This is a genomic window from Thiomonas sp., assembly GCF_054608695.1.
The window spans coordinates 1-56,928 of sequence record NZ_JBTRXV010000009.1 but is presented as its reverse complement, the minus strand read 5'-3'; the positions used below and the strand labels follow the sequence as shown (position 1 = coordinate 56,928).

General features: G+C 66.1%; 45 protein-coding genes, 1 tRNA gene and 3 pseudogenes (1 of these 49 only partly in view). 28 read left to right on the top strand and 21 right to left on the bottom strand.

Annotation, left to right across the window (positions count from 1 at the left end):
• Positions 1-9 carry the final stretch of a polysaccharide deacetylase family protein gene (locus ACYCUK_RS06105; RefSeq protein WP_461593926.1) on the top strand. It extends 1,080 nt beyond the left edge of the window, so only the last 9 of its 1,089 coding nucleotides appear in the window; its start codon lies beyond the left edge, outside the window; its stop codon occupies positions 7-9.
• A gap of 152 nt (positions 10-161) precedes the next feature.
• On the opposite strand, the gene ACYCUK_RS06100 is transcribed toward ACYCUK_RS06105, so the two are convergent.
• Positions 162-1,082: a 3-dehydroquinate synthase family protein gene (locus tag ACYCUK_RS06100; protein WP_461593925.1), complete on the bottom strand. Its 921-nt coding sequence runs from the start codon at positions 1,080-1,082 to the stop codon at positions 162-164.
• 300 nt (positions 1,083-1,382) lie between these two features.
• A complete protein-coding gene (locus tag ACYCUK_RS06095; RefSeq protein WP_461593924.1) occupies positions 1,383-1,685 on the bottom strand; it encodes an H-NS histone family protein in 303 nt (100 codons plus the stop codon).
• Between ACYCUK_RS06095 and ACYCUK_RS06090 the strand changes: the two are divergent.
• Positions 1,684-2,180 (top strand): annotated as a pseudogene (locus ACYCUK_RS06090) (phage integrase central domain-containing protein). The gene ACYCUK_RS06095 and the pseudogene ACYCUK_RS06090 sit on opposite strands and share 2 nt — an antisense overlap.
• Positions 2,181-2,420: 240 nt before the next feature.
• Here the strand turns inward: ACYCUK_RS06090 and ACYCUK_RS06085 are convergent.
• Positions 2,421-4,235, bottom strand: coding sequence for a GGDEF domain-containing protein (locus ACYCUK_RS06085; protein ID WP_461593923.1), 1,815 nt, complete (start codon positions 4,233-4,235; stop codon positions 2,421-2,423).
• A 280-nt stretch (positions 4,236-4,515) separates the two neighbouring features.
• On the opposite strand from ACYCUK_RS06085, the pseudogene ACYCUK_RS06080 reads away from it, so the two are divergent.
• Positions 4,516-5,167, top strand: a pseudogene (locus tag ACYCUK_RS06080) (IS630 family transposase); the annotation flags it as partial.
• On the opposite strand, the gene ACYCUK_RS06075 reads toward ACYCUK_RS06080, so the two are convergent.
• Positions 5,133-5,501, bottom strand: a complete 369-nt coding sequence (locus ACYCUK_RS06075) for a hypothetical protein (protein WP_461593922.1) — start codon at positions 5,499-5,501, stop codon at positions 5,133-5,135. The pseudogene ACYCUK_RS06080 and the gene ACYCUK_RS06075 overlap by 35 nt on opposite strands.
• A 59-nt stretch (positions 5,502-5,560) precedes the next feature.
• Complete coding sequence (locus tag ACYCUK_RS06070; protein WP_461593921.1) at positions 5,561-7,264, bottom strand: cation:proton antiporter domain-containing protein; 1,704 nt, start codon at positions 7,262-7,264, stop codon at positions 5,561-5,563.
• A 250-nt stretch (positions 7,265-7,514) separates the two neighbouring features.
• On the opposite strand from ACYCUK_RS06070, the gene ACYCUK_RS06065 reads away from it, so the two are divergent.
• Positions 7,515-8,399, top strand: coding sequence for an EamA family transporter (locus ACYCUK_RS06065; protein WP_461593920.1), 885 nt, complete (start codon positions 7,515-7,517; stop codon positions 8,397-8,399).
• A gap of 33 nt (positions 8,400-8,432) precedes the next feature.
• On the opposite strand, the gene ACYCUK_RS06060 is transcribed toward ACYCUK_RS06065, so the two are convergent.
• The 4 genes from ACYCUK_RS06060 to ACYCUK_RS06045 all read right to left on the bottom strand — a co-directional run bounded on the left by ACYCUK_RS06060 (position 8,433) and on the right by ACYCUK_RS06045 (position 11,379).
• Positions 8,433-8,933 (bottom strand): Crp/Fnr family transcriptional regulator, encoded by a 501-nt coding sequence (locus ACYCUK_RS06060; RefSeq protein ID WP_461593919.1) that lies wholly within the window; start codon positions 8,931-8,933, stop codon positions 8,433-8,435.
• A gap of 144 nt (positions 8,934-9,077) precedes the next feature.
• Positions 9,078-9,674, bottom strand: a complete 597-nt coding sequence (locus tag ACYCUK_RS06055; protein ID WP_461593918.1) for a MarC family protein — start codon at positions 9,672-9,674, stop codon at positions 9,078-9,080.
• Positions 9,675-9,677: 3 nt separating this feature from the next.
• Entirely contained in the window at positions 9,678-10,769 is a 1,092-nt protein-coding gene (xerD, locus tag ACYCUK_RS06050) for a site-specific tyrosine recombinase XerD (RefSeq protein ID WP_461593949.1), read from the bottom strand.
• Positions 10,750-11,379 (bottom strand): methylated-DNA--[protein]-cysteine S-methyltransferase, encoded by a 630-nt coding sequence (locus ACYCUK_RS06045; RefSeq protein WP_461593917.1) that lies wholly within the window; start codon positions 11,377-11,379, stop codon positions 10,750-10,752. The genes xerD and ACYCUK_RS06045 overlap by 20 nt, the downstream gene beginning before the upstream one ends.
• A 134-nt stretch (positions 11,380-11,513) precedes the next feature.
• Here ACYCUK_RS06045 and ACYCUK_RS06040 point away from each other — a divergent pair, with 134 nt between their 5' ends.
• The gene (locus ACYCUK_RS06040; RefSeq protein WP_461593916.1) at positions 11,514-12,425 is read left to right on the top strand and encodes an AEC family transporter; all 912 of its coding nucleotides are present in this window, start codon (positions 11,514-11,516) and stop codon (positions 12,423-12,425) included.
• Here the strand turns inward: ACYCUK_RS06040 and queG are convergent.
• Positions 12,387-13,631 carry a tRNA epoxyqueuosine(34) reductase QueG gene (gene queG / locus ACYCUK_RS06035; RefSeq protein ID WP_461593915.1) on the bottom strand — a complete coding sequence of 415 codons (1,245 nt, stop codon included), beginning with the start codon at positions 13,629-13,631 and terminating at the stop codon, positions 12,387-12,389. The genes ACYCUK_RS06040 and queG overlap by 39 nt on opposite strands.
• A 73-nt stretch (positions 13,632-13,704) precedes the next feature.
• On the opposite strand from queG, the gene tsaE reads away from it, so the two are divergent.
• The 4 genes from tsaE (at position 13,705) to ACYCUK_RS06015 (ending at position 18,955) form a co-directional block, all read left to right on the top strand.
• Positions 13,705-14,226, top strand: a complete 522-nt coding sequence (gene tsaE, locus ACYCUK_RS06030; RefSeq protein WP_461593948.1) for a tRNA (adenosine(37)-N6)-threonylcarbamoyltransferase complex ATPase subunit type 1 TsaE — start codon at positions 13,705-13,707, stop codon at positions 14,224-14,226.
• A gap of 48 nt (positions 14,227-14,274) precedes the next feature.
• On the top strand, positions 14,275-15,738 hold the full coding sequence (locus ACYCUK_RS06025) for an N-acetylmuramoyl-L-alanine amidase (RefSeq protein WP_461593914.1): 1,464 nt from the start codon (positions 14,275-14,277) through the stop codon (positions 15,736-15,738).
• A 132-nt stretch (positions 15,739-15,870) separates the two neighbouring features.
• Positions 15,871-16,842: a TAXI family TRAP transporter solute-binding subunit gene (locus tag ACYCUK_RS06020; RefSeq protein ID WP_461593913.1), complete on the top strand. Its 972-nt coding sequence runs from the start codon at positions 15,871-15,873 to the stop codon at positions 16,840-16,842.
• Positions 16,843-16,855: 13 nt separating this feature from the next.
• Positions 16,856-18,955 (top strand): TRAP transporter permease, encoded by a 2,100-nt coding sequence (locus tag ACYCUK_RS06015; protein WP_461593912.1) that lies wholly within the window; start codon positions 16,856-16,858, stop codon positions 18,953-18,955.
• Positions 18,956-18,977: 22 nt separating this feature from the next.
• Here ACYCUK_RS06015 and ACYCUK_RS06010 read toward each other — a convergent pair whose 3' ends face one another.
• On the bottom strand, positions 18,978-19,619 hold the full coding sequence (locus ACYCUK_RS06010) for a VTT domain-containing protein (protein WP_461593911.1): 642 nt from the start codon (positions 19,617-19,619) through the stop codon (positions 18,978-18,980).
• Positions 19,620-19,742: 123 nt separating this feature from the next.
• Between ACYCUK_RS06010 and mutL the strand changes: the two genes are divergently transcribed.
• From mutL to ACYCUK_RS05995, 3 genes are all read left to right on the top strand, one after another.
• A complete protein-coding gene (gene mutL, locus ACYCUK_RS06005; protein ID WP_461593910.1) occupies positions 19,743-21,644 on the top strand; it encodes a DNA mismatch repair endonuclease MutL in 1,902 nt (633 codons plus the stop codon).
• 48 nt (positions 21,645-21,692) lie between these two features.
• Positions 21,693-22,628 (top strand): tRNA (adenosine(37)-N6)-dimethylallyltransferase MiaA, encoded by a 936-nt coding sequence (gene miaA, locus ACYCUK_RS06000; protein WP_461593947.1) that lies wholly within the window; start codon positions 21,693-21,695, stop codon positions 22,626-22,628.
• 273 nt (positions 22,629-22,901) lie between these two features.
• Positions 22,902-24,119 carry a diguanylate cyclase domain-containing protein gene (locus ACYCUK_RS05995; RefSeq protein WP_461593909.1) on the top strand — a complete coding sequence of 406 codons (1,218 nt, stop codon included), beginning with the start codon at positions 22,902-22,904 and terminating at the stop codon, positions 24,117-24,119.
• Here the strand turns inward: ACYCUK_RS05995 and uvrA are convergent.
• On the bottom strand, positions 24,101-30,025 hold the full coding sequence (gene uvrA, locus ACYCUK_RS05990) for an excinuclease ABC subunit UvrA (RefSeq protein WP_461593946.1): 5,925 nt from the start codon (positions 30,023-30,025) through the stop codon (positions 24,101-24,103). The genes ACYCUK_RS05995 and uvrA overlap by 19 nt on opposite strands.
• A 228-nt stretch (positions 30,026-30,253) precedes the next feature.
• Between uvrA and ACYCUK_RS05985 the strand changes: the two genes are divergently transcribed.
• From ACYCUK_RS05985 to ACYCUK_RS05970, 4 genes are all read left to right on the top strand, one after another.
• A complete protein-coding gene (locus ACYCUK_RS05985; RefSeq protein ID WP_461593908.1) occupies positions 30,254-30,949 on the top strand; it encodes a P-loop NTPase family protein in 696 nt (231 codons plus the stop codon).
• Positions 30,950-31,042: 93 nt separating this feature from the next.
• Positions 31,043-32,890 carry an ABC transporter transmembrane domain-containing protein gene (locus ACYCUK_RS05980; protein WP_461593907.1) on the top strand — a complete coding sequence of 616 codons (1,848 nt, stop codon included), beginning with the start codon at positions 31,043-31,045 and terminating at the stop codon, positions 32,888-32,890.
• Between the two features lie 81 nt (positions 32,891-32,971).
• Positions 32,972-33,700: an osmolarity response regulator transcription factor OmpR gene (ompR, locus tag ACYCUK_RS05975; RefSeq protein ID WP_112486837.1), complete on the top strand. Its 729-nt coding sequence runs from the start codon at positions 32,972-32,974 to the stop codon at positions 33,698-33,700.
• 125 nt (positions 33,701-33,825) lie between these two features.
• Positions 33,826-35,265, top strand: a complete 1,440-nt coding sequence (locus tag ACYCUK_RS05970; RefSeq protein ID WP_461593906.1) for an ATP-binding protein — start codon at positions 33,826-33,828, stop codon at positions 35,263-35,265.
• Positions 35,266-35,322: 57 nt separating this feature from the next.
• Here ACYCUK_RS05970 and ACYCUK_RS05965 read toward each other — a convergent pair whose 3' ends face one another.
• Positions 35,323-35,664: an RnfH family protein gene (locus ACYCUK_RS05965; RefSeq protein WP_461593905.1), complete on the bottom strand. Its 342-nt coding sequence runs from the start codon at positions 35,662-35,664 to the stop codon at positions 35,323-35,325.
• The gene (locus tag ACYCUK_RS05960; RefSeq protein ID WP_461593904.1) at positions 35,657-36,091 is read right to left on the bottom strand and encodes a type II toxin-antitoxin system RatA family toxin; all 435 of its coding nucleotides are present in this window, start codon (positions 36,089-36,091) and stop codon (positions 35,657-35,659) included. The genes ACYCUK_RS05965 and ACYCUK_RS05960 overlap by 8 nt, the downstream gene beginning before the upstream one ends.
• A gap of 60 nt (positions 36,092-36,151) precedes the next feature.
• Here ACYCUK_RS05960 and smpB point away from each other — a divergent pair, with 60 nt between their 5' ends.
• On the top strand, positions 36,152-36,610 hold the full coding sequence (smpB, locus tag ACYCUK_RS05955) for an SsrA-binding protein SmpB (RefSeq protein ID WP_461593903.1): 459 nt from the start codon (positions 36,152-36,154) through the stop codon (positions 36,608-36,610).
• Positions 36,611-36,915: 305 nt separating this feature from the next.
• Here smpB and ACYCUK_RS05950 read toward each other — a convergent pair whose 3' ends face one another.
• Entirely contained in the window at positions 36,916-37,662 is a 747-nt protein-coding gene (locus ACYCUK_RS05950; protein ID WP_461593902.1) for an SDR family oxidoreductase, read from the bottom strand.
• 31 nt (positions 37,663-37,693) lie between these two features.
• Complete coding sequence (locus tag ACYCUK_RS05945; RefSeq protein ID WP_461593901.1) at positions 37,694-38,680, bottom strand: aldo/keto reductase; 987 nt, start codon at positions 38,678-38,680, stop codon at positions 37,694-37,696.
• Between the two features lie 155 nt (positions 38,681-38,835).
• On the opposite strand from ACYCUK_RS05945, the pseudogene ACYCUK_RS05940 reads away from it, so the two are divergent.
• Positions 38,836-39,730 (top strand): annotated as a pseudogene (locus ACYCUK_RS05940) (LysR family transcriptional regulator).
• 111 nt (positions 39,731-39,841) lie between these two features.
• Here the strand turns inward: ACYCUK_RS05940 and aceA are convergent.
• Entirely contained in the window at positions 39,842-41,149 is a 1,308-nt protein-coding gene (gene aceA, locus ACYCUK_RS05935) for an isocitrate lyase (RefSeq protein WP_461593900.1), read from the bottom strand.
• Positions 41,150-41,301: 152 nt separating this feature from the next.
• Between aceA and ACYCUK_RS05930 the strand changes: the two genes are divergently transcribed.
• From ACYCUK_RS05930 to ACYCUK_RS05915, 4 genes are read left to right on the top strand one after another with little or no spacing between them, the layout of a single operon-like run.
• Positions 41,302-41,445, top strand: a complete 144-nt coding sequence (locus ACYCUK_RS05930; protein WP_461593899.1) for a hypothetical protein — start codon at positions 41,302-41,304, stop codon at positions 41,443-41,445.
• A 4-nt stretch (positions 41,446-41,449) separates the two neighbouring features.
• Positions 41,450-42,022 (top strand): chromate transporter, encoded by a 573-nt coding sequence (locus ACYCUK_RS05925; RefSeq protein ID WP_461593898.1) that lies wholly within the window; start codon positions 41,450-41,452, stop codon positions 42,020-42,022.
• A complete protein-coding gene (locus ACYCUK_RS05920; RefSeq protein WP_461593897.1) occupies positions 42,019-42,564 on the top strand; it encodes a chromate transporter in 546 nt (181 codons plus the stop codon). The genes ACYCUK_RS05925 and ACYCUK_RS05920 overlap by 4 nt, the downstream gene beginning before the upstream one ends.
• A 12-nt stretch (positions 42,565-42,576) precedes the next feature.
• Positions 42,577-44,292, top strand: coding sequence for an NAD(P)H-hydrate dehydratase (locus ACYCUK_RS05915; RefSeq protein ID WP_461593896.1), 1,716 nt, complete (start codon positions 42,577-42,579; stop codon positions 44,290-44,292).
• Between the two features lie 34 nt (positions 44,293-44,326).
• Here ACYCUK_RS05915 and rnr read toward each other — a convergent pair whose 3' ends face one another.
• A complete protein-coding gene (rnr, locus tag ACYCUK_RS05910) occupies positions 44,327-46,717 on the bottom strand; it encodes a ribonuclease R (protein WP_461593895.1) in 2,391 nt (796 codons plus the stop codon).
• Between the two features lie 113 nt (positions 46,718-46,830).
• On the opposite strand from rnr, the gene ACYCUK_RS05905 reads away from it, so the two are divergent.
• Positions 46,831-46,915: transfer RNA gene (locus ACYCUK_RS05905), tRNA-Leu, on the top strand.
• A 117-nt stretch (positions 46,916-47,032) separates the two neighbouring features.
• Here the strand turns inward: ACYCUK_RS05905 and ACYCUK_RS05900 are convergent.
• Complete coding sequence (locus tag ACYCUK_RS05900; protein WP_461593894.1) at positions 47,033-48,433, bottom strand: IS701-like element ISCARN42 family transposase; 1,401 nt, start codon at positions 48,431-48,433, stop codon at positions 47,033-47,035.
• Between the two features lie 153 nt (positions 48,434-48,586).
• Positions 48,587-50,860 (bottom strand): UvrD-helicase domain-containing protein, encoded by a 2,274-nt coding sequence (locus tag ACYCUK_RS05895; protein ID WP_461593893.1) that lies wholly within the window; start codon positions 50,858-50,860, stop codon positions 48,587-48,589.
• Between the two features lie 99 nt (positions 50,861-50,959).
• On the opposite strand from ACYCUK_RS05895, the gene ACYCUK_RS05890 reads away from it, so the two are divergent.
• From ACYCUK_RS05890 to galU, 3 genes are all read left to right on the top strand, one after another.
• Complete coding sequence (locus tag ACYCUK_RS05890; protein ID WP_461593892.1) at positions 50,960-51,241, top strand: hypothetical protein; 282 nt, start codon at positions 50,960-50,962, stop codon at positions 51,239-51,241.
• Positions 51,242-51,293: 52 nt separating this feature from the next.
• Complete coding sequence (locus tag ACYCUK_RS05885; protein ID WP_461593891.1) at positions 51,294-54,308, top strand: valine--tRNA ligase; 3,015 nt, start codon at positions 51,294-51,296, stop codon at positions 54,306-54,308.
• A gap of 107 nt (positions 54,309-54,415) precedes the next feature.
• Positions 54,416-55,288: a UTP--glucose-1-phosphate uridylyltransferase GalU gene (gene galU / locus ACYCUK_RS05880; protein ID WP_461593890.1), complete on the top strand. Its 873-nt coding sequence runs from the start codon at positions 54,416-54,418 to the stop codon at positions 55,286-55,288.
• 30 nt (positions 55,289-55,318) lie between these two features.
• On the opposite strand, the gene ACYCUK_RS05875 is transcribed toward galU, so the two are convergent.
• Positions 55,319-55,546 (bottom strand): sulfurtransferase TusA family protein, encoded by a 228-nt coding sequence (locus ACYCUK_RS05875; protein WP_461593945.1) that lies wholly within the window; start codon positions 55,544-55,546, stop codon positions 55,319-55,321.
• A 141-nt stretch (positions 55,547-55,687) separates the two neighbouring features.
• Here ACYCUK_RS05875 and mbfA point away from each other — a divergent pair, with 141 nt between their 5' ends.
• Positions 55,688-56,698 carry an iron exporter MbfA gene (gene mbfA / locus ACYCUK_RS05870; protein WP_461593889.1) on the top strand — a complete coding sequence of 337 codons (1,011 nt, stop codon included), beginning with the start codon at positions 55,688-55,690 and terminating at the stop codon, positions 56,696-56,698.
• Between the two features lie 61 nt (positions 56,699-56,759).
• A partial coding sequence (locus ACYCUK_RS05865; RefSeq protein ID WP_461593944.1) for a helix-turn-helix domain-containing protein occupies positions 56,760-56,928 on the top strand: 169 nt, incomplete at its 3' end.

Below are 56,928 nucleotides of genomic sequence, written 5' to 3'. Positions count from 1 at the left end.
ACGGTGTGATCGCCCTTTGTCGTGCTCCGGCAGGGTCTTCCCCCTCGCCGCCGGGTTGGCGCCTCGTCGGCGAGCGACAAGGCGCAAGGCCGCGCAACGGTCGCTTTTGCCCACGTGCAAGGCAACTATTCGCGCCGTCGGGCTGCTCGTTCAGACCAGGCTCATCCCGCCAGCGCCCCCGCACGCTCCAAAGCTTCCACCACCACCGAGCGCGACACGGCTGCGGACAAAGGCTTGCCGATGTCCTCGATCAGCACGCAATGCACCTGCCCGGCAGCGCCAGCCTGATCCACCGGAAGCGATTCCAGCCACCGCGCTGCTGCCACGCGCGGCACACGCATGGGCAAGCCACAGCGGCCAAGCAAGTCCAGCAACCGCTTGGCACTGACCTCGGACTGCACGCCCTGAATCGCCCCGATGTCCGTGGCCAGCACCATGCCCAGGGCCAGCGCCTCACCATGCAGGTAGCGCCCATAGCCCAAAATCGACTCGACCACCTTGCCCAGGGCCCACCCGAAATCCAGGTGCGGCGGGACGCGACGCTGCACCCGATCCGCAATGTCGATGGTCTCGCGCAAGGCCTGCGCCTGTTGCACCATCTGCCCCACCGCCTTGGCGTCGTGGGAGAGAATCGCATCGACGTTCACTTCCAGCCACGCAAAGAACACGGCATCGCCCACAGCGGCGCACTTGATCACCTCGGCCAGGCCGGCGGCGCGTTCGCGCGGGGACTCTTCGCGCGCCTGCAACGCGCTGCGCAGTCCCTGGGTCAACCGTGCCCAGGTCGAGGTGTTGGCAGGCGGTGCTTTGACGACCGGCTGGCTCGATGGCGCGCTTTGCGCCTCTTCTGCAATCGGCATGTCGGCGGCTGGTTGCGGGCGCACCGCAATCAAGCCCAGCGCTTCCAGAGAAGACAACGATTCCAGGCTCAACTCGGTACTGGCCAGAAGAGTGAGCAGTTCCTCGTCGCTCTTGCGGCCGTCGACGAGCAAGAGCAAGGTCCGACTGGCGCGACTGAGCGCCGGCTGGCGTGTGCTCAGGGTCTGGCGGCCAGCGGGTGTTTTTTCATAGATGGCGGGCATCCCCGTCTCCTCATCGAGGTTGGTGCATTCTTTTTACGCAGCAGCGCCCCAATCAAAGGTATCGATTTGTTGCGGTGTTGCGCAGGCGACACGCGAGTGCGTAACAGGTGGCGGCGATCGGGTTGGCCTGAAAAGCCGGCAGCAATCGGCACCCCGCAATGCGGTGCGAGAGGTTTGATCGCCATGGATGGACAGCATGATCGGAAATGCCCAATCGTGGCCATGCTCGCCAGGATTCCCCAGAGGGGAGACGGCCGTCGGCGGAGCCAGGAAAGCAGACAAGGCGCTGAGCGGCCTCGTTCAGGCGATGGCAAACGCGGTGATGTCCTGGCCTGCAGCGATCTCCGCAGCCAGCCAGCGCGGACGCTTGCCTCGTCCCGCCCAGGTCTGGCCAGTCAAAGGGTGACGGTACTTCGCAGCCACCGGGCGGCCCTTGTGTGAGCCGGCACGCTTGCCGCCCAGGTCTTCCAGGGTGATGCCGTAGTCGGCCATCTTTTGCTTGATCTCGGCCACCACGCTGGCCAGTTCGGCGCGGCGGGCAGCGTCGGCCTGAGCGGTGAGCGCGGCAATCTGGGCTTGCAGTTCGGCGTAGGTCGGTGTCATGCGGAGCATCCCTTTTGGAAAATGTCCTCAGCTTATCGCTGCACACCAGGAACAGCAATATCGGGAGCAGCCCAGTAGCAAGGCTGATCGGCTCGCAAGGCACCAAGCCACGCTCCCGATATGGTGGATGCGTATTCGCGGGCGTGCCAAGGAACACGCCCTACCCTACATTGGCCGCTTGCCCATTGCAGAGATCACCTCCGCGCAGATACTTGCTGTTGCGCGCCGTGTTGAGAAACGCGGCTTGCTGGAAACAACGCGCGGCGCCGTGCAATTCATCGGGCAGGTGATGCGCGATGCCATCGCCAAGAACCGCAACAAGTCACGCATCCGCGCTCGGGTGGAACATGTCTTTGCCGTGGTCAAACGGCTGTGGGGATTCACCAAGGTGCGCTATCGCGGGCTGCGCAAGAACGCCACGCGGGCGTTTACGGCTTTGGCATTGGCCAATATCGACCTCACCGAGGATGTTTGATAGGACAGGTGCGCCCGTAAAGGGCGGATGCGGGCCGATGAGGGCGCTAATCTCACGCACCACAGTCCGCGCCATCGCACAGGATGAGATCCTCGCGCTGCACGGCGCTCATTTGTGCCATGCATCTGGAAGGATCCGCGGGCCTCGCCGGATTGACTTGAATCATGGTAAGTGTCGGGTGTGCAGGCGCGATACATCAGTCAACATGAGACCATGACTCTCCCGTGACAAAGCGATGGACCCCAACGCGGGGCCACGCTTCAGGCATGGTGCCTGCGATCGACAAACAACTGATTACCAGGAAGGCGCTTGGCCGCCTTCTTGATGTCGGCCAGCACATTGGAGAGTTCGCGGTGCGACTCGAAAGCGCGCGCATCCACACACACGGCGCCGATGGACAGCGTGGGGATGGGAAAGAATACGGCGTCGCCACGCCGGTTGTCGGCCCAGAAGCCACCATCATGCAGCACGCCTGCCTCGAAATACCCCGCCATGGCAGCCTCGAAGCCACGCAAGACCTGCTGCAGCTCGGCCTCCCATGCGGGCGATTGCGACAGGGCGATGAAATCGTCGCCGCCGACATGGCCGACGAAGCTCGCGGCCTGCGGCAGATGGGTTTTGAGAAGTTCGGCCAACAGCAGGATGATTTCGTCGCCCATGCGATAGCCGAACTTGTCGTTGAACGGTTTGAAGTTGTCGATGTCGCAATAGGCCGCAGCAAAACGCTGGCCTTCACGCAACCAGCGGTCGATGCAGTCGTTGATCGGCACATTGCCCGGCAACAAGGTCAGCGGGTTGGCATAGCGCGCAGCCTGCACCTGGAACTCGGTCACTAGGCGCAGGAGATCGCCCACGAGCAGGATGCCGCGGTACTGTCCCTGGTCGGTGACGAGAACTCCCTCAGTGGCATGGCGGTAGCTCGACTCGGCGATCAGGCTGCTGGCCTGCTGCAAGCTGCTCTTGGCATCCAGGCGCAGCACGTCGCTGCTCATGACCAGGCTGCATGGCTTGTTGCCGAAGAGGTCGCGCACATGCGGGCGGAACAGCCGGTCGGCCAAGACATAGCGATTGATGATCCCAAGCGGGGTCCAGTCAACGTCGACCACAGGTACCGACATCAAATCTCTGTCCTGTTCCAGAATCTGCAGGATGACCTCGAGCTTGGTCTCGGGCTGCACCGGCTCGACCCTGCGCGCCAGGCCAAGCACCGATTGCTCAATACTGCCCCGGCTGGCCAAGGCATGCAGAGTTGGCTGCGGGCTGTCGAGAACCCGCCGAGTCATGGTGGCGGGCTCACTGGGTGGGTAGGCGTGTGGACGGGCGATGAAATAACCCTGGGCCATTGGCACACCGAGTTCACGTAAGGTGAGCAAATCGCGTTCGCTCTCCACCCCCTCTGCGACGACGATGGACTGGCTGGCCTCGGCCAGCAGCAGCATGGACTGCACGAAGGCTGCCTTGAAGGGGTCGTCGCCGAGATTGGCAGTGAAGCTGCGGTCAATCTTCAGATAGCGCGGACGCAAACGTTTCCATAAGGCAAATCGTCCAAAACCCTGACCCAGGTCATCCAGCGCCAGGCCGTAGCCGAGTTCGCGTAGGAATTGCGCCTGCTCGATGGCATGGCTGTCCTGCGCCAGCGCGTCGGACTCGAGCAACTCCAGCACCAGCCGCGAGGGCGCAAGCCCCAGGGCTTGAAGCCATTGCAATGTGGTTTTTTCGGCGAACCAGCCCGAATCAAACAGCGCCTCGGTGACGTTGAGAAACAGATGGCCGTGCAGCCCTTGGGACGCGAAGGTCTCGATGCCAATCTGCGCGCAAAGACGGTCGAGCTCAGCCAGACGTCCGCATTGGCGTGCCGCCTCGAACAACTGGTCGGGGCGCTCCAGATGCGAACCTGCCGGCCCTCGCACCAGGGCTTCGAAACCGTGGAACGCGCGATTGCGGAGATCGATCAGTGGCTGAAACACGGCATGCAGTTGGCCTGTATGCAACACATGGTCGAGCACGGAATCGGGGCTGAGCTGCGGCAAGCCGGCGGGCGACGGCACGATAGAAAGAGAAAGAGCGGAAGCCATGGTGGAGCTGCGAAGTGGTTTCCTGCAGATAGTGAGCCCGGCATGTGTCGGTTTGATGACTGTCACACTCGCAGCCCTGCGCATTTGTCGCTGCCGGATGATCTGCTGCATGAGCACACCTGTCCCTGCTTGACTTTTTGCCGCGCGGCCAACATCGCCAGTCAGGACTGGTGCCGCGGTTTCGACAACACTTGGCAAGTGTGGGGTGCGAGACATGGGCACGAAGCGATTGGACGAGGCGGTGCGGCGGCGCTTGCGCGCGGGGCGACTGCTGCTGGCGGTCTGGCGCCTCCTGGGCGGCCTGGGGTTCTCGGCACAAAAGCCCGAGCGTCGCACCCTCGAGCGCGATGAGGAAGCGGTGCAGGTCTGGAAGCGCACCTGGCCTGGACTCAAAAAAAACCAAGCGCCAAGGGCGACTGATCGTCTTCATCGACGAGTCGGGCCTGAGTGCGCGGCCCACGCGGGTGCGCACCTGGGCGCCCAAGGGCCAGACGCCGGCCATCCAGTTTCACTTCAATTGGATGCACATCTCGGTCATTGCCGGCCTGTTGCGCATGGACGGCCTGTTCCGGCTGCACGAGGGCAGCATCAAGAAGGAGCAGCACGTCGCGTTCCTCAAGGCCTTGCGCGCGCACTTCAAGCAGCCGCTGCTGATCCTCTGGGACGGCTTGAAGGCGCACCGCGGCAAGCTGGTGCGGGCGACCTGGACTCCACCGGCGCAGACCTCCAGATGACGTTCTGGCCGCCGTACGCGCCCGACCTGAACCCCGGTGAAGTCCCTGTGGGCCTGGCCTGGCTCAAGCGCCACGCGCTGGCCAACTTCTGCCCCGACAACCTCGACGATCTCAACACCACCGCACGCGCCAAGCCCAAGGAGTGCTCAGCAGCGCCCGTCGATCATCGCCGCTTGCTGGGTTCAGGCAGGCCTGTGATGATGTCGCCATTTACGGAAAGCTCAATAGAACCGCAAGCCCTTGATTTGTGGTCGGGCCGATGGGTGGGGTTGCGGGTTCTCGATAACAGCGGATTGTGGCTGGGTTTTATGTGAAGTAGTTCACGGCGCAGCCCAATGAATGCGATCGCGGCGAGGGTCAGCGCATATTGTGGTTTTCCGACCTCAACGGCATCTTTCGTCAAATTGGCCAACTCATCGACAAGCTCCGGGGCATCGCCATCGAAAAGGACTTCCTGGCCGACCATGATGCCTTCACCGGCCTGCCCAACCGCCAGGGGCTGCTGGAACACCTGAAAAAGTTCAATCTTCATGGGGCCGAATCAATAGGCGACTTACTTGGACAATGGCGGGTACGTCCAACGTACGTCCTCTACCTGGCTGCGACTGTTTCCAGCACATGACGCGTCATGCTGAGCGCAAGCTCGTGCTCGCCCAGAAATACCGCTCCCGCATTCTCGTTCCGCAGCAGCGCTGCCTCTTCTTCACTATGGGTGCGCACTAAAGTCTCGACCCGTGGGTTAAGCATGCGCGCGATTTCGATCATTCGACGCGCACGCAGCGTGTCGGGGGTCGCGATCACCAACATCCGCGCCTGCGCAATATGCGCTTGAACCAGGACCGCCGGGTCCGAGGCATCACCTGCGACGGCATGGATTCCGCGTTCGCGCAACTGCTCGACCAGCTCACGATTCTGCTCCGCCACGATGTACGCCAGCCCGTGTGCGGCCAGCGCTTCGCCGATACGCCGGCCGACGCGGCCATAGCCGACGAGCACCACATGGCCCGTAACCTCGCGCGACTCGACCGCCGTCGGCAACTCCGCCAGGGGATCATCGGGATGTTCCAGGGCGCACGCGAGCTTCGAGCGTGAACGAATCCAGGCCTGCGCGGGTTCGACTACCTGGAACACCAGATGGTTGATCGAGATCGAGATGAGCGCCCCCGCCAGAATGAGGCTCATGCCCTCTCGCGGCAGGAGCCCGAGGGAAACCCCAAGCCCTGCCAGGATGAACGAGAACTCGCCGATCTGCGCGAGGCTTGCCGATACCGTGAGCGCGGTGTTGAGTGGGTAGCGGAAGGCGAGGACCAGCAAGAAGGCGGCCAGCGATTTGCCTACGACGATGATCGCGACGACGGCGAGCACCTGCAGCGGCTGTTGGATCAGGACATTCGGATCAAACAGCATGCCCACCGACACGAAGAACAGAACCGAGAAGGCATCTCTGAGCGGCAGCGACTCTTCCGCGGCCCGATGGCTGAGATGCGATTCTCGCATGACCATGCCGGCGAAAAAGGCACCGAGCGCGAAGGAGACGCCGAAGAGTTGCGCGGAGCCGTAGGCGATGCCCACCGCCGCCGCAATCACGCTCAAGGTGAACAGCTCGCGCGAACCAGTGCCGGCAACGTAGCCGAGCAGCCACGGGAATATCCGGCGTCCGACCACCAGCATGAGGGCGACGAAGATCGAAATCTTCCCGAGGGCGATCATGAGCGTTTCCAGCAGGCTGCGGTCGATTCCTTTTGCGGCAAGCACATCTGTGCCGCCACCCAGCCATCCGGCCAGCGGGGGCAGCAACACGAGAACCAGAACCATCGCCAAGTCCTCAACGATCAGCCAGCCGACCGCGATCCGACCGTTGACGGACTGGAGCAGGCCGCGTTGCTCGAGCGCCTGGATGAGCACGACCGTGCTCGCCACGGAAAGGGCCAGACCGAACACCAGGCTTGCCCCCAGGCTCCAACCCCAGAAGGTGGCGACGCCCATACCGAGGGCCGTCGCTACCGCGATTTGAACGATTGCGCCGGGCACGGCGATTCGACGGACGGCCAACAGGTCATCGAGGGAGAAGTGCAGCCCCACACCGAACATCAGCAGGATGACACCGATCTCGGCCAGTTGGCTCGACAGTGCAACGTCAGCCACAAAACCTGGCGTAGCAGGGCCGAGCATGACCCCGGCAATCAGGTAGCCCACCAGCGCCGGCAGCTTCAGTCGGTGAGCGATCAGACCCATGATCAGGGCTACGCCCAGACTGGCGGCGATGGTGGTGATTAAGGTAATGCTATGGGGCATTTATCTTGCCGCCTAACGTAAATTCAACTGCACCCCAAGTGCAGCATAACAATCCAAACTGCAGCATAACAACCGTTTCGCGGTCTTTTTTGGGCGTTTATGCTGCATATGGCGCGATCGTGGCGATTGATTCATACCCGTAGCTTACCCATGACGGCACCCATCCGCCTGGGGACGGTTGCTGCGGCTTCCAGCGAACAATCCCGTGCCCGGGTAGGATCATTGGCCGCCCCACCCATTCACGCCCCCCATGCGCCCCCGGCACGTCCTCCTCGCCCTCCTCGTGGTCACGATCTGGGGTTTCAACTTCGTGGTCATCGAGATCGGGCTGCAGGGACTGCCGCCGCTGCTGTTCACCAGCCTGCGCTTTTTCTTCGCCGCCGTTCCGCTGGTGTTCTTCGTGCCCAGGCCCACCACGGACTGGCGCCTGCTGGTCGGCTGGGGGCTGGCGCAGTTCGCGGTGCAGTTCGCGCTGCTGTTCGTGGGCATGAAGCTGGGGATGCCGGCGGGGCTGTCGTCGCTGGTGATCCAGCTCCAGGCCTTCTTCACCATCGGGCTGGCCTGGTGGCTGCTGGGCGAGCATGCGCGGCCGATGCAGTTGCTCGGCGCGGGCATCGCGCTGGCGGGCATGGGCATCGTGGCCTGGCACCTGGACACGCCGGGCACGCTGATCGGGCTGCTGCTGGTGATCGGCGCGGGCATGTCCTGGGCCACGGCCAACATCCTGACCAAGCGCATGGGCGCGGTGGAACCGCTGGCGCTGGCGGCCTGGGGCAGCCTGGTCGCGGTGCCGCCGCTGCTAACGCTGTCGCTGCTGATGGAGGGGCCGGCAACAATGATCGCGGCGTTGCGGGGGATGAACCTGGAGTCGTGGGGAACGGTGCTGTTCCAGTCCTACCCGAACACCCTGCTGGGCTTCGGCGTGTGGTCCATGCTGATGCGCCGCTACCCGGCAGCGCAGATCGCGCCGTTCAGCCTGCTGGTGCCGGTGGCCGGCATGCTGTCCGCGGCGCTCGTCCTGCACGAGGCCCTGGAGCCCTGGAAGATCGTGGCCGGGCTGCTGGTGCTCGGCGGGCTGGCGCTGAACCAGTTCGCCGGGCGGCTGCGGGTGTGGCTACGGCGCGCCGCTGGCTGACAGCCGGGGCCGGCAAGCCACCGGCTCGCGTCATCACCGGCCGGTGCGATGGATGTAGCGGTTGAGCTGGGTCATGTCGGTGGAGGTGCGGCGGTAGAGGTGGTCGAGGCTGATGATGGCCGCCTCCAGCAGCAGCACGGCCAGCAGCGGCCGCTCCAGGCGCAGGCGCTGGTACATGCTGCGCTTGATGCGCAGCAGGCGGGTGTCGGCACCTGCGCGCAGCCGCACCTCGCGTGGCTTGCGGTCGAAAAAGCTCATTTCCCCGAGCATCTCGCCCGGCTGGATTTTGCCGATTTCCATTTCGCTTTCGGGCATTTGCGCCATCAGGCAGCCATGGCCCTCGAGCACGAAGAACAGCGCCTCGCCCACCTGCCCGATGTCGGCGATGATCTCGCCCTTCTTCGGCGCCATCAGATCACAGTAATCCAGGAAATCGTGGATCTCGCGACGCAGCAGGATGCTGGTATCGACCAGGTTGCCCAGGAACTGGGCCAGGTTTTCGCGGTCATTCTGGGTAATGGGCAGACTTTCCATGATGCTTGGCTCTCTGTATCGTGGTTTTTCGGCGGCAATGTGCCTCAGGTCGCTTCAGGCGGATCGAAGTCGAGTCGCCGCTTGCCATCGTAGCCACCTCGAAGGGTGATGCGGCCGCCACCGCGCGCATCCCGGGTTGCTCCTTCAGCGCAGAAAATAGGTCCGCAGCCCGCCCAGCAGCATATTGACGGCGATGGCGGTGAGGATCAGGCCCATGAGTTTTTCGCCGGCGCGCATGACCGAGTCGCCCACCCACTTGAGCAGGGTTTCGGCCATCAGCAGCAGGCTGCCGGTGACGACGATGGCGGCGGACAGCGCAGCCACCCAGGTCCACATTTGCCCCGGCTGGCGCGAGGTCAGCAGCAGCACGGTGGCCAGCGCTGACGGCCCGGCGAGCAAGGGCACGGCGAGCGGGAAGATCATGGGCTCGCGCCCGTCGCCGCCCCCGAAGATTTCGGACGTGGTGGAAAAAATCATCTTGATCGCCACCAGCAGCAGGATCACCCCGCCGGCCACCTCCAGCGCCGGCTGGCTCAGGCCCATGATGCGCAAAAAACCCTGCCCGCCCCACATGAAACCCAGCAGCACGAGGTAGGCGATGCCGATTTCGCGCAGCGCCACCGGCAAGCGGCGCTCCTTCGGCAACTGCCGCATGATGGCGATGAAAAACGGCAGGTTGCCGAAGGGGTCGAGGATCAGCAGCAGCAGGATGAAGGCCGACCCGAAGTCGTTTTGCGCCATGCATTAGCCCCGGGGATGGTGATGCGCGTGCAGTTGCTTCAGCCGCTCGCGCGCGACATGGGTGTAGATCTGCGTGGTGGAAATGTCGGCGTGGCCGAGCAGCAATTGCACCACGCGCAGGTCGGCGCCGTGGTTGAGCAGATGGGTGGCGAAGGCGTGGCGCAGAGTGTGGGGCGAGAGCGGCGCGTCGATGCCGGCGCGCAGCGCGTGGCGCTTGAGCAGGGTCCAGAACATCTGCCGCGTCATGCCGCTGGCGGCGCGCTTGCCGGCGCGGCCACTGCGGCGGGTGATGAACAGAAAATCGCTGTCGCCCTCGCCCAGCAAGGCGGGCCGGGCCTCGCGCGCATAGCGTTCCAGCCAGGATGCTGCTTGTTCGCCGAACGGCACCAGCCTGTCCTTGCCGCCCTTGCCGGCCACCACGCGCACCACGGCATCGGCCAGGCTCAGGTGCACGGCCTTGAGCGCGACCAGTTCGCTCACGCGCAGACCGCTGGCGTAGAGCAACTCCAGCATGGTGCGGTCGCGCAGGCCCAGCGGCGCGTCCACATCCGGCGCCAGCAACAAGGCCTCGACCTGGGCTTCGCTCAAGGTCTTGGGGCGCCGTGCCTGTTCGCGCGCGCGTTCGAGCTTGAGCGTGGGGTCGTCGGCGCGCAGGCGCTCGCGCAGAGCCCAGTGAAAGTAGCGTCGCAAGGCGGCCAGGCGGCGGTTGGACGCCGTGGCCTTGCTGCCGGCGAAGCGCGCGGCGAGATAGGCCAGCACGTCGGCCTCGGTGGCGGCGGGCAAGCCCGGGCTGCCGGCATGCGCCAGCCAGCGGGCGAATAGGGTGAGGTCGCTGCGGTAGGCCGCCAGGGTGTTGGCGGACAGGCCCTGTTCCAGCCAGAGGGCGTCGCAAAAGCGCTGAATACCGTCGACACATGCGGCGGGCGCCTGCGGCCAGTCAGGGTGCGCGGTCTGGCGGCCGCGTCGGCGCATGGTGGGCATGGTGGTCGTGGGTGTGGCGGCGCCGGCCGCTTGGCTGGGCACCTGACCCGCCGGCCGCGCTGCGCCTGCGCTTCTGGCTGCGGCGGCTTCGGCTTCAGGCATTGCCCGCTCCAGGATGCAGACTTTGCGCCATGCCGCCCGTCGCGACAGCCTCCGCATGCTGTGACTGAGACAACCCAAGCGCGGCTTGCGCCCCTTCGGTGGCTGACCCCCTCTCGTGCAGCAGCAACCAGCGCTTGATGCGCAGCAACTCGCCTGCGGCATCGGTCGAATGGGCGAAGCCCCCCAAGCCAGCTGCGGCGACGATGCGGTGGCAGGGAATGACCGGCGCATAGGGGTTGGCGCCGCAAGCCTGGCCCACGGCCCGCGCCGCGCTGCCGAGTTGGCGCGCAGCCTCGCCATAGGTGCGCGTGGCGCCGCGTGGAATCTCGCGCAGCAAGGCCCAGACGCGGCGCTGGAAGGCGGTTCCGGCGGGCGCCAAAGGCAAGTCGAAGCGATGGCCCGGATCGCGGCAATAGGCTTGCAACTGCGCCTGCACCTCGCGCGCCAACGGGGTCCGCGCGGCCCGGGGCGGCGTGGCCGCGGGCAGGTATTCGAGGGCGCGCACTTCCGTCTCGCTGCAGCGCAGGCCGAGCTTGCCAAAAGGCAGGTCGAGCACGGCGTCCCAACTGGGCTGAAGTGCTGGCTGGGCGGAGCGTTGCGGCACGAGGTTCGAAGCAGACATGGTTCGATGCTAGTCGCGTCAGGGCTATGGATGCTGCCCCAATCCGTGACAGTCCGAGCCACTCCCCACCCCTCCCTACCCATGTGGAGGGGCCAGCAGTGCTGTGCGTAAGGTGAATGAGAAGCCTGCTCGGTATGCTGCGCCTCATGTCGCACAACGCCCTGTTGCTGTTCCCGGACTTCGCGCTCATCGCGCTGGGCTTTGCCTTGTCGCAATGGACTTCGCTCAAGCGCGATGTCTGGGGCGGGGTCGAGCGACTTGTCTATTACGTGCTGTTTCCGGTGCTGCTGTTCTCCACCAGCAGCCGCGGGTATTACACCCTGGCTGGTGCTTCGTCGGTGCTGCTGGCCGGCATCGGCGCGCTGCTCTGCGGCATTGCCCTGGCTTACGCGGCGTTCTGGCTGCGGGCCGACAAGCGCTGCACCGCCAGCGGCGTGCAATGCGCCTTCCGCTTCAACTCCTACATCGCGCTGGCCGTGGCCGACCGGCTGGGCGGCGCGCAGGCGGTGTCGCTGGTGGCGGTGCTCATCGCCTTCGGCGTGCCGCTATGCAACGCTGCCGCTGTGTGGGCGCTGGCCCGGCACGCGCAGCGGGGCTTGTTGCGCGAGCTGCTGCGCAATCCCTTGATCGTCGCCACGGCGGCTGGGCTGGTGGCGCACAGCCTGGGGCTGAGACCGCCGGAGCTGGTGCTGCCGGTGCTCGACCGCATCGGCAACGCTTCCATTGCGATGGGTTTGATGACGGTGGGCGCGGGCTTGCAGTTGCGCGGCATTCGCCGCGAATGGCGCCTCACGGTCTGGTTGATGGCAGTGCGCCATGCGCTCATTCCGCTCATCGCCTGGGGCCTGGCGCTGTGGTTGCGGCTGACGCCGCTGGAAGCCATGGTGGTGGTGATGTTCGCCGCCATGCCCACCGCGTCCAGCGCCTATGTGCTGGCGGCACGCATGGGCGGCGACGGGCCTTATGTGGCGGGGCTGGTCAGCCTGTCCACCCTGCTCGGCGCCGTGTCACTGCCCGTGTTCCTCAGCCTGATGCACTTTGGCTGAAGCTTCAACCCTGGACGATCCCGCCTGCTGCGCCAGGGCCCAGACGATGTGCTCGGCCACCAGAGGCGTTGCGGCGGGCAAGGCAGCACGCAGCGCGGTTTCGATGTCCCGCTGCAAGGCATGCGCGGCAGGCAGGCTGCGGCGCGCATTGCCCAGTGCCACGGCCGCATTGCGGCGCAAGCGCTCGAAGCCGATGCGACGCATGGCGCTGCCTTCGGTGCGCTGCAGAATGTCGGCCTCGCTCCAGGCCCATAGCTGCAGCAGGCTGGCGCTGTCGAGTCCGTGGCGAGGGGTGAAGTCGGGCAGCGGCGAGGTCTGTGCGTATTTGTTCCAGGGGCAGACGAGTTGGCAGTCGTCGCAACCGTAGACGCGGTTGCCCATCAAGGGCCGCAAGTCCTCGGGAATGGGGCCAGCCAGCTCGATGGTGAGGTAGGAAATGCAGCGCCGCGCGTCCAGCGTGTAGGGCGCGACGATGGCGCGGGTGGGGCAGATGTCGATGCAGCGGCTGCAACTGCCGCAATGCTCCTGCTGCGGCGCGTCCACCGGCAGCGGCAGGCCGATGAACAACTCGCCCAGGAAGAACATCGACCCGGCCTCGCGATTGAGCAAGAGCGTGTGTTTGCCGCGCCAGCCCAGGCCGGCGCGTGCCGCCAGCGCCACCTCCAGCACCGGAGCGGAGTCGGTGAACACGCGCACCACGCCGGGGTCGGTGCGGGCGGCGATGAAATCCGCCAGCTTCTGCAACCGCGTGCGCAGCACCTTGTGATAGTCGCGGCCGCGGGCGTAGACCGAGACCACGGCGGCTTGCGGGTCGGCAATGCGCGCCCACTCGGCGTCGCGCCAGTCGGCCGCGGCGGTGGGTGTTTCAGGGGGCGACGCGGTGGGCGGTTCGGTCGCCAACGAGGTGGATAAATGGACGGGCAGGTAGTCCATGCGCGCAGTGATGACGCGCAGCGTGCCGGGCACCAGTTCGGCGGGGCGCGCACGCTTGCTGCCGTGGCGCACCATATAGCCCATTTCGCCGTGGAAACCGGCGTCCAGCCAACGCTGCAACTCGGCTTCGGCTGCGCCGAGATGCACGTCGCTGATGGCGATTTGCGAGAATCCCAGTCGCTTCGCCTCCGTCCGGATGTCCGCGGCCAAGGCCGCCAGCGCCGCTTCATCGGGTGCTGGATTCACTTCCATCTGCTCCCTGCGGTCGTCCATGCCGCGATGCTAAATGCCCGAGCGCATCTCCCCCGTGTCCGCACCGCGATCACCTGCCGGCCCCATGCCCCCCATGCCCATGTCACTGCGCCTGCACTGCGCCGATGAGGCCGCCACCGTGGCGCTGGGGGCCGCCTTGGCGCGCGCCCTGCTGCAACACGATCTCCCCGGCGCGCTAATCACCCTGCGCGGCGACCTCGGCGCGGGCAAAACCACGCTGGTTCGCGCCATTTTGCGTGGCTTGAAGGTCACAGGTCGGATCAAAAGTCCCAGTTACGCCCTGGTCGAACCCTATGCAATCGACCGAAAATCCCTAGAATTAAAGGGAACTCTGCAAACGTACGCCTATCATATTGATCTCTATCGGTTTTCATCGCCTGACGAATGGGATGATGCCGGCTTGCGCGAGATGCTCGACGGGCAAAGCCTGTGTCTGGTCGAGTGGCCCGAGCACGCGCCGGCCCTGCTCCCGCAGGCCGACGTAGATCTTGCGTTCAAACCGGCCGCTGAAGGCCGGGCGATTGTCTTGCAGAGTGGCAGCGCATTGGGGGCTGCCTTGCTTCAACAGCTGGCGTCTGCGCAAGCGGGCGCCTGACCACGCACCGGGACACGGCCTGGTGCGCCTCGCCAGGGAGTGCCCGCCATGAGTGCCGATCGCCGCCAGTTCCTGATTCAGACCTCCACCCTCGCGCTGCTGCTCACCACGCCCATGCTGGCGCGTGGCGCCACCATCCTTTCGGTGCGCGTCTGGCCTGCAGCGGACTACACCCGGGTGACGCTGGAATCGGACCAGCCGCTGACCGCAACCCATTTCCTGGTGCCCGAACCGCCACGCCTGGTGGTGGACGTGAAAGGCCTGGAACTGAGCCCCCAGCTCAAAGAGCTGGTCGGCAAGATCAAGCCTGACGACCCCTTCATCAAGGACGTGCGGGTGGCGCAATACGCGCCTGGCGTGGTGCGCATGGTGTTCGACCTGAAGCAGGCGGTGAAGCCCCAGGTGTTCAACCTGCTGCCGGTGGCCGCTTACGAAAACCGCATGGTGTTCGACCTTTACCCGGCCCAGGGCGACCGCCTGCTGGCCTTCATGGACCGCGAGGCGGCGCTGGACGGCAGTCCCGCGCCGGCAGACGCTGCGGGCGCTGCGCTGACGTCGCCATCCGCCTCGCAGTCAGCCCGCGTCGCGCAAGCCAAGCCCGACAGCCTGGGCGACTGGATCAGCCAGCATCGCGCCGAACTCGACGGCACCGGCCCTGCACGCCAGCCCGAAACGTTGGCGCGCGGCAACGCTGGCAGGCGCAACGAATCCGGCATGCGCCAGCCCGATGCCCTGGTCGCCGACAACAACGCGCGAACCCGAACCTCGGAGCAGCCGATGCGGCGCGACCGGCGCCCCGAGCGCAGCGTGCTGCTGGCGATCGACCCCGGCCATGGCGGCGAGGATCCCGGCGCCACCGGGCCGTCCGGCGTGCATGAAAAGGACGTGGTGCTGCTCATCGGCCGCCACTTGCGCGACCTGGCGATGAACACGCCCAATATGCGGGTGATGATGACCCGCGACAGCGACTTTTTCGTGCCGCTATGGATGCGCGTGGAAAAGGCGCAGCGCGCCAACGCCGACCTGTTCACCTCCATCCACGCCGACGGCTGGTTCACCCCGGAGGCGCGCGGGGCCTCGGTCTACTGCCTGTCGGACGGCGGCGCATCGAGCGTCGAGGCGCGCATGATGGCGCAGCGCGAGAACGCCTCCGACGCCATCGGCGGCATCGACATCAACTCGCGCGACTACCAGGTGGCCAAGGTGCTGCTCGACATGTCGACCACGGCGCAGATCAACGCCAGCATGAAGATGGCCGGCCCGACGCTGAAGAAAATGGGCAGCCTCGTGCACCTGCATTCGCGCCAGGTGCAGCAAGCGAGCTTCGTCGTGCTCAAGTCGCCAACCGTGCCGTCGATGCTGGTGGAAACCGCCTTCATCAGCAACCCCGAAGAAGAAGCGCGCCTGCAAACGCCGGCTTACCGCAAGCAAGTCGCCCGCTCCATTTTCGAAGGCATTCGCGAATACCTCGCCACCAACCCGCCGCTGGCGCGGCGCCGTACCCTGGTTTGACAGCGTTCGTCCCCGTTCGGCCATGCGGGCGACGATTCCCCTGCAGGCACTCGTGTTTTCCCGGATGCGCCTGCAGGCGGTTCTCGTAGCATCGTTTCCGTTTGTAACTTATGCAAGAAACGGAGACTCGACATGCTCAAAACCCCTTCATTGGCCCGCACCGCGGCATCGCTCATCGCAGGCTTTGCGCTGGCTGCTGCAACGGCAGTTCAGGTTCACGCGGCCGAGTTCATCACCATCGCCACCGGCGGCACCAGTGGCGTGTATTACCCGCTCGGCGTGGCGCTGTCGCAGATCGACGCCAAGGCCATCCCCAGCGCCAAGACCACGGTGCAAGCCACCAAGGGCTCGGTCGAGAACCTGAACCTGATCGAAGCCGGTCGCGCCGAGGTCGGTTTTTCGCTCGGCGACTCGCTGTCGGACGCGTGGAAGGGCGACGCCGAAGCCGGCTTCAAGGCGCCATTGAAAAAATTGCGCACCATGGCCGCCATCTATCCCAACTATGTGCAAATCGTGGCCAGCGCCGATTCGGGCATCAAGACCCTGGCGGACCTGAAGGGCAAGCGCATTGCCGTGGGCGCGCCGAAAAGCGGCACCGAACTCAACGCCCGTGCCATTCTCAAGGCGGCTGGCCTGAGCTATGCGGATTTCGCCAAGGTGGAATACCTGCCCTTCGGCGAGTCGGTGGAGTTGATGAAAAACCGCCAGCTCGACGCCACCTTGCAGTCGGCGGGTTTGGGCGTGTCGTCGCTGCGCGATCTGGCGGCGACGCAAAAAATCGTCGTCGTCGCCATCCCGGCCGAGGTCGTGGCCAAGGTGGGCGATGCGGCCTATCAGCCGGGCATGATTCCGGCCAACACCTACGAGGGCCAGGCCACCGAAGTGCCCACGGCCGCCATCCGCAACTTCCTGGTCACACGCGAAGGCCTGAGCGACGAGATGGTCTATCAGATGACCAAGGCCATGTTCACCCATCTGCCGGAACTGGTCGCGGCCCACGCAGCCGCCAAAGCCATCAACCTGCAAATGGCCGCCAAGGGCTCGCCGGTACCGCTGCATCCAGGCGCGGAGAAGTATTACCGCGAAGTGGGCGTGTTGAAGTAAGGCGCGCAGCGTGATGAACCATCCCCAGGCAGACGCCCACCCGCATCTCGGGCACGACCACCACGCCGCCCCCGAGCCTTCCGACGCCGGACACCAGCGCAAGCTGCATGGGCTGGCGCAGCGTGTGGTGATGACCGCAGCCCTCGCCTTCTCGGCCTACCAACTGGTGGTGGCGGCGTTCTCGCCCCTCTCCAGCCTGGTCATGCGCTCCTTGCATGTGGGCTTTTTGCTGCTGATGATTTTCTGGGTCGTCCCCGCCTGGAAGCGCAAGAGCTGGATGCAGCAAATTCCCGGGTTCGATTGGGCGCTCGGGGCCCTCGCGTTCACCCTCGGCCTGTACCACTGGGCCTTCGAGGCCGAGCTCATTCAGCGCTCGGGCGACCCCACCACATTGGACTTGCTGGTGGGCGCGGCCACCGTGGCGCTGTTGTTCGAAGCCGCGCGGCGCAGCCTGGGCCTGGCGCTGCCGCTGGTCTGCGGCCTGTTTCTGCTCTACGGCTTGTTCGGCCAACACCTGCCGGATGTGGTCAGCCATCGCGGCTATGGGCTCGATCAGATCATCGGCCAGCTCTACCTTGGCACCGAGGGCATCTACGGCATTCCGACCCTGGTCTCTGCGACCTACATCTTCCTGTTCATTCTGTTCGGCGCGTTCCTGGAGCATGCCGGCATGCTCCGGCTGTTCAACGCTCTGGCGCTGGGCTTGGTGGGCCGCGCGCGCGGCGGCCCGGCCAAAGTGGCGGTGATTTCATCCGGGCTGATGGGCACCATCTCCGGCTCGGGCGTGGCCAATGTGCTCACCGTCGGCCAGTTCACCATTCCGCTGATGACGCGCTTCGGCTACACCCCGGTGTTCGCCGGTGCGGTGGAAGCCACCGCCAGCATGGGCGGACAGATCATGCCGCCGGTGATGGGCGCGGTGGCCTTCATCATGGCCGAGACGCTGAACGTGCCCTATGCCGACATCGTCAAGGCTGCGGTGATTCCGGCCTTGCTGTATTACTTCACCGCGTTCTGGATGGTGCATCTGGAGGCCGGGCGCAAAAAGCTCATGGGCCTGTCGGCCGACGAATGCCCCAACCCTTGGAAAGCGCTGAAAGAAAACTGGCATCTCGCGCTGCCGCTGGCGGCGCTGGTGTGGATGCTGTTTCACGGTTTCACGCCCATGTTCGCCGGCATGATGGGCCTGTCGCTCACCGCCATCTTGTTGCTGGGCGCGGCCATTGCGGCGCGTATTTCGCACGCGGCATTCCGCACGGTGTTCTGGTTCGGCTGCGGCCTGGGGGCTGCGGCTTTCCTCGAGTTCGGCATCGTGCCGGTGCTAGGCGTGATCGCCCTGCTGGTGGCGATCAATCTGATGGTGAAAGGCGGGCACAGCACCCTGCGCACCTTGCGCAACAGCCTGATCGACGGCGCCCGCCAAGCCTTGCCGGTGGGTGTTGCCTGCGCCATCGTCGGCGTCATCATCGGCGTGCTCACCCTCACGGGCGCGGCCACCAGCTTCGCCGGCTTCATCGTGGATATTGGCTCGCACAGCCTGCTGGCCTCGCTGGTGCTGACCATGCTGGTGTGCCTGGTGCTGGGCATGGGCATTCCCACCATTCCCAACTACATCATCACCAGTTCCATCGCCGCGCCGGCTTTGCTCAAGCTCGGGGTGCCGCTGATCGTCAGCCATATGTTCGTGTTTTATTTCGGCATCATGGCCGACCTGACGCCGCCGGTGGCCCTGGCCGCGTTTGCCGCCGCCTCCATCGCCAAGGCCTCGCCCATGCGCATCGGCTTCAAGGCGACGCAGATCGCGCTGGCTGGTTTCGTCGTGCCCTATATGGCGGTGTACGACCCGCAACTCATGCTGCAGGGCGCCTGGACCTGGGCCGGCGTGCTCTACGTGCTCAGCAAGGCCGTGCTGGCCATCGTGCTGTGGGGCGGCGTGGCGGTGGGCTATCTGCGCGCCACCCTCACCTTGCCGGAGCGGCTGGCGGCGTTTGCCGCGGCAGCGCTGCTGGTGTCGGCTGTTCCGTTGACGGACGAACTCGGCTTCGCCGCCGCAGCGCTCTTGCTGCTGGCGCATGGCTGGCGCACGCGGGGACAGGCAGCCGTCGCGGCTTAAACAGTGATGGAACCGCGCGGGCTCAGGCGACGCTGGCCCGCCGCGCCTTCCACCAGCCGAAGCCCACCGGCAGCAGCGACAGCACGATGATGCCGAGCGTGAGCAAACCCAGGTTCTGTTTGATCCACGGGATGTTGCCGAACAGATGGCCTGCCGCCATCAACGAACCCACCCACAGCCCGCCGCCGCCGATGTTGTAGACGAGGAATTTGGGGTAGGACATCTCGGCCACGCCGGCGACGAAAGGCGCGAAGGTGCGCAAAAACGGGATGAAGCGCGTGGCGACGATGGTGATGCCGCCATAGCGCTCGTAGAACGCGTGGGCACGGTCGAAAGCCTTGCGGTTGAACCAGCGGCTGTCTTTCCAGGTGAACACGCGGTGGCCGATGGCGCGGCCGATGAAGTAGTTGGAAATATTGCCCAGCACCGCTGCCGCCCACAGCAGGCCGAAGGCCAGCGGGCCGTTGAGCGACCCCGCGGCGGAAAACGCGCCGACGATGAACAACATCGAATCGCCCGGCAAAAACGGCATGACCACCAGCCCGGTTTCGACGAACACGATGGCAAACAGCACACCGTACACCCAGGGCCCATAGGCTTGGATGAACTGGGCGAGTTGCACGTCGAAGTGCAGGATGATGTTGACGATGCTGGAGGGGTCCATGGAGTGCGGGCCGAAGGTGGAATGCCTGAAATGCCGGATTGTGCGGGCCCTGACTGAGCCGAGACCGAGCCGTTGGAGATGCGGGTGGCAGCTCGAAAAAAGCCGGCTGAGTATACTGATCCGATGATGGTTGCCTCGGTCGAATCCCCCCAGCTGCATGCGGATTCTGCCGCGCGCGACGCGCGTGAATCGGCCCCCATCCGCACCCTGCCCGACACCCTGATCTCCCAGATTGCCGCTGGCGAAGTGGTCGAGCGGCCGGCCTCCGCGCTGCGCGAACTGCTGGACAACGCGCTGGACGCAGGCAGCAGCCGCATCATCGTGCGGCTGGCACAAGGCGGGCTCGATCTGCTGAGCGTGGAAGACGACGGCTGCGGCATTCCGCCCGATGAACTCGCGCTGGCGCTGGCGCGCCACGCCACCAGCAAAATCGCCACGCTGGACGATCTGGAACGCGCCCAGAGCCTCGGGTTTCGCGGCGAAGCCCTGGCTGCCATGGCGGCCGTGGCCGAGGTGGAGATCGTCAGCCGCCGCGCTGGCCAGCCGGGCGCGAGCATCAGCGCTGCAGCCGGCCGCATCGGCGCCCTGACGCCGGCTGCAGCAGCCCAGGGCACGGTGGTCACGGTCAAGCGCCTGTTCCACGACATTCCCGCGCGGAGACGCTTTCTCAAGTCGCCACCGACCGAAACCGGCTGGTGCGTGGAGGTGTTCAAGCGCGCGGCGATGGCCCATCCCCATGTCGCCTTCAGCCTGTGGCAGGACGGCCGCGCCAGCCTGCAATACGCCGCCGACTTCAGCCCCGCCGGCTTGCAGCGCCTGGCCGATGTGCTGGGCAAGGCCTTCGCCGAACACGCCCTGCCGGTGCAGGCCCGGATTGGCCCGCTGGCGGTGCATGGCCTCGTCTGCCGGCCCACGGCCGCGCGGGGGCGGGCCGAAGTGCAGCAGCTTTTCGTCAACCACCGCTGGGTGCGCGACCGGGTGTTGGCCCATGGCGTGCGCGCCGCCTATGCCGACGTGCTGCACGGCGCGCTGCAGCCGCAATACGCCTTGCTGATCGGGCTGCCACCCGAGCGCGTGGACGTGAACGTGCACCCGGCCAAGAGCGAGGTGCGCTTCCGCGAATCCCAGGCCGTGCACCAGGCGGTGCTGCATGCGGTGCAGCAGGCGCTGGCGCCAGCCCTGTCCGGGCGGGCGGACACGGGCGCTGGCGGACATGCAGCCGATGGCCTGTCTTCGCCTGCGCACCCCGGTTCGCGGCCGAACCCGCCGTTCGCGTTCGGTCAGCCCAGCATGCTGCGCCAAAGCGCCCTGCCGCTGGCCTCCATGCTGCAAGCGTATGCGCCACTGGGGCCGAGCCAGGCCGGGCATGTGGCGGATTCCGCCACCCCCAATCCCTGGCCGAGCGAGCGCCTGGATCGCATCGCAGACTCTGCGGCGCCAAGCCAGCCTCTCGGCCAGGCCATTGCCCAGTTGCACGGCATCTACATCCTGGCGCAAAACAGCCAGGGGCTGGTGATTGTCGACATGCACGCGGCGCATGAGCGCGTGGTGTACGAACGGCTCAAGGCCGCATGGGATCAGCGCAGCCTGCCCACGCAGCCCTTGCTCATTCCTGCCGGCTTCGCCGCCAGCCCGCAGGAATTGGGCGCGGTGGAAGACCATGCCGAAACCCTCCAGGCCCTGGGCTTCGACCTCGCCGCGAGCGGCCCCGCCAGCCTCGCGGTACGCAGCCTGCCGGGTCTGCTGGGACGGGCCGATCCGGTGCGACTGGCGCGTGCGGTGCTGGCCGAACTGGCGGAATTCGGCACCAGCCAGACGCTGGAACAACGCCGCAACGCCCTGCTCTCCACCATGGCCTGCCACGGCGCGGTGCGCGCCAATCGCCAGCTCACCCTGGGCGAAATGAACGCCCTGTTGCGCGATATGGAGGCCACCGAGCGCTCCGACCAGTGCAACCACGGCCGACCGACCTGGCGCCAGGTGAGCCTGGACGAGCTCGACGCCTTGTTCCTGCGCGGGCGCTGACCGTCATTGACCGGCATTGACGTCCCTTCACGCGCCTTGTCGCCAACCATGCCGCACAAGCCCGAGCGCGCCCCGGTCTGGGCCATCACCGGCCCCACCGCGTCGGGCAAGACCGCCGTCGCCCTGGCCTTGGCGGCGTTGCGGCCGATCGAGATCATCAGCATGGATTCGGCGCTGGTGTATCGCGGCATGGACATCGGCACCGCCAAGCCCACGGCGGCCGAACGGGCGCAAGTGCCGCATCACCTGCTGGACATCCGCGAGCCGAGCGAAAGCTACAGCGCCGCAGCCTTTGCTGCCGACGCTGCGGCCCTGATCGACGCCATCCGCCAACGTGGACGCGAGCCGGTGCTGGTCGGCGGCACCTTGCTTTACCTGCTTGCCTTGCAACAGGGCCTCAACACGTTGCCCCAGGCCGACGCCAGCGTGCGCGCCGGTATCGAGCGCGACGCGCACGAGCGCGGCTGGCCCGCCATGCATGCCGAACTGGCGCGGGTGGACCCTGCCACCGCCGCCCGCCTCGAGCCCGGCGACGCCCAGCGCATTCAGCGCGCGCTGGAGGTCTGGCAGCTCAGTGGCAAGCCCTTGTCGGCCCATTTCGCCGAGCCGCCCAGCGCGCCGGACGTGCCGCTGCGGGTGCTGGCGCTGGAGCCGTCCAACCGCGCGGAGTTGCATGCCCGCATCGCCCGGCGCTTCGACGCCATGTTCGCCGCTGGTTTTCTCGACGAGGTGCGCAGCCTGCGCGCCCGCGGCGACCTGCATGCCACGCTGCCGTCCATGCGCGCCGTCGGCTACCGCCAGGCCTGGGCGCATCTGGACGGCGAGATCGACGCCGCCACCTTCGCCGCGCAAGCCATCGCCGCCACCCGGCAGCTGGCCAAGCGCCAACTCACCTGGCTGCGCAGCATGCCCCACCGGCTGGTGGTGGACTGTTGCGCCGCGAACGCCACCGAACAGGCCCTGCAGCCCTTGCTTCGATCCTGAAGCACAAGCCGGGTCCGGCACCCATCGCAGCCTGCGCATCCACGGCATGGTTGCAGACAAATCCACAATTCGTGGAATTTGTCACGAGATCATCGATTCAGTGACATGCCCGGGCTCTCAACCTCGCGTCCCGACTTCCAGAATAGGGGTGCAGGCGTCGGAGACCACTCATCTCCCGACCCTCTGGGAGCGAGAAGCATGACAGACCCTCGGGAATCTTCAAACCATGGCAGGCAACCCTGCAGTGCTGCGAGCCGCGCGCGCGCAGGCTTCATGGCCCAGCACGGCTCGACCTTGCTGGCCTGTTTCAGTACCGAGACCCATGCCTGCATGGACGCCAACGCGGCCTTCGCCAGCTTGTTCGGCATGCACGAAGATGCCCTGGTGGGGCGGCATTTGTCGCGGGTTTTCGCGCCGGAATGCGTGGCCCAGATCGAGCCGTTCATGCACGACGCGCTGGAAGATCGACAGGAACAATTGTTCGAGCTGAGCCTTCGTGACGCCGTTGGCAGCGTGCGCGACTTCGACGTCAGCCTGTTGCCCTACGCCCCCGGCGGCGCCGTGCTGGAGTTGTGCATGGTGATGCATGAGGTCACGCGCTTTCGCGCCATGGCACGCATGGCGCACGAGGCCGCGGCGCGCCTGCACCGCTTCATGGACGCCAGCACGGAGGGCATCGTGTTCCAGCGCGATGGTGTGATCGTCGACATGAATCCGGCCCTGGCGCGGCTGATGGGCTATGTCGGTCAAGACATCATCGGCCGGCGCGCCATTGACTTCGTCAGCCCCGATTACCGTGACATCGTGATCGGCAGATTCCGCAGCAAGGTCGAGAACAGCCCCTACGAAGTCACGCTGCTGCACCGGGAGGGCTACGACATCCCGGTGGAACTCGTCAGCAGCAATGTCGAATTCGACGGCGAGATGCTGCGCATGACCCTGGTGCGCGACATCCGCGCCCGCCGCGCCGCCGAGCGCCGCATGCGCGAACTGGCCGAACGCGACGGGCTCACCGGCCTGTACAACCGGCGCATGTTCCTGGAGCAGTTGCCCGCGCGCATCGCCGGGCTGACCGAGCGCGAGCAGACCGCCGCGCTGCTGTTCATCGACCTCGACCGCTTCAAGCAGGTGAACGACCGCCACGGCCATGCCCAGGGCGACCGCCTGCTGCAGACCGTGGGGCGGGAGCTGCTGGCGTTTCTCACGCCGGGCGACATCGCCGGGCGCATGGGTGGGGATGAGTTCGCGGTCCTGCTCACCGGCGTCCAGCCCGAGGCCGCCGGGCACCGCGCCCAGGCTCTGCTGGCGCGGCTGCAAGCAGCGTTCGACGCCACCGGGTTGACCGAAATGGCCTACGCCTCCATCGGCGTGGCCCTGTTCCCCAACCACGGCCAAACCGCCGACACCTTGCGGCGCCAGGCCGACCAGGCCATGTACCTGGCGAAGGCCCAGGGCGGCAACGCGGTACGGCTCTACGCCCCGGCGGGCTGAGCCTGCGACGGGTTGTGCGGGGCATGCCCAGGGTGTGCGCGTTCGCGCACGAAGGTGCCCAGCGCTTGCGCGGTGTGGCCCTTGGCCGCGTTGGCACCACCATCGGCATAGTCGCGCGGCGGTCCGGCATGCACCAGTGCGCCACCGCCGGCGCCGCCTTCGGGGCCGAGGTCGATGATCCAGTCGCTCGATGCCATCACGTCCAGGTTGTGCTCCACCACCACCACGGTATGGCCGGCGTCGGCCAGGCGCAGCAGCACGCGGATGAGCTTGTCGACATCGGCCATGTGCAGGCCCACCGTGGGTTCATCCAGCACATACAGCGTGGGGCGCAAGGCGGCGGTGGCGAGTTCGGTCACGAGCTTCAGGCGCTGCGCCTCGCCGCCCGAGAGTTGCGGACTGGGCTGGCCCAGGCGCAGATAACCGAGGCCGACATCGTGCAGCAGCTGCAAGGCGCGGGTGATGCGCGGGTGCGCGGCGAAAAACTCCAGCGCCGCAGCCACGCTCAGCTGCAGCACCTCGCCGGCCGATTTGCCGCGCAGCTTCACGCTCAGGGTCTCGGCGTTGAAGCGCAGGCCGTTGCAGTCCTCGCAAGGCTGAATGACATCCGGCAGGAAGTTCATTTCCACGCGAATGGCCCCCTGGCCCTCGCAGGTCGGGCAGCGTCCGGGGCCGGTGTTGAAGGAAAAGCGCCCGGCGTTGAAGCCGCGCATGCGCGCCTCCAGGGTGTCGGCAAACAGCTTGCGGATGTCGTCCCAGATGCCCACATAGGTGGCGGGGCAGGAGCGCGGGGTTTTGCCGATGGGCGTTTGGTCCACCTCCAGCACGCGCTCGATGGTGTTCATCCAGAGCAGCGCCTTGCAACCCACCGGAACGCCCTCACCGGCCAGCAGCGATTGGGCGCTGGCGTACAACACGCCGCGCGCCAGGCTCGATTTGCCCGAGCCCGAAACCCCGGTGACGACGCTGAGCCGCGCCAGAGGAAAACGGACGTCGATGTCGCGCAGGTTGTGCAGTCGCGCGCCGCGCACTTCCAGCGCCGGGGTGTCGGCGTGGGTCGCGGGACGCGGCACCAGCGGGTGGCGCAGCGGCTCGCGCAGGTAGCGCGCGGTGAGCGAATCCGGATGGCGCATCAGCTCGGAAAGCGTGCCTTGCGCCACCACCCGCCCGCCCAGGCTGCCGGCGCCTGGGCCGATGTCGAGAATGGTGTCGGCGCGGCGGATGGTGTCTTCGTCGTGCTCCACCACCACCAGGGTGTTGCCGCGCGCACGCAGTTCGTCCAGCGCGTCGAGCAGGCGGCGGTTGTCGCGCGGATGCAGGCCGATGGTGGGCTCGTCGAGCACATAGGCCACACCACGCAGATTGCTGCCGAGCTGCGCCGCCAGGCGAATGCGCTGCGCCTCGCCGCCCGAGAGCGTTGGCGCGGCGCGGTCCAACCCGAGATAGCCGAGGCCGACACGCTGCAGGAATTGCAGCCGGGTGCGAATTTCGCTCAGCATGTCGCGGCCCACGGCCTGCTCGCGCGCATCGAGCTGCAGCGCATCGAACCAGGAGTGCGCGGCGTCCACCGCCAGTGCCGAGATCTGGGCGATGGACTGATCGCGAAAGCGCACCGCCAGCGACACCGGGTTGAGCCGCGCCCCCAAGCATTGCGGGCAGGGCTGGGCGTCGCCGTCGTCACGCCAGGTGCCCTCTTCGCCGGTCTGTTCAGCGTCGAAATGTGGCAACCGCACGCCAGTGCCGAAACAGCCTGGGCACCAGCCCGCGGACGAGTTGTAGGAGAACTGGCGCGGGTCCAGTTCGGGGAAGCTGCGCGCGCATGAGGGGCAGGCGCGGCGGGTGCTGAACTGGCGCAGGTCCAGCCCGGCATGGGCGCCAATCACGTCGCCCGCCGCCATCGCGGCACGCAGCTTGTCCAGCGGCCACACCACCTGCACCACGCCCTTGCCGAGCTGCACCGCCTCGCGCACCAGGGCGCGCAGGGCTGCCTCGTGTTCGGGCAGCAGGGTCAGTTCGCCCAGCGGCAGGGCGATGTCGTGTTCGCGAAAGCGGTCGGGCCGAGGCCAGGGGTCGGTCGGCAGGAAGGCGCCGTCCACCCACAAATGGCTATGGCCGCGCTTGGCCGCCCATTGCGCGAGTTCCGTGTACACGCCCTTGCGTTGCACCACCAGCGGCGCCATCACGCCCACGGTCTGGCCGCGCAGCTCGCGCAGCAGTTGCGCGACGATGGCCTCCTCGCTTTGCGGCGCGATGGGCACCTGGCAGTCGGGGCAATATTGCGTGCCGAGCTTGGTGTAGATCAGGCGCAGGAAGGGGTGGGTTTCGGTCAACGTGCCCACCGTGCTCTTGCGCCCGCCGCGACTGGTGCGCTGGGCGATGGCGACGGTGGGCGGAATGCCGAAGATGGCATCCACATCCGGCCGTGGCGGCGGCTGCACGAACTGCCGCGCATAGGCGTTGATCGACTCCAGATAGCGGCGCTGGCCCTCGCTGAACAACACGTCGAAGGCCAGGGAACTCTTGCCCGAACCGGACACTCCGGTGATCACCGTCATGCTGCCGCGCGGCAGATCCACATCGATGTTTTGCAGGTTGTGCTCGCGCGCATGGCGGATGGCGATGTAGCCCTCGCGCCCACGCCGCACCGCCTGGGCGAGATAGGCGCCGGGCCCCTCGGCGGCTTGCAAGATTTCGGCATCGTTGCTGGCGTAGGGCTGTGCCAGCGCGTACAGCTCCCCCTCCCGCCCTCCCCCATGGCGTGGGGGAGGAGTCAACACACCCTGCCCGCGCGATGGAGGTGACAACGCGCCCTCCCCACTGGTGGGGAGGGCCGGGATGGGGAAGAGGCCGTGCTGCACACCCGCACCCACCTGTCCGCGATACGCCGCCAGCGCCCGCCCGGTGTGCGATGCCGCACAGCCCTCGACCACCGCCGGCAGGCCGGCGACGACGATCTGCCCGCCGGCATCGCCACCTTCGGGGCCGAGGTCGATGACCCAGTCGCTGGCGGCGATCACGTCCAGGTTGTGCTCGATCAGCACCACGGTGTGGCCGGTGTCCACCAGTTCGTGCAGGGCGCGCAGCAGCTTGGCGATGTCGTCGAAATGCAGCCCGGTGGTGGGCTCGTCGAGCAGGAACAGGCTGCCCTTGCGCGCACCGCGCCCGGCCGTCTTGCGCGCCTCGGCCAGAAATGCGGCGAGCTTGAGACGCTGCGCCTCGCCGCCCGAGAGCGTGGGCGTGGGCTGGCCCAGGCGCAGGTAATCCAGGCCCACCGACTGCAGCGCCTTCAAGCCCGGCATCAGGTCGCGCTCCTTGGCGAAGGCGGCCAGGGCCTCGGCCACGGTGAGTTCCAGCACGTCGGCCACGCTCAGGCTGCGGCCGTCGGGCAGATCGAGCTTGACCTCCAGCACTTCGGCGCGAAAGCGGCGGCCGTCGCAGTCGGCGCAGCGCAAGTACACGTCGGAGAGGAACTGCATTTCCACATGCTCGAAGCCCGAGCCGCCACACGTGGGGCAACGGCCGTCGCCGCTGTTGAAGCTGAAGGTGCCGGCGCTGTAGCCGCGCCGCTGCGCCTCGGGCAACGAGGCGAAGCGTTTGCGCAGCGCGTCGAACGCGCCGACGAAACTCACCGGGTTGGAGCGCGCCGTCTTGCCCATGGAGGACTGATCGACCAGCACCACGTCGGCCACCTGCTCGGCGCCCAGCAGGCGGTCGTGCGCGCCGGGTTCGGGCGCTGTCTTGCCCAGTGCGCGGGCCAAGGCGGGAAATAGCACGTCGCCCATCAGGGTGGACTTGCCGCAACCCGACACCCCGGTGACGCTGACCAGCGCCCGCAGCGGAAATTCGGCGGTGATGCCGCGCAGGTTGTGCTCACGCGCGCCTTCCAGAATGAGGCGTGGCGCGATGAGCCGGCCGGCGGCGTCCACCGCGATGCGGCGCGGCGCGCGGTCGGGCTGCACCCGTTGCTCGCCGCGCAGATAGGCGCCCGTCAGCGTGGCGGCGGCGCGCAAGCCGGCGAGATCGCCCTGATACACGACTTGGCCGCCATGCTCGCCAGCACCGGGGCCGAGCTCCAGCAGATGGTCGGCGGCGAGCATCACCTGCGGGTCGTGTTCGACCACCAGCAGGGAATTGCCGGCCAGCTTCAAGTCCTGCATCACGGCGTTGAGCCGGTGCAGGTCGCGCGGGTGCAGGCCGATGGAGGGCTCGTCGAGCACGAACAGGGTTTGCGTCAGCGAGGTGCCCAGGGCGGTGGTGAGGTTGATGCGCTGCACTTCGCCGCCCGAGAGCGTGCGCGACTGCCGGTCGAGCGTGAGATAGCCCAGGCCCACGTCCAGCAGGTAACGCAGCCGGGCGCGAATTTCGTCGAGCAGCAGTCGCGTCGCGGCATCGGCGCCGGGGTCGTGCTCCATCGCGACGAAAAAGGCATGGGCGCGCTCCACCGGCAACTGCATCACGTCGTGCAGGCACAGGCCGGGGAGCTGCGCCGCAACCGTGTCGGTCCAGTTCACGCCCTGTGGCCGAAAACGTGGCCGGTCAGCCAGGGCCGCGTCGGCTTCCTCCCGGCTGCCCACGCGCCAGAGCAGGCCGTCGAGCTTGAGCCGCGCGCCGCCGCAGGCGGGGCATGGGCTGCTGCTGCGGTATTTGGACAGCAGCACGCGCACGTGCATCTTGTAGGTGCGGGTTTCCAGCCACTCGAAAAACCGCCGTACGCCGAAATACTGCTTGGTCCAGCTGCCTTTCCAGTCGGGGTCGCCTTCCAGCACCCAATGGCGCTCGCCGGCGGTGAGTTCGGCCCAGGGCACGTCCAGCCGCACGCCGGCGGCCGGGGCGTGGCGCTCCAGGTCTTTTTGCGCGTCCTTGAAGCTGGCGGTCTGCCAGGGCTTGACGGCACCCTGCTTCAGGCTCTTGCGCCCGTCCGGAATCACCAATCCCCAGTCCAGCCCGAGGGTGCGGCCGAAACCGCGACAGGTCTCGCAAGCGCCGACCGGCGAGTTGAAGCTGAACAGGCCAGGACTGGCGTCGCGGTAGGCGATGTCGCAATGCGCGCAATGCAGGTCGGAGGAGTAACGCCAAAGCTGTTGTGTGCCCCTGGAAGTCCGCGAGCGGACTTCGCCCCCCGAGGGGGTCAAGGAAACTTGGGAGCGGCCCGGCGTTTCCTTGGGGGCGTCGGCGACAGCAGGGTCAATCTCGGCCGCCGGCCACACCGCCATGCGCCCTTGTCCCAGGCGCAGCGCGGCCTCCACGGCCTCCATCAGCCGCGCCGTTTCGACGTTGGCAGCGCGGAAGCGGTCCTGCACCACATGCAGCACGTCGCCATCGCGCTGATGCACACGGGTGTAGCCCTGCGCCGCAAGCCCCTGCAGCACTGTGTCTTCCGGCAAGCCAGCGGGAATGGGGACGGGGAAGGTGAGCACCAGGCGCGGATCACCGGCTTGGGCGGCGCGCTCCAGCAGATCGGCGGCGATGCTGGCCGGGGTTTCGCGCCGCACCTCAGCGCCGCACTGGCGGCAATGCAGCCGGCTGGAGCGCGCGAACAGCAGCTTGAGGTGGTCAGCCAGCTCGGTCATGGTCCCCACGGTGGAGCGCGAGGTGCGCACCGGGTTGGTCTGGTCGATGGCGATGGCCGGCAGGATGCCGTCGATGCGATCCACCTGCGGCCGGTCCATGCGGTCGAGGAACTGGCGCGCGTAGGGCGAGAAGGTTTCGACATAGCGCCGCTGGCCTTCGGCATACACCGTGTCGAACACCAGCGAACTCTTGCCCGAGCCCGAGACCCCGGTGACGACGACGATCTGCCCCAGCGGAATGCGCAGATCGAGGTTTTTCAGGTTGTTCTGCCGCGCACCCTCGATGTGGAGGGCGGCTAGGGGTGGAGTCGGCTGGATGGGATCGCGTGCGGTCATCACGCCACTATACGCAGCCGCCGCCAGCGTGCGCAGGCCGGGGGAATGGCGCTTGCCGACGGGTTTCGCCAAGGCCAAAATCGCGCTTTGCGTGCTAGGCTAGTCTCGCATCATGCACTGCAACAAGGTGTCAAACCGGCGTGCTGCAGCGCTGCATTGCGCAAACTGCCGCGTTCAACCACGGCAAGGTTCGTACCGTTCCCACACCCATCGAGACGAGAGGCCGACATGAGCAAACTGCATTTCATCGGCGGCGAAAAAGGTGGCGTCGGCAAATCGCTGGTGTCGCGCCTGCTCGCCCAGTACATGATTGACCACCATCTTCCCTTCATCGGTTTCGACACCGACAAGTCCCACGGTGCCTTGCTGCGTTTTTATGCCGATTACGCCTCGCCGGTCATCATCGACCGCTACGAGAGCCTGGACCGCATCGTCGATGCCGCGATGGAGCAGCCTGACCGGCGCATCCTGGTGGACCTCGCCGCGCAGACCCACCAGTTCCTGGTGCGCTGGATCGAGGATTCCGGCCTGCTGGATCTGCGCGAAGACCTGGGCATGTCCCTCGTCTATTGGCATGTGATGGACTCGGGGCGCGATTCGGTGGACCTGCTGCGCGCCCTGCTCGGCCAGTTCGGCGGGCGCATGCAACTGGTGCTGGTGCTCAATGAAGTGCGCGGCGACCGCTTCGACATTCTCGATGCCTCGGGCCTGAAAACGCGTGCGGAAGACCTCGGCGCCCGCGTCACCGGCCTGCGCCACCTGCAGGACACGACCATTCAGAAAATCGACGCCCACAACACCAGCTTCTGGGCCGCCGTGAACCTGCCCGACCCCTCGGGCAACGGTCTCGGGCTGATGGAGCGCCAGCGGGTCAAAATCTGGATGAGCCGCACCTACAAGGCGTTCGACCAGGTGCAGGTTTGAGGACCAAGGCTGCTCGTCGGCGCAAGGCCGCGCCTTGCACCAGGCACCATGCCGTCAGCCTGCTGCGCAACGCCTCTCGGACCAGGATGATGCATGGCTGACACTCCCACGAGCATCCTGGCGAACATGCCGACGCAAGCTGGCCAACGCAGCATGGGCCCGCTGCGGCAGTTGTTCCCTTTCCTGCGGCCTTATCGCGGCCGCATCGCCCTGGCCCTGGTGTTTCTGCTGCTGGCCGCCGGCAGCACCCTGAGCTTTCCACTGGCATTGCGCTGGCTGATCGACGGCGGCCTGCTGCACCCCTCGACCAACGCCAGCCGCGGCGGCCTCGGCATCCATTTCGTCGCGCTGTTCGGCCTGGCGGTGCTGCTCGGCATGTTCTCGGCGGCGCGCTACTACATGGTGAGCTGGCTGGGCGAGCGCGTCACGGCGGATTTGCGCAGCCGGGTCTACGGCCATGTGCTGACGCAATCGCCGCAGTTCTTCGAGCACACGCAAACCGGCGAGGTGCTGTCGCGCCTGACCACCGACACCACGCTGGTGCAGACCGTGGTCGGCTCCAGCCTGTCGATGGGCCTGCGCAACAGCGTGGTGTTCCTCGGCGGCATGACCATGCTGGTCGCCACCAGCCCGCGCTTGATGCTGAGCGTGGTGGCCGTCATCCTGCTGGTGGTGTTCCCCGCCGTCACCATCGGCCGCCGCGTGCGCCGCCTGTCGCGCGCCAGCCAGGACCGCATCGCCGATTCCAGCGCCATCGCCGCCGAGGTGCTCAACGCCATTCCCACCGTGCAGAGCTATGGGCGCGAACCGGACGAATCGCGCCGCTTCAGCCAGGCCGCGGAAGACGCCTTCAGCACCGCGGTGCGGCGCAGCCGCATGCGCGCGCTGCTCACCGCCTTTGTCATCGTCGCCCTGTTCGGCGCACTCATCTACGGCCTGTACCTGGGCACGGTGGCCGTGGTCGAAGGCCGCATGAGCGCCGGCACCCTGGGGCAGACGGTGCTCTACATCGGCCTGGTGGCGGGCTCCGCCGCCTCGCTGTCGGAGGTGTTCGGCGACTTGCTGCGCGCCGCCGGCGCCACCGAGCGGCTGATGGAACTGCTGGCCGAGCGCTCGCCAGTGGCCAATCCGCCCCAGCCGCAGGCGCTGCCGGCGCCGCAGGGCAGCTCCACCGTGCAGTTCGCCCATGTGCGCTTCACCTACCCTTCGCGCCCGGAACAGCCGGCGCTGGACGATTTTTCGCTGCTGGTGGAGCCGGGTGAGACCGTGGCCCTGGTCGGCCCCAGCGGCGCCGGCAAGACCACGGTGCTGCAACTGCTGCTGCGCTTTTACGACGTGCAGCATGGCGCGGTGAGCGTGGACGGCGTGCGCGTGGACCATGCCGAACTTGCAGCGCTGCGTGAGCGCATCGGCCTGGTGCCGCAGGACGCGGTGATTTTTTCCGCCAGCGCGCTCGACAACATCCGCTACGGCCGGCCCGAGGCCAGCGAGCACGAGGTGATGCAAGCCGCGCGCGCCGCGCAGGCCGACGGCTTCATCCGCGAATTGCCGCAGGGCTACAACACCTATCTGGGCGAGCGCGGCGTGCGGCTTTCGGGCGGCCAGCGCCAGCGCCTGAGCATCGCCCGCGCCATCCTGAAAAACGCCCCGCTGCTGCTGTTGGACGAAGCCACCAGCGCCCTCGACGCGCAAAGCGAACGCGCCGTGCAGGCTGCGCTGGAACGGGCCATGCAGGGCCGCACCACCATCGTCATCGCCCACCGCCTGGCCACGGTGCAGCGGGCCGACCGCATCGTGGTGCTCGAGCGCGGCCGCATCGTCGACATCGGCAACCATGCCGAACTGATGGCGCGTGGCGGCCTGTACGCCCACCTGGCGTCGCTGCAGTTCATGCACGGGCCGGGGAACTTGTCGACTGGCGAGCAACGCAGTTACATTTGACGCCATAACAAGGCCGTCACCGATTCCGGGCACCACGCCGTCCCAACGTGCACCGCATTCCAACCCACTGACCCTCCCGCCATGCAACAAGACAAACCCAAGAAGATCCTCGTGGTCGACGACGATGCCCGCATCCGCGACCTGCTGCGACGCTATCTGGCCCAGGAAAACTACGAGGTGTTCGTCGCCGAAGACGCCAAGGCCATGTCGCGGGTGATGGTGAAAGAGCGCTTCGACCTCATCGTGCTCGACCTCATGCTGCCCGGCGAAGACGGCCTCACCGTCTGCAAGCGCATGCGCTCGTCGAAGGATTTCACCCCCATCATCATGCTCACCGCCAAAGGTGAAGATGTGGACCGCATCATCGGCCTCGAAGTGGGCGCCGACGACTACCTGCCCAAGCCCTTCAACCCGCGCGAACTGCTCGCCCGCATCAGCGCCGTGCTGCGCCGCCAGCCCAACCCCGAGTTGCCCGGTGCCCCGGCGCGCGACGACGAAACCGTGCTGTTCGGCCCGTTCAGCCTCGACCTCGCCCGGCGCGAACTGTCGCGCGAGGGCGAACTCATCAGCCTGACAACGGGCGAGTTCGCCATGCTCAAAGCGCTGGTGCGCCACCCGCGCCAACCGCTGTCGCGCGACCGCCTGGCCGAACTGGCCCGTGGGCGCGACTACGAAGCCTTCGACCGCAGCCTGGACGTCGCCATCTCGCGCCTGCGCAAAATCGTCGAGATCGACCCCGCTCACCCGCGCTACATCCAGACCGTGTGGGGCGTGGGCTATGTGTTCGTGCCCGACACCAAGGACGCCTGAATTCGCCAGTCCTGCTTGACTGGCGCTGACGCCGCTGTGAGCCCCCGACGGTCCGCATGCGGACTCCCCACGGGGGCGTCAAGCAAACTCGGGTTCGGCGCTTCGTTGCCTTGCGGATATTCCTCATGAGCGCCAACGCGCCCGCGCAACCGCCCAAACCCCCGTTCGATCCAGCCCCCGCCACCCTGGCCAAGCCCAGCCTGGCGCGGCGCGTGTTCGGCGGGCTGTCGGGCCGGCTCTACTGGCGCACGTTTTTCCTCATCGTGCTGCTGGTGCTGGCCAGTCTGGCGGGGTGGTTCCAGAGCTTTCGCGTGCTGCAGCTCGGGCCACAGGTGGAGCAGACCTCGCGCCAGATCACCAGCCTCATCGACCTCACCCGCATCGCCCTGGTGCATGCGGCACCCGAATACCGCACGGCCTTGCTCGACGAGTTGGTCAAGCGCGAAGACATTTACATCTACCCGCGCGAAGCCAGCGACCAGTGGACGCCGATGGCGCACACGGATTTCACCCGCCGCCTGACGGCTTCGGTCGACCAGCGTCTGCATGAAAAGCTGGATTTCGCCGACGTGGTGAATGGCCGCTCCGGGCTGTGGATCGGTTTTCGCATCGAGCGCAGCGACTATTGGTTGCTGCTGGACCGCTCGCGCATCGACCCCTCGCTGGGCGAGGCCTGGATCATCTGGGGCGTGCTGGCGACGTTGCTGGCGATGATCGGTGCAGCCATCATCGCCCGTTTCATCAATCGCCCGTTGCGCGACTTGAGCATCGCCACGGCCATGGTGCGCGAAGGCGATTTTTCGCAACAACTGAACGAAACGTCGGGCACGCAGGAAATCCGTGAGGTCAACCGCGGCTTCAACCGCATGGCGCGCGCGCTGCAGGAAATCGACCAGGATCGGGCCTTGATGCTGGCCGGCATTTCCCACGACATCCGCACCCCACTTGCCCGCCTGCGCCTCGAGGCCGAACTGAGCGTGCCCGACCCGCAGGCACGGCAGGACATCATCGCCGACATCGAGCAGGCCGACTCCATCATCAGCAAATTCATGGAGTACGCGCGCACCGCCAGCCCGGTGCGCGAAAGCGTGGACCTGCCCGATCTGGTGACCAAGATCATGGCGGACTACAGCAAGGATGCCGATTTGCGCATCCGCATGCCGAGTAACGCCGAGGCCCAGGCCCTGGCCGACCCGCTGGAATTGCAGCGCATCATCGTGAACCTGATCGAGAATGCCAGGCGCTACGGCCGCACGCCCGGCAGCAACCGGGTGGAGCTGGACATCGGAATCAGCAAACGCAGCAACGAGGTCTGCCTGAGCGTGCGCGACCACGGCCCTGGCGTCACCGCCGACCACCTGCCCCTGCTCACCCGGCCGTTTTTCCGCGGCAACGAAGCGCGCACCGCCGCGAAGGGCACCGGGCTGGGCCTGGCCATCGTCGATCGCACCATCACCCGCATGGCGGGTCGGCTGGAGATCAGCAACGCCAAGGGCGGTGGTTTGATGTTGCGCATCTGGCTGCAGCGCGACCCGGCCGATGTCCTGCCGCCTCCACAGCTTTGATCCCAAGCGCTGGCCTTCGCGCCGATGCTGACAGCGCCAGAACCAGCGCGAGCAGCCCTAGCCGCGCAGGGCGCGTCGCTGCGCGGCCGCCTTGCGCGCCCGGGCACGTCGTGCATCTTTCGGGTCCACCGTCAAGGGCCGGGTGATGTCGATGCGATCGCCCGGGTGGGCCAAGGCGCTGGCCGGTTTGAGCACACCGAATACGGCCAGGCGCAGGTGGCCGCTCGGGTCGCGCCAACTGCTGTCGGGCAAGTCCAGCCCGCTGCGGCTCACCGCATCACCCAGACTTGCGCCGGGGGCGAGCCGAACCGTGCGCAACTGGGCCGCGCCGCAAGCGGGGATCCAGCAGACCTGAACCTCGATGAGGCCGGGGGCCGATGCCGCCTGCTGTTCAGCCATAGATCTTTTCGGCGCGTTGCACGAAGGAATCGACAAAGGTCTTGGCGATATGGCCGAACACCGGGCCAATCACGGCTTCCACCAGCCTGCTGGAGAAGTGATAATGCAGTTCGAAGTCGATCTTGCAGGCCTTGTCACCCTCCAGCGGGGTGAAACGCCAGTGGCCCTGCAAATCGGAAAACGGCCCATCCACCAGCCGCAGATGAATTTCACGCCCTGGGACCTGGGTGTTCACGGTGGTGAAACTCTGCTTCACCCCCTTGAAATCGATGCGAATGGTGGCGCGCATCTGCTCGGGCGTGGCCTCGTGCACCTCCGTCCCACCGCACCAGGGAAGGAATTGCGGATACGAGGCCACATCTGTCACCAGACCGTACATTTGGCTTGCGCTGTACCAGATCAGAACGGACTTGTGAACGACGGCCATGGGGAGGGTTCTTAAAATGGGCGATTGTAAAAAAACGGCCAAGCGCCGCGACAACGCATCATGAGCATCGCCGAAAACCGGAAAGCCGCTTTCAACTATTTCCTCGAAGACCGCTTCGAGGCTGGTTTGGTGCTGGAAGGCTGGGAGGTGAAGGCCATCCGCGCCGGCCGCGCCCAGTTGCTCGACGGCTATGTGCTCATTCGTGACGGCGAAATGTTCCTGGTGGGCATGAATGTCACCGCCTTGCAAAGTGCTTCAACCCATGTGCGTCCCGATGCCAGCCGCACCCGCAAGCTGCTGCTGCACAAAGACGAAATTCGTCGCCTCATCGGCAAGGTGGAGCAGCGCGGCTACACCCTGGTGCCGCTGAACCTGCATTACAAAAACGCCCGCATTAAACTCGACTTCGCCCTGGGCCGCGGCAAGAAACTGCACGACAAGCGCGACACCGAGGCCAAGCGCGACTGGGACCGGGAAAAAGCCCGCATCATGCGCCACGGCAGCAAACACGGCGAGTGACGCCGCAGGGCGGCCCCTCCTGGCCAGGCTTGTGCCTCACGCTCCCGGTCCAAGAACCTTTCCCTGCGCAGTAACTTGCGGGTTCGGGTGGCGCCCGCCCTGCGCTCCTGACGCCGTCCTCGCTGCTTCCGCGCCGATATGGTCCATGAACCCAGCCGTCTTGCCGTCGAGCTGCTCCTGAATGGCGATGTGGGTCATCGCCCTGGTGAGCGCGGCACCGTCAGTGAACTATTCCGACCCTGGCACGGAGGGGCGAGAGCCGCTGCGTTGAACGGGCATGATGTGCTCCTTTTGCGCGCAAGCGCTCACAGTTCCTGCCGCGTGGGGCGGAACAGAATCTCGTTGATGTCCACATCCTCCGGCTGGCTGATGGCGAAGGCCACGGCCCGCGCGAAAGAGTCGGCAGAGATGGCATACGCCGCGTAAAACTGCTGGATGCTCTGGGCCACGTCCGGCTCGGTGATGCTGTCGGGCAGCTCCGTCGCCACCGCCCCCGGCGAGATCACCGTGGTGCGGATGTTGTAGGGCTTGACCTCCTGGCGCAGCCCTTCTGACAACATCAGCACGGCGCTCTTGGTCGCCGCGTACACCGCGCTACCGGGCCGCACCTTGTGGCCAGCCACCGAGGAGACGTTGATGATGTGACCGGACTGTTGCCGCTGCATATGCGGCAGCGCTGCGGCAATGCCGTAGAGCACGCCCTTGATGTTCACGTCGATCATCCGGTCCCACTCGTCGATCTTGCGGCGCTCCAGCGGCGAGTGCGGCATCAGCCCGGCGTTGTTGATCAGTACGTCGATGCGTCCGTAGGTCTGCACCGCCATGTCGACCAGGCGCTGGACCTGGTCGGGGCGGGTGACATCCGTCGCGACGGCAAGGGCCTTGCCCCCGGCCCGCGTGAGTTCGTCGGCCAGGGAAACGATGCGATCGACGCGCCGCGCGCCAAGCACGACACTTGCGCCTTGCGCGCAAAGATGCCGGGCCGCCGCCTCGCCCAGCCCACTACTGGCGCCGGTGATGACGACGACTTTTCCCGTGATGTTGTTGCTCATGGTGTTTGCTCCGAAATGTCGTGGTAGCCGCTCACAGACCGGTGCGCCGCTCCAGCGCTTCTGGATAGCGCGCGCCCTGGATGGGGATGGCCGCGGCCGCGGTGGTGATCTCGCGCAGATCCTCCGCGCTGAGTTCCAGCGTGACGGCACCCAGATTCTCGTCCAGGCGGTGCAGCTTGCTCGTGCCCGGAATGGGCACGATCCAGGGCTTTTGCGCCAGCAGCCAGGCCAGCGCGATCTGCGCCGGGGTGGCGTTCAGGCGCTGCGCGATCGCACGCAGCAGATCCACCAGCGCCTGGTTGGCCTGGAGCGCATCGGGCGCGAAACGCGGCACGCTGCTGCGGAAATCCGTGCTGTCGAAACGGGTGGTGGCGTCGATCGTGCCGGTCAGAAACCCCCTGCCCAGAGGACTGAAGGGCACGAAGCCGATGCCGAGTTCCTCGAGCGTCGGCAGCAGTTCCTCTTCCGGCCGTCGCCACCACAGCGAGTACTCGCTCTGCACGGCAGTCACCGGCTGGACGGCGTGGGCGCGACGAATGGTCTGCACGACCGCTTCGGAAAGGCCGAAGTGCCGGATCTTGCCTTGCCGGATCAGGTCCTTCACCGTGCCGGCAACGTCTTCGATCGGGACGTCCGGATCGACCCGGTGCTGGTAGTACAGATCGATGACCTCGAACTTGAGGCGCTTGAGCGAACCCTCGACGCTTTGCCGGATGTGCTCGGGCCGGCTATCGACGATTTGCTGTTTGTCGGGATTGATCGCGATCCCGAATTTGGTGGCGATCGCCACCTGGCCCCGGAGAGGCGCGAGCGCCTCTCCGACCAGTTCCTCGTTGGTGTGCGGGCCGTAGACCTCGGCGGTGTCGAACAACGTGACGCCGCGCTCGACGGCTGCGCGGATCAGCGCGATCGCCTCCTGCTTGTCGGTGGCCGGTCCGTAGCCATGGCTCAGCCCCATGCAGCCCAGCCCCAGGGCCGAGACTTCCAGATTCGTGTTGCCAAGTATGCGTTTTTGCATGTGCGTGCTCCTGAAGTGGGTTGAAAAAACGGACTGTCGCAACCGATGGGAGACGAGCAATGCGCCCCTCGCTTGTCGATGGCGACACTGTAGACAGCAAAGAATCACCCGACTAGATGGCACAATCTGCATGAGCTTATGAATGGAGTTCATCAATGGCACGCGAAGACCTGAATGCTCTTTTGGCCTTCCTCGCCATAGCGCAGGAGCGCAGCTTCACCCGAGCGGCAGCGCAGCTCGGGGTTTCCCAGTCGGCGCTGAGCCATACGGTGCGCGGGCTGGAGACCCGGCTGGGGCTGCGACTGCTGACGCGCACCACCCGCAGCGTCTCGCCCACCGAGGCGGGCGAGCGCCTGATGCGGACCTTGGGGCCGCGATTCGCCTAAATCGACGCCGAATTGCTGGCCTTGCGCGAACTGCACGATAAGCCCGCAGGCACCATTCGCATCACCGCCGCCGGGCACGCCGCCAATACCGTGCTCTGGCCCAAGCTGTCGACGGTGCTACCCGACTATCCGGACATCCAGGTCGAAATCTCGGAGGACTACGGCCTGACCGACATCGTGGCTCAGGGCTTCGATGCCGGAGTGCGGCTGGGCGAACTGGTGGAGAAGGGACATGATCGCCGTGCGCATCGGACCGGACCTGCGCATGGCCGTGGTGGGCACGCCCGACTACTTCGCACGGCACCCGGCGCCACGCACCCCGCAGGATCTGGCGACGCACAACTGCATCAACCTGCGGCTGCCCACTCATGGCGGGCTGCTGGCCTGGGAGTTCGAGCGCGATGGTCATGCCTTGAAGGCCCACGCGCAGGGTCAGTGGGTGTTCAACAGGAGCACGCCGATGCTGCGTGCAGCGCTGACCGGTGCCGGCCTGGCCTACCTGCCCGAAGACCTGGCGCTGGACCATCTCGCGGCGGGCCGACTGCAACGTGTTCTGGAGGACTGGTGCCCGGCCTTCGCCGGCTACCACCTCTACTATGCGAGCCGCCGGCAATCCTCACGAGCCCTGGGTGTGATCGTCGAGGCGCTGCGGTTTCGGGATTGAGCTTCGCGCCCGGTCAGCATGGTCAACGCGCTTCAGGCGCCCAAAAAAACGGCCACCGCGCGGTGGCCTTGCCTCCTCGGCGGACTGAGCCCGCTCTCCTGTTTCGTTGCTTCAAGCCGCTTTCTTGTCGAAGAACTGTTCGTCCTCGGTCGAGCCTTTGAGGGCAGCGGTGGACGATTCGTTTTCGATGGTGGTGGTCACGGCGTCGAAGTAGCCGGTTCCGACTTCGCGCTGGTGCTTCACGGCGGTGAAGCCCTTGTCGGCAGCGGCGAATTCGGCCTCCTGCATCTCCACGAAGGCGCTCATCTGGTTGCGGGCGTAGCCGTAGGCCAGGTTGAACATGGAGTAGTTCAGCGCGTGGAAACCGGCCAGGGTGATGAACTGGAACTTGTAGCCCATGGCGCCGAGTTCTTTCTGAAACTTGGCGATGGTGGCGTCGTCAAGGTTCTTCTTCCAGTTGAACGAGGGCGAACAGTTGTAGGCCAGCATCTTGCCGGGGAACTTGGCGTGAATGGCGTCAGCGAAAGCCTTGGCGTAGGCCAGATCGGGCTTGCCGGTTTCGCACCACACCAGGTCGGCATAAGGCGCATAGGCCAGGCCGCGCGAAATGGCTTGCTGCAGGCCGGGCTTGGTGCGGTAGAAGCCCTCCACGGTGCGTTCGCCGGTGCAGAACGGCTTGTCGGTGTCATCCACGTCGGCGGTGATCAGGTCGGCAGCTTCGGCATCGGTGCGGGCCACCAACACCGTGGGCACACCCATGACGTCCGCGGCCAAGCGCGCGGCAATCAACTTGGCCACGGCTTCACGCGTCGGCACGAGCACCTTGCCACCCATGTGACCGCACTTTTTCACCGAGGCGAGCTGGTCTTCAAAGTGCACGCCCGCGGCGCCGGCTTCGATCATGGACTTCATCAGTTCGAAAGCATTGAGCACGCCGCCGAAGCCGGCTTCGGCATCGGCCACGATGGGGGCGAAGTAGTCGATGAAGCCTTCGTCGCCCGGGTTCTTGCCTTCCATCCACTGAATCTGGTCGGCGCGGGTGAGGGTGTTGTTGATGCGCTTGACCACGCTGGGCACGGAGTTGGCGGGGTAGAGCGACTGGTCGGGATACATCTCGCCAGCGAGGTTGGCATCGCCAGCGACTTGCCAGCCCGACAGGTAAATGGCCTTGAGCCCGGCCTTGACCTGCTGCATCGCCTGATTGCCGGTGAGCGCGCCCAGGGCGTTGACGAAAGGCTCGCCGTGCATGTCTTTCCACAGGCGATGGGCACCGCGTTTGGCCAGGGTGTGATCGACCATGACCGAGCCGCGCAGCTTCACCACCTCGGCGGCGGAGTACCCACGCTGAATGCCGGCCCAGCGAGGGTTGGTGGACCAGTCTTGCTGAAGTTGCTGAATTTGCTGCTCGCGCGTTGCCATGAGACGATCTCCGGAAGTGGGAAGAAAGGATGCGGCAAGCTTACACCTCATGTGCGCCGCACCATAGTGTTGTATCTTATACAAGACTATTTTTTTACTCATTATTAATCAATATGTTGCGATCATTTTATTGCGATGTGGAATGACAATTCGTGATTCTGAAGACGAAGCTCTTGCTGCGCAGCATGGTCTTTCCGCATAATGAAATCAAAATCGCATATTCTGAAATCCAACGGTTTGACGCGCCTGAGCGGCGCGTCAAGCCTGGCAAGTTCAGTTCTGTGATCACCGCTTGAACCCATGAACACCACCATCTCACCGCCCATGGAACGCCACGCGCCGCAAGATCTGCGCGATTTGTTCTGGTCCTTCAACCGCCTGACCCTTTCCGGCTTCGGCGGTGTGCTGCCATTCGCCCAGCGCGTGCTGGTGGACGAGAAGCAGTGGCTCAGCCGGCAGGAGTTCGTCAACCTGCTGTCCATCAGTCAGGTGCTGCCAGGGCCCAATCTCATCAACCTGGCGCTGATGGTGGGCCAACGCAGCTTCGGCTGGCGCGGAGCGCTTGCGGCGCTGGCAGGCATGTTGGCGGCACCCCTGGCCATCGTGCTGTTCATCGCCGTCGGCTACTCCACCTGGGCGACCGTCCCCTTGGTGCACAACGCGCTGCGTGGCATGGAGGTGGTCACAGCCGGGCTGGTCATTGCCATGGCGCTGCGCCTGGCGCCGGTGCTGCGGCGCGCGCGCACGGCGCCGCTGTGGGCTGCCGCGGCATTCGTCAGCGTGGGGCTGCTGCGCTGGCAGTTGCTTGGCGTCATGCTGGCGCTGGGACCGTTGGCCGTGCTGCTCGCACGCTTTGGGCGGCGGGCGCCATGACGTTCGCGACCCTGAATCTGACCGCCCTGCCCGGGCTGTTCGGCCACTTCATGCTGTGGTCGCTGCTGTCGATCGGCGGGGCCATCGGGCTCCTGCCCGATATGCATCGCTATCTGGTGGACGCGCAGCATTGGGTGACCGACGAGCAGTTCAATGCGGCCCTGGCGCTGGGCCAGGCCTCGCCGGGGCCGAACATGATTTTGTTCGCCGCGCTGCTGGGCTGGCATGTGGCCGGGCTGATCGGTGCGCTGGCTGGCGCCATCGGCCTGATCCTGCCGTCCACGCTCATCACCCTGGCCTATTTTCGCTACAGCAGCAGCAACCCCGAACACCGCTGGATCCGGGCGATCCACGATGGCCTCGCACCCATCACCGTGGGTCTGCTGCTGTCTTCGGGCTGGCTGCTGGCGGCGCATAACGTCCATGCCTTCCTGGAAGGATGCATCGTTGCCGTGGTGGTCGCTCTGAATCTGTGGACGCGCATCAACCCACTCTGGCTTTTGCTGGGTGGCGCAGCAGCCGGCGCCCTCGGCTTGATGTGAGGTCCAAGCACCATGATGCATCGCATGACGGGTTTGCAACAGTGCGGCTCCCTGCCGGTCTGGGACACAGCCGCGCTGCGACGCATCGAACACGATGCAGCATCCGGTTTGCCGCCGCACGGCTTGATGCAACGCGCGGGGGATGCCATCGCCCGCCTCGCGCGCGCCCGCTTCCCCCATGCGCGCCAGGTGACCATGCTGTGCGGCCCCGGCAACAACGGCGGCGACGGCTTGGTCGCGGCCGCAGCCCTGGCGCGACATGGCTTGCAGGTTTCGGTGTGGATGGTGGCCTGCGGCGCGGCCGCCGACTGGCAACGCACGACACGGCCGGCCGACTGGCTCTGGGCCTTGCAACTGGCTCGCGACGCAGGCTTGCAACCGTTGCCGTGGACGCAAGACGCTGCAACATGGGCATGGCAAGGGGCCGGTCTCATCATCGACGCCTTGCTCGGCATCGGCCTCAACCGTGCGCCCGAAGGCGAGATGGCCGCTGCCATGGCCGCATTGGCGCAGCACCCGGCGCCGGTCCTGGCGGTGGATCTGCCCTCCGGCTTGGCGAGCGACACCGGCACGGCGCCAGGAGAGATGGTTCGCGTCGAAGTCACGCTCACCCTGCTTGGCCTCAAGCCAGGCCTGCTGACCGGACCCGACGCCCACGCCTGTGGTGAGCTCTGGCTGGACGATCTGGACGCATGGGGCGATCTGGGTGACAGCGCCATCTCAAGAAAACGCCGGACCGCCCCAAGTTTTCTTGACCCCCTCGGGGGGCGGCTGCTGCAAGGCAGCGGCCTGGGGGCTCTCACCCCTAAACCCGATGCCACAGCCATGCTGCTCGGCGCGGCCGATGCCATCGCGGCATTGCCGCAGCCCGGATCGGCGGCGCACAAGGGCGAGCGCGGTGACGTGCACATCTTCGGCGGCGCGATGGGCATGACCGGCGCCGCCCTGCTTGCCGCCCGCGCTGCCCTGGCCTTGGGCGCCGGGCGCGTGTTCGCCGCCCTGCTCGACCCGCAAGCGCCATCGTTCGACGCCGCCCGGCCTGAGCTGATGCTGCGCAAACCGCAAGCCCTGCTGGAGATGGTTCGCCATGCGCCCACGCGGGAAGGCCGATGCTGCGTGGTTTTCGGCCCGGGCGCGGGCATGTCTGCCGAGGCCTTGTCGATCCTGCAAGCGTTGCTGGCGCTCGATCAGCCCTTGGTCATCGATGCCGACGGGCTCAACTTGCTGGCAGGCCAGGCCCGCGACGGGCTGCTTTGGCAGGCGCTGCAACAACGCCGCGCCCCAACCTGGCTGACCCCGCATCCCCGTGAAGCTGCGGGTTTGCTGCAGTGGGATACCGCCCGGGTGCAGGCCGATCGCCTGAGCGCCGCGCGAACCCTGGCTGCCCAGAGCCGGGCGCACTGCGTGCTCAAAGGCGCGGGCAGCGTGATGACCACGCCGGACGGCGCCGCGTGGATCAACCCCAGCGGCAATGGCCTGCTGGCCACGGCCGGCAGCGGCGACGTGCTCACCGGCACGCTCGCCGCCTGCATCGCACCCGCCAGGAACCCGAATGCAGCGATTGCCGCCGCGCGCGCTGCCGTATGGCTCCACGGCGCCGGTGCCGACCTCGCCCGGGAAGAAGGCCAGGGCTTGCGCGCCGGAACCCTGCCCGACGCCATGGTCCGCGCGCAAGCCCTGGCGAACGGGCTGCCCATCGACATGGATCGCGCGGGGCACCGCTTGTAGCGCCCTGGCGGCAGCGTTCGACGGTGCGTTGATCTCAGTTCGTGCGGCTGCGCTTCTTGGCTGGAGATGACTTTCCTGCCGCAGAAGTCTTGCGGCCCGCTGGCTTGCCGGCTGTCGCGCCCTGCCCCTTGGATGCCGTTGCCGACTTGGCCTTGGGTGCTTTCTTCGTCGCCGACTCGTCGGCAGGCGCCGACTGGCTTTCCATCGTCCCGCCGCCGCGCTTGCGCTTGGATGAAGAGGGCGCACGCTCCATGGCCGCATGGGGCACGAACAAGCTGCTGTCGCTGTCGTCCATGGGCGTATCCAGCGGCGCGAGCATGGCTTCGAGGCGGCCTCGGCGGCGTGAGCCCGAACCGTTGGCAGTGCTGGGCGCACCGGCCGGATGCAGGGGATCGGCCACCATGCGGAAGTCGATCTTGCGGCCATCCAGATCGACGCGGCTGACCTGCACCAGCACGCGGTCGCCCAGGCCGTAGCGCTTGCCGGTACGCTCGCCGCGCAGCTCGTTGCGGGCTTCGTCGAAACGAAAATACTCGGCGCCGAGCTCGGAAATGTGAATCAACCCCTCAACGAACAGGCTGGTGAGCTGCACGAAAATCCCGAAGCTGGTGACCGCGGTGATGGCGCCGACGAATTCCTCGCCGAGCTTGTCGCGCATATACCAGCACTTGAGCCAGCTCTCCACGTCGCGCGTGGCCTCGTCGGCCCGGCGCTCGTTGGCCGAGCAATGCTGGCCCACGGCCTCCCACACCATGACGTCGGCCGATGAGGTCTTGGTGCGCTTGGGCACGATATCCTCGCCCGCCTTGAGCTTCGCCTGCGCCGCCTTGGATTTGGACTGCACGCTGGGCAGCGACAACACCAGGCTTTCGGGCGGTTGCAGCTTGTACTTGCCACCGGCCAGAATGGCCTTGATGGCGCGGTGCGTGAGCAGGTCGGGGTAGCGCCGGATGGGGCTGGTGAAGTGGGCATAGGCGGTGTAAGCCAGACCGAAATGCCCGCTGTTGTGCGGCGTGTAAATGGCTTGCTGCATGGAGCGCAGCATGAGCGCGTTGATCTGCGCTGCATCCGGACGGTCGCGTGCGGCATCCGAGAGCTGCTGGTAGTCGGAGGGTTCCGGGTCGTCGCCGATATGCGCGGCAATGCCCAGGGTCTTGAGAAAACTGCGCAGCAGCGCGAGCTTCTCGGGCGTCGGCCCTTCGTGCACGCGGTAGAGGCCGGGGTGCTTGTTGCGCTCCAGAAAATCGGCCGCGCTGACGTTGGCCGCCAACATGCACTCTTCGATCAGCCGGTGCGCCTCATTGCGGGTGCGCAGCGCGATTTTCTCGATGCGCCCGCTGGCATCGCACACGATCTGGGTTTCCGGCACTTCGAGGTCGATCGCGCCACGCAGGCGACGCGCCTTGAGCAAGGCGGTATACACGTCGTACAAGTGCAGCAGATGCGGCACCAGCGCGGCATTCGCCTGGGCCTCCGGCCCGCGCGTGTTCTCCAGAATCGCCGCCACTTCGGTATAGGTGAAGCGCGCCTGCGAGCGCATCACGGCCGGATAGAACTGGTAAGCCTTGAGTTCGCCCTGGCTGTTGATGAGCATGTCGCTCACCATGCACAGCCGCTCGACCTTGGGGTTGAGCGAGCACAGGCCGTTGGACAGCTTCTCCGGCAGCATCGGGATGACGCGGCGCGGGAAGTACACGGAGGTGGCGCGTTCCAGCGCGTCGAAATCGAGCGGATCTCCCGGCTTCACGTAGTGCGACACGTCGGCGATGGCGACGATGAGGCGAAAGCCGTCTTCGCGGCCGATGCGGACCGGTTCGCTGTAGACCGCATCGTCGAAGTCGCGCGCATCCTCGCCATCGATGGTCACCAGCGGCACGTCGGTGAGGTCGTAGCGGCCTTCGCGATCCTTCTCGCGCACATGCCCGGGCAAGGCTGCGGCCTGCTTCTCCGTCTCGGCGCTGAAGCGATGCGGCACGCCATACTTGCGCACCGCGATTTCAATTTCCATGCCGGGATCGTGCAAGGCGCCAAGCACCTCGGTCACCTTGCCCATGGGTTGGCTATAGGGTGAAGCCGGCTCGGAAATCTCGACACTCACCACCTGCCCCACCTTGGCAGCGCCGATGCTGCTGGCCGGAATCAGGATGTCTTGCGCATAGCGCCTGTCCTCCGGGGCCAACAACCAAATGCCGTTTTCGTGCAACAGCCGCCCGATCACCGGCCGACGTGAACGCTCGAGAATTTCGATCACCTGCCCTTCGGGCCGGCCGCGCTTGTCCTGCCGCACGATCTTCACCCGCACCCGGTCGAGATGCATGACCGAGCGCATTTGCTGCGGCGCCAGATAAACATCCTGCGCACCCTGCTCCGAAACCACGAGGCCATAGCCGTCGCGATGGCCTTGAACAATGCCTTCGACAATCACTGTCAGATTCCTTTTGTTGTTGCTGCGCCGGAGCCGTGAGGCTCGCTGCACAATGTTCATTGCTTGCGCAGCATACTGGACAGCCTTGAATTTCCTGCTAAGATTTGGCGCTTGCCCAGATGGCGGAATTGGTAGACGCACTAGTTTCAGGTACTAGCGCTGCGAGGCGTGGAGGTTCGAGTCCTCTTCTGGGCACCAAGACAGCTTAACGCAACACCTGCAGCAGCCGAAAAGCCCGACAATTCGTTGAATTGCCGGGCTTTTTAACGCCTGAAAACGTTGCTGCAACACGGTGTCGGTCTTAGTCTTACTGTGTCACAAAATGAGTTTTTGCTTGCTCCGCCACAGCAAGGACACTGTCCGAGGCGGGCGAGCAGTGCGTAGCTCAGGCTGCGCCGCAGTGTCGTGATCGAGTGCTCCACGTGCCGCTGCGCGCGCAGGACTGCCTCGGGGGATGTAATCTTTGGGAAGGGCAGGCACTTGGCGTTCGATGAAGTTTTTTTTGCCACCGACGGGCTTGTCGGCAATGAGTCGCTCGGCCATCAGGAACGCGTAGGCCGCGATGCTTAGAGCGGCATGGTGGTGGAACCCTCGCCAGCCGCGGCCCTCGTAATGACCCAGCCCGAAGTCCTGCTTCAAGTCCTGGTCGTCGCGCTCGATGCGCCAGCACTGATGGGCGGCGCTGACCAGTTCGTTGATCGGTGTGTCTTCGGGTAGCGTGGACAGAACGTATTTGCTCGGCTCTGCATCGCCCGCTGGCCACTCGATCAGCAACCACTGAAGTGGGCGCAACCGAGCTTTTCCGGCGTTGCCGCCGGCATGGCGCACACGCAGCGCTGCGAAGCGCCCGCTGAGTGGCTCATGGGTGCCCTCGCGCCAACTGATCGTATGGAACGCCTGCGCCGGCAACGACAGGGCCAGCTCTTTGACGCTCATCGGCTGAAGCCGGGCGGTGCGCCGCGGCATCACAGGCGGGCGGCCCGTGCCGCTGTAGGGCTTGGGTGGCAGCGGCTCAACCCCGGGTGGCCAAACCACGACTGCCGAGGTCACGCCCACGGCGTACTCCAGCCCCATGTCGCTCAATGCCCGCCGGAAGGCGGTGTCCACGCCATAGCCGGCATCGGCCAACACGCAATGGTGCGGCGCGCCTTCGGCCAGCAAGGTGCGCAACTGCGCCAACGCGATCTGCGTCTTCGTGGCGAAGCGCAACTCCTCGGGTACCCCGGCCTGGGCTCTGCGCTTCGGGTCAGCGGCCCAATCCTCGGGGAGATAGAGCTGCCATGCCACAGGGACGCTGCCTTGATCGCATGCCAGCGATACGCTCACCGCGACCTGGCAGTTGTCCTGCTTGCCCAGCATCCCGCAGTATTGACGGGCCACGCCGACCGAATGCTTGCCCTTCTTCGGGAACCCCGTGTCATCGATGATCCACCAGCCGCCACGACTGAAGTCCATCTGCGGCACGACCCATTGGCAGACCCGGCGCAGCATCTCCCGATCCGACCATTCTGCCTTGGCCACGAAGTGGTGCAGCGACTGATGTCGGGCGCTGGCGTGCAGGGGGTCGACCCGTGCGGCCATCGGCTCCACGCTCTTGCGAGTCAGCGGCAGCATCAGCCCCGTGCAGTAGCCCCTGAGCCCCGCGTGACGAGCCGCATGCCCCAACCCCTCGAACAAGTGGCTCAAGTACTGATCAAACCGTTCGCTTGCACCCATCGTTCCTCATCTGAAGAGTGAAGAGGTGGGTATAGTGCCACAATTCTATTGACACAGTAAGATTAGGGCAACGCTGAACAAGTCCCTCCGTGCGCATCGCATCCCTTCCCGATGCGCGGCGCGCTGCATCACGGGAACTGATTCAGCGTCGCCTTAATTCACCGGGGTGAGCTTGGCGATGTTCAAGGCCAGCCATTTCGGTCCGTGGCGCTTGAATCGCACCTGGGCGCGGGCATCAAGGCCCTGGCCTTCGAGCGTGAGAATCACGCCTTCGCCGAACTTGGTGTGAAACACCGATTGGCCCACGCGCAAACCATGGCCCGCAGCGGGCGCGCCGGCGGCCGAGGGCGTGAACGGCACCGCAGGTTCATCGCTCCAGGCCGCGCGCAGGCTGGGCGCGTAGGATGAAGCCGGCTTGCCGGCCTTGGGCGACAGCCACTTCAAGGTCTCTTGCGGCAACTCGTCGAAAAACCGGCTGCGCAGGTTGTAGCGCGTCTGGCCGTGCAGGATGCGGCTTTGCGCGTGGCTCAGATACAGGCGCTTGCGCGCGCGGGTGATGGCCACGTACATCAGCCGTCGCTCCTCCTCCACGCCATCGGCCTCGTTCATCGCGTTCTCGTGCGGGAACAAGCCCTCCTCCAGGCCGGTGATGAACACGGCGTCGAACTCCAGGCCCTTGGCGGCGTGCACCGTCATCATCTGCACAGCGTCTTGCCCGGCCTGGGCCTGGTTGTCGCCCGCCTCCAGCGCGGCGTGGGTGAGGAAGGCGGTGAGCGGCGAAAGGGTCTCGCCCGTGGCGGGGTCGATGGCTTGCAGGTTCTGCAGCGCCTGCTCCGACAGCGGCCGCTCGCGCAGCGCCTCGGCGTCGAGGCCGAAGCCCTCCTGCGTGACGAAAGCGGTGGCGGCGTTCACCAGTTCTTCCAGGTTTTCGACCCGGTCTTGGCCGTCGCGCTCGTTGCGGTAATGCTCCAGCAGGCCGGAGACACCGAGCGCGTGGCGAACAAGGTCGGGCAGGCTCATGGCGGCGCAATCCAGCCGGGCCTTGGCCAGCAGGTCGACGAAGGCCTGCAGACTGAGCGCGCCGCGCCCGCCCAGGGCCGAGATGGCATCGGCCAGCGGCACGGCGCGCAACCTGGCCGCGTCCTGCAACTGCTCCAGCGTGCGCGCGCCAATGCCGCGTGGCGGGAAGTTCACCACGCGCAGGAGAGCGGTGTCGTCCTGCGGGTTGTCGAGCAGGCGCAGATAAGCCAGCGCATGCTTGATTTCGGCGCGCTCGAAAAACCGCAGCCCGCCGTACACCTTGTAGGGAATGGCGGCGTTGAACAGCGCGCCCTCGATCACCCGCGACTGCGCGTTGGAGCGGTAGAGCAGCGCGATCTGGTCGCGCGTGTAGCCCTCGCGCAGCAGCAGGCGAATTTCCTCCACGACCCAGGCCGCTTCCTGATGATCGCTGGGCTGCTCGATGACCCGCACCGGCTCGCCGGCGCCCGCCTCGGTGCGCAGGTTCTTGCCCAAGCGGCGGTTGTTGTGGGCGATGAGGTGGTTGGCGGTGTCGAGAATGTTGGCGTGCGAGCGGTAGTTGTGCTCCAGCTTGATGAGGTGGTGCACATGGAACTCGCGCTGGTAGTCGTCCATATTGCCGACGTTGGCGCCGCGAAAGGCGTAGATGCTCTGGTCGTCGTCACCCACTGCCACCACCGCGCTGGGCTGCGGCTCGCTCGGCCCGGCCAGCAGCTTGAGCCACTGGTATTGCAGGCGGTTGGTGTCCTGAAATTCGTCGATCAGGATATGCCGGAAGCGCGCGCGGTAATGCTGGCGGATCTCGGCGTGGTCGCGCAGCACCTCGTAAGTGCGCAGCAGCAGCTCGGCGAAGTCGGCCACGCCTTCGCGCTGGCACTGCGCCTCGTAAGCGGCGTACACCTCGGCCATCAGCCGGCTCTGGGCGTCGCGCACCTCGCAGTCCTTGGCACGCAACCCCTGCTCCTTCATGCCGTTGATGAACCACAGCACCTGCTTCGGCGGCGCGCGCTGTTCGTCCACGTTCAGCCCCTTGAGCAGGCGCTTCACGGCGGAGAGCTGGTCTTGCGTGTCCAAAATCTGGAAGGTCTGCGGCAGCCCGGCGGTTTTCCAGTGAGCCCGCAAAAAACGGTTGCACAGGCCATGAAAAGTGCCCACCCACATGCCGCGCACCGGCATGGGCAACATGGCCGAAAGCCGCGTCAGCATTTCCTTCGCCGCCTTGTTGGTGAAGGTCACCGCCAAGACGCCTGCGGGCGACACCTGCCCGGTGGAAATCAGCCAGGCAATGCGGGTGGTCAACACCCGCGTCTTGCCGCTGCCGGCACCGGCCAGGATCAGCGCGTTTTCAGGGGGCAGCGTGACGGCGGCAAGCTGTTCGGGATTGAGGTGCAGCAGCAGATCGGACATGGCGTCATTCTAGGAGCCCCACCCTGCGCCATAGTCGTGCCAAGCATGCCCAAGAGCCGGTGCGAGACAATGTCACTCTTTACTTGGAAGAGGTCGCCCATGAGCATGAAAAAAACCGATTTGGTCAAGAATCTGGCCAAAAAGCTCGACGGCAAGATGAAAACCGCGGGCATTCCCGAGCGCTTTGCGCAGGGTGCAGCCGCAGCCAAGCGTGAGCGCCCGACCGGCCCTGCCGCGATCAAATTGGAGCCGGTCACCTGCCGGCTGCCACCGGCACTGGCGCAGCGCTTGCGTGAACGCGCGGTGGCGCATGAAGGCGGCATCCACGCGCTGATGGCACAGGCACTGCAAAGCTGGCTGACCGCCAACCCGGGCAACTGAACCTCGCCCGATCAACGCCGGCCCGAGCATCCTTACCGTTTGATGGATTCCCATGACTGAACTTGCCAAATCGTTTGAACCGCACGACATCGAAGCGCGCTGGAGCGCGCGCTGGGAGGAACTGGGCGTGTTCGCCCCCGCGCTGGACGCCGCCAAACCCTCGTTCTGCGTGCAGCTCCCGCCGCCCAATGTGACGGGCACGCTGCACATGGGCCATGCCTTCAACCAGACCGTGATGGACACGCTCACCCGCTACCACCGCATGCTGGGCGACAACACGCTGTGGGTGCCGGGCACCGACCACGCGGGCATTGCCACGCAGATCGTGGTGGAGCGGCAGTTGCAGGCGCAGGGCATCAGCCGCCACGACCTGGGGCGTGAGGCCTTCGCGCAAAAAGTGTGGGCGTGGAAGCAGGAATCGGGTCACACCATCACCAACCAGATGCGCCGCATGGGCGACTCGGTGAGCTGGGAGCACGAGTACTTCACCATGGACGACAAACTGTCCAGGGTGGTGATGGAGACTTTCGTGCGCCTGTACGAGGAAGGCCTGATCTACCGCGGCAAGCGCCTGGTGAACTGGGACCCGGTGCTCAAGAGCGCGGTGAGTGACCTGGAGGTGGAGAGCGCCGAGGAAGACGGTTTTCTGTGGCACATCCGCTACCCCCTGTCCGATGGCTCGGACAGCGTGGTGGTGGCCACCACCCGCCCTGAGACCATGCTCGGCGACACGGCGGTGATGGTCCACCCGGACGACACGCGCTACCAGCACTTGATCGGCAAGCAGGCCAGGCTGCCCATCACCGGACGTCTGGTGCCGGTGATCGCCGACAGCTATGTGGACAAGGACTTCGTCACCGGCGTGGTGAAGGTGACGCCCGCACATGACTTCAACGACTACGCGGTGGGGCAACGGCATGGGCTGCCGATGCTGAGCATTCTGACTAAGGATGCGCGCATCATCGATAACAATCCAGCGACCGTCTCGGAAGGATGGGATAAGTACCGCGCCGAACTGCATCCTGGAGTCAAGATCAGCTCAGGGACAAGTGACCAGCCGTTAGCCACCGACGCTGGCATCCCATCGCAATTGCAAGGCCTCGACCGCTTCGAGGCGCGCAAGAAAATTGTCGCCCAGCTCGAAGCCGAAGGCTTGCTGGTCGAGGTGAAGAAACACAAGCTGATGGTGCCTCGCTGCGCCCGCACCGGCCAGATCGTCGAGCCCATGCTCACCGACCAATGGTTCGTCGCCACGACCAAACCCGGCGCGGACGGCAAGAGCATTGCGCAGAAGGCCATCGACGCGGTGGCCGGCGGCGCGGTGAAGTTCGTGCCCGAGAACTGGGTGAACACCTACAACCAGTGGATGAACAACATCCAGGACTGGTGCATCTCGCGCCAGCTCTGGTGGGGCCACCAGATTCCGGCCTGGTATGGCGAGAACGGCCAACTGTTCGTCGCCCGCAGCGAAGATGAAGCCCGCGCCAAGGCGCAGGCCGCCGGCTATACCGGCGCGCTGCAGCGTGACGAGGACGTGCTCGACACCTGGTATTCCTCCGCGCTGGTGCCCTTCTCCACCATGGGCTGGCCGGAGCCCACGCGCGAGATGGACTTGTTCCTGCCATCGAGCGTGCTGGTCACGGGCTTCGACATCATCTTTTTCTGGGTGGCGCGCATGATCATGATGACCACCCACTTCACCGGCAAGGTGCCGTTCAGGCATGTCTACATCCACGGCCTGGTGCTGGACGCGCACGGCAAGAAGATGAGCAAGAGCGAAGGCAATGTGCTCGACCCCGTGGACCTGATCGACGGCATCGATCTGCCCGCCCTGCTCGACAAGCGCAGCAGCGGCCTGCGCCGCCCTGAAACCGCGCCCGCCGTGCGCAAGGCCACCGAGAAAGAATTCCCCGAGGGCATTCCGGCCTACGGCGCGGACGCGCTGCGCTTCACTTTTGCCTCGATGGCCACGCTGGGCCGCAACATCAACTTCGACACCAAGCGCTGCGAGGGTTATCGCAACTTCTGCAACAAGCTGTGGAACGCAACGCGCTTCGTGTTGATGCAAGTCGATGGCCTGAGTGACTTCGATCGTGGGATGGACCAATGCAATGACGGCAGCGACCCCCACGCTCGCGATGGCTCGCTGCCCCCCGGGGAGGCTATCGCCGCCTTGGGACGGCCCGGCGACGGCGGCTGCGGCCCCGAAGGCTCTATGCATTTCAACGCGGCCGACCGCTGGATCGCCTCGCTGCTTCAGCGCACTGAGCAGCAGGTGGCGCAAGGCTTTGCCGACTACCGCCTGGACTTCGCTGCACAGGCCATCTACCAATTCGTGTGGGACGAGTTCTGCGACTGGTATCTGGAAATCGCCAAGACCCAGATCGCCACCGGCACGCCCGCGCAACAACGCGCCGCGCGCCGCACCCTGGTGCGCACGCTGGAAACCGTGCTGCGCCTGGCCCACCCCATCATGCCCTTCATCACCGAAGAGCTGTGGCAGACGGTGGGCCCGCTGGCCGGGCGCCGCGGCGCCAGCTTGAGCGTGGCACCGTATCCGCAGGCGCAGCCGGGCAAAATTGACGAAGCAGCGGAAGCCGAGATTGCCGCCTTCAAACAACTGGTCGACGCCTGCCGCAATCTGCGCGGCGAACTCGGCGTGTCGCCCGCACAGCGCCTGCCGCTGCTGGCCCGCGGCGACGTGGCGCTGATCGAGCGCCACCGCCCGGCTCTGCAGGCGCTCGCCAAGTTGTCGGAAGTAAGGGTGTTTGCCGATGAAGCGGCATGGAAAGCGGCCACGCAGTCGGCGCCAACAAGCGCCTTGGGCGCGACGCAGTTTGCCCTGTTCGTCGAAGTGGACGTGGCTGCCGAGCGCGATCGCCTGGGCAAGGAAGTGCTGCGCCTGCAAGGCGAAATCGCCAAGGCGCAAGGCAAGCTGGGCAATGCCAGTTTCGTCGACCGCGCCCCGCCCGCCGTGGTGGCGCAGGAACGCCAGCGCATGGCCGATTTCCAGACCCTGCTCGCCAAAGTGCAGGAGCAGCTCGACCGCCTGCAGGTTGCTGCCTGAGCCGGCGAGGCTGCTCTCGCGTCGACGCCAAGCAGCCAGCATTCCGGGGGTTCGATTTGTCGCATGCCGCCGCTATGCTGCAGTGATCCACAACCTTCTGTCCGACCATGCCACCCGTCATCACCAAAGCCGTCTTCCCCGTCGCCGGTCTCGGCACCCGCTTCCTGCCCGCCACCAAGGCCACGCCGAAGGAAATGATGCCGGTGGTCGACAAGCCGCTGATTCAGTACGCGGTGGAAGAGGCTTACGCCGCCGGCATCACCGAAATGATTTTCGTCACCGGCCGCCACAAGCGCGCCATTGAAGACCATTTCGACACCGCCTACGAACTGGAACACGAGCTTGAAGCCGCTGGCAAGACCGCCATGCTGGAGGTCGTGCGCAGCGTCAAGCCGGCCGAAGTGCAATGCGTGTTCGTGCGCCAAGCGGTGGCCAATGGCCTGGGCGCGGCGGTGTTGTGCGCCGAGCGGCTGGTGGGCAATGAGCCTTTCGCCGTCATCCTGGCGGACGATTTGCTGGTGGGCACGCCGCCGGTGATGGCGCAGATGGTGGAGATTCACGGCCGCCATGGCCGCAGCGTGATTGCCACCGAAGACGTGCCGCGCGAGCACACGCGGCGCTACGGCATCGTCAGTGGGCAGGAGATCACGCCCGGCCTGACCTCGCTCACCGGCATTGTCGAAAAGCCGGCGCCCGAGGTGGCTCCGAGCACCCAGGCGGTGGTCGGCCGCTACATCCTCAGTGCCCGGGTGTTTCATCACCTGCGCAACGGCAAGCCCGGCGCCGGTGGCGAAATCCAGCTCACCGACGGCATCGCCGCGCTGCTGGCGGAGGAGGCGGTGTACGCCTACCGCTACCAAGGCCGCCGCTTCGACTGCGGCAGCAAACAGGGATACTTGGAGGCTACGGTGCAACTCGGCCTGGCCCACGCGGAAACCGGGGCAGCGTTCGCCGAATACCTCAAGGGACTGAAGCTCTGAGTTGAGCCGGGCTGGCTTGCGGCCGACCTTTCAACGCCGGCGCATCACATGCGCGATGGAATTGGGTTCCTGCTTCTGTTCCACCAGTTCGTTGCCGGTCTGCCGGGCGAAGGCCTGGAAGTCGCGCACCGAGCCCGGGTCGGTGGCCAGCACGCGCAGCAACTGCCCGCTTTGCATCCCGGCCAGCGCCTTCTTCGCCTTGAGAATGGGTAACGGACAGTTCAGGCCGCGCGCATCCACCTCCATGTCCACCTCCATGTCCACCTTGTCCACCGCTGCGCTGTCGCTCATGTCGTCCCCTCGTCATGGTTTGTTCAATGGATTGATTTTAAAAGTTCAATCCACCCATGCCGGTTTCGGCAGCACAATGACCCTGTCCCCACCCTCCTTGTGCCGATCATGGGTTTGGCTTCCTGGTTCAACTTTCCGGTGCGCGCCGGTCGTTCCTCGGCCGGGCTGAATTTCACCGCACTCAACGAGCAGCAGATCCTGAGCCTCGCCATTGCGCTGGAGGAAGACGACGCGCGCATCTACAACACCTACGCCGACACCCTGGCTGCCGACTACCCCGACACCGCGCAGTTGTTCCGCGGCATGGCAGCCGAGGAGGACGGGCATCGCCACCGGCTGATCGAGCTCTACCGCCAGCGCTTCGGCGAACGCATTCTGCTCATCCGGCGGCAGGACGTGCGCGGCTTCATCGAGCGCAAGCCCTTGTGGCTGATGCAGCCGCTGGACCTGGAAACCATACGCGCTCAGGCCGAGTTGATGGAGGCCGATTCGCGGCGCTTCTACGCCCAGGCCGCGCGCCACACCAGCGACGCCGCCATCCGCCAGCTGCTTGGCGATCTGTCCGCCGAGGAAAGCAAGCACGAGTCGAAGGCCGAAACCCTGGGCGACCGCTTCATCACGCCCGACACCGTGCACACCGAGCGCGAGACCCAGCGCCGCATGTTCGTGCTGCAGTTCATCCAGCCGGGGCTGGCGGGGCTGATGGACGGCTCGGTCTCCACGCTGGCGCCGCTGTTCGCCGCGGCCTTCGCCACGCACAACACCTGGAACACCTTCCTCGTGGGTCTTGCCGCCGCCATCGGCGCCGGCATCAGCATGGCGTTCGCCGAGGCCTTGTCGGATGATGGCGCCCTCACCGGACGCGGCAGCCCGGTGCTGCGCGGCGCCGTCACCGGCTTGATGACCACGCTGGGCGGCCTGGGCCACGCCCTGCCTTACCTGATTCCGCACTTCGCCACCGCCACCGCGCTGGCGTTCGCGGTCGTGGCCGTCGAGCTGGTGGTCATTGCCTGGATCCGCAAACGCTATATGGAGGCACCTTTCGCTCTGGCAATTTTGCAGGTGGTGGTCGGCGGGCTGCTGGTGTTCGCCGTCGGCATCCTGATCGGCAGCGCCTAGGGCCGGCAGGTTTTTTCTTCACCGGCTTGACTTCCGCCAATATTTCTATAATCATAGAAATATGGAAACGAACCAAGCTCTCAGCGCATTGGCCGCCCTGGCACAAGACTCGCGTCTGCGCGTGTTCCGCACTCTGGTTCAGGCAGGACCCGCCGGCATGGCCGCGGGGCAAATCAGCGAGGCCACCGGCATCGTGCCGTCCTCGCTGTCCTTCCATCTCAAGGAACTCA

Excerpts from the sequence above, each read along its gene's own strand:
- ACYCUK_RS06100 (WP_461593925.1), bottom strand. The coding sequence starts at position 1,082 with ATGCCCGCCATCTATGAAAAAACACCCGCTGGCCGCCAGACCCTGAGC.
- ACYCUK_RS06095 (WP_461593924.1), bottom strand. The coding sequence starts at position 1,685 with ATGACACCGACCTACGCCGAACTGCAAGCCCAGATTGCCGCGCTCACC.
- ACYCUK_RS06085 (WP_461593923.1), bottom strand. The coding sequence starts at position 4,235 with ATGGCTTCCGCTCTTTCTCTTTCTATCGTGCCGTCGCCCGCCGGCTTG.
- ACYCUK_RS06075 (WP_461593922.1), bottom strand. The coding sequence starts at position 5,501 with ATGAAGATTGAACTTTTTCAGGTGTTCCAGCAGCCCCTGGCGGTTGGG.
- ACYCUK_RS06070 (WP_461593921.1), bottom strand. The coding sequence starts at position 7,264 with ATGCCCCATAGCATTACCTTAATCACCACCATCGCCGCCAGTCTGGGC.
- ACYCUK_RS06065 (WP_461593920.1), top strand. The coding sequence starts at position 7,515 with ATGCGCCCCCGGCACGTCCTCCTCGCCCTCCTCGTGGTCACGATCTGG.
- ACYCUK_RS06060 (WP_461593919.1), bottom strand. The coding sequence starts at position 8,933 with ATGGAAAGTCTGCCCATTACCCAGAATGACCGCGAAAACCTGGCCCAG.
- ACYCUK_RS06055 (WP_461593918.1), bottom strand. The coding sequence starts at position 9,674 with ATGGCGCAAAACGACTTCGGGTCGGCCTTCATCCTGCTGCTGCTGATC.
- ACYCUK_RS06045 (WP_461593917.1), bottom strand. The coding sequence starts at position 11,379 with ATGTCTGCTTCGAACCTCGTGCCGCAACGCTCCGCCCAGCCAGCACTT.
- ACYCUK_RS06040 (WP_461593916.1), top strand. The coding sequence starts at position 11,514 with ATGCTGCGCCTCATGTCGCACAACGCCCTGTTGCTGTTCCCGGACTTC.
- queG (WP_461593915.1), bottom strand. The coding sequence starts at position 13,631 with ATGGACGACCGCAGGGAGCAGATGGAAGTGAATCCAGCACCCGATGAA.
- tsaE (WP_461593948.1), top strand. The coding sequence starts at position 13,705 with ATGCCCATGTCACTGCGCCTGCACTGCGCCGATGAGGCCGCCACCGTG.
- ACYCUK_RS06025 (WP_461593914.1), top strand. The coding sequence starts at position 14,275 with ATGAGTGCCGATCGCCGCCAGTTCCTGATTCAGACCTCCACCCTCGCG.
- ACYCUK_RS06020 (WP_461593913.1), top strand. The coding sequence starts at position 15,871 with ATGCTCAAAACCCCTTCATTGGCCCGCACCGCGGCATCGCTCATCGCA.
- ACYCUK_RS06015 (WP_461593912.1), top strand. The coding sequence starts at position 16,856 with ATGAACCATCCCCAGGCAGACGCCCACCCGCATCTCGGGCACGACCAC.
- ACYCUK_RS06010 (WP_461593911.1), bottom strand. The coding sequence starts at position 19,619 with ATGGACCCCTCCAGCATCGTCAACATCATCCTGCACTTCGACGTGCAA.
- mutL (WP_461593910.1), top strand. The coding sequence starts at position 19,743 with ATGATGGTTGCCTCGGTCGAATCCCCCCAGCTGCATGCGGATTCTGCC.
- miaA (WP_461593947.1), top strand. The coding sequence starts at position 21,693 with ATGCCGCACAAGCCCGAGCGCGCCCCGGTCTGGGCCATCACCGGCCCC.
- ACYCUK_RS05995 (WP_461593909.1), top strand. The coding sequence starts at position 22,902 with ATGGCCCAGCACGGCTCGACCTTGCTGGCCTGTTTCAGTACCGAGACC.
- uvrA (WP_461593946.1), bottom strand. The coding sequence starts at position 30,025 with ATGACCGCACGCGATCCCATCCAGCCGACTCCACCCCTAGCCGCCCTC.
- ACYCUK_RS05985 (WP_461593908.1), top strand. The coding sequence starts at position 30,254 with ATGAGCAAACTGCATTTCATCGGCGGCGAAAAAGGTGGCGTCGGCAAA.
- ACYCUK_RS05980 (WP_461593907.1), top strand. The coding sequence starts at position 31,043 with ATGGCTGACACTCCCACGAGCATCCTGGCGAACATGCCGACGCAAGCT.
- ompR (WP_112486837.1), top strand. The coding sequence starts at position 32,972 with ATGCAACAAGACAAACCCAAGAAGATCCTCGTGGTCGACGACGATGCC.
- ACYCUK_RS05970 (WP_461593906.1), top strand. The coding sequence starts at position 33,826 with ATGAGCGCCAACGCGCCCGCGCAACCGCCCAAACCCCCGTTCGATCCA.
- ACYCUK_RS05965 (WP_461593905.1), bottom strand. The coding sequence starts at position 35,664 with ATGGCTGAACAGCAGGCGGCATCGGCCCCCGGCCTCATCGAGGTTCAG.
- ACYCUK_RS05960 (WP_461593904.1), bottom strand. The coding sequence starts at position 36,091 with ATGGCCGTCGTTCACAAGTCCGTTCTGATCTGGTACAGCGCAAGCCAA.
- smpB (WP_461593903.1), top strand. The coding sequence starts at position 36,152 with ATGAGCATCGCCGAAAACCGGAAAGCCGCTTTCAACTATTTCCTCGAA.
- ACYCUK_RS05950 (WP_461593902.1), bottom strand. The coding sequence starts at position 37,662 with ATGAGCAACAACATCACGGGAAAAGTCGTCGTCATCACCGGCGCCAGT.
- ACYCUK_RS05945 (WP_461593901.1), bottom strand. The coding sequence starts at position 38,680 with ATGCAAAAACGCATACTTGGCAACACGAATCTGGAAGTCTCGGCCCTG.
- aceA (WP_461593900.1), bottom strand. The coding sequence starts at position 41,149 with ATGGCAACGCGCGAGCAGCAAATTCAGCAACTTCAGCAAGACTGGTCC.
- ACYCUK_RS05925 (WP_461593898.1), top strand. The coding sequence starts at position 41,450 with ATGAACACCACCATCTCACCGCCCATGGAACGCCACGCGCCGCAAGAT.
- ACYCUK_RS05920 (WP_461593897.1), top strand. The coding sequence starts at position 42,019 with ATGACGTTCGCGACCCTGAATCTGACCGCCCTGCCCGGGCTGTTCGGC.
- ACYCUK_RS05915 (WP_461593896.1), top strand. The coding sequence starts at position 42,577 with ATGATGCATCGCATGACGGGTTTGCAACAGTGCGGCTCCCTGCCGGTC.
- ACYCUK_RS05900 (WP_461593894.1), bottom strand. The coding sequence starts at position 48,433 with ATGGGTGCAAGCGAACGGTTTGATCAGTACTTGAGCCACTTGTTCGAG.
- ACYCUK_RS05895 (WP_461593893.1), bottom strand. The coding sequence starts at position 50,860 with ATGTCCGATCTGCTGCTGCACCTCAATCCCGAACAGCTTGCCGCCGTC.
- ACYCUK_RS05890 (WP_461593892.1), top strand. The coding sequence starts at position 50,960 with ATGAGCATGAAAAAAACCGATTTGGTCAAGAATCTGGCCAAAAAGCTC.
- ACYCUK_RS05885 (WP_461593891.1), top strand. The coding sequence starts at position 51,294 with ATGACTGAACTTGCCAAATCGTTTGAACCGCACGACATCGAAGCGCGC.
- galU (WP_461593890.1), top strand. The coding sequence starts at position 54,416 with ATGCCACCCGTCATCACCAAAGCCGTCTTCCCCGTCGCCGGTCTCGGC.
- ACYCUK_RS05875 (WP_461593945.1), bottom strand. The coding sequence starts at position 55,546 with ATGGAGGTGGACATGGAGGTGGATGCGCGCGGCCTGAACTGTCCGTTA.
- mbfA (WP_461593889.1), top strand. The coding sequence starts at position 55,688 with ATGGGTTTGGCTTCCTGGTTCAACTTTCCGGTGCGCGCCGGTCGTTCC.